Source organism: Photobacterium obscurum (genome assembly GCF_026191635.1).
Lineage (GTDB): Bacteria > Pseudomonadota > Gammaproteobacteria > Enterobacterales > Vibrionaceae > Photobacterium > Photobacterium obscurum.
Genome location: NZ_JAKRRW010000002.1, coordinates 403700 through 447017, shown reverse-complemented (window position 1 = coordinate 447017; position 43318 = coordinate 403700). Strand labels below are relative to the sequence as shown.

General features: G+C 44.4%; 41 protein-coding genes and 2 pseudogenes (1 of these 43 only partly in view). 18 read left to right on the top strand and 25 right to left on the bottom strand.

Going from position 1 to position 43318, the window contains the following annotated elements; translation table 11 throughout:
• A pseudogene (locus MD588_RS04185) lies at nt 1–279 on the top strand (hypothetical protein); the annotation flags it as partial.
• Nucleotides 280–560: 281 nt separating this feature from the next.
• Entirely contained in the window at nt 561–854 is a 294-nt protein-coding gene (locus MD588_RS04180) for a hypothetical protein (RefSeq protein ID WP_265695617.1), read from the top strand.
• Between the two features lie 134 nt (nt 855–988).
• Here the strand turns inward: MD588_RS04180 and pepT are convergent, their stop codons facing one another.
• The 4 genes from pepT to MD588_RS04160 all read right to left on the bottom strand — a co-directional run bounded on the left by pepT (nt 989) and on the right by MD588_RS04160 (nt 4783).
• A complete protein-coding gene (gene pepT, locus MD588_RS04175) occupies nt 989–2218 on the bottom strand; it encodes a peptidase T (protein ID WP_265695616.1) in 1230 nt (409 codons plus the stop codon).
• A gap of 316 nt (nt 2219–2534) precedes the next feature.
• The gene (locus tag MD588_RS04170; protein WP_265695615.1) at nt 2535–3197 is read right to left on the bottom strand and encodes a DUF2987 domain-containing protein; all 663 of its coding nucleotides are present in this window, start codon (nt 3195–3197) and stop codon (nt 2535–2537) included.
• Between the two features lie 3 nt (nt 3198–3200).
• Nucleotides 3201–3986 (bottom strand): glucosaminidase domain-containing protein, encoded by a 786-nt coding sequence (locus MD588_RS04165; RefSeq protein ID WP_407676535.1) that lies wholly within the window; start codon nt 3984–3986, stop codon nt 3201–3203.
• Complete coding sequence (locus tag MD588_RS04160; RefSeq protein ID WP_265695614.1) at nt 3983–4783, bottom strand: hypothetical protein; 801 nt, start codon at nt 4781–4783, stop codon at nt 3983–3985. Before MD588_RS04160 ends, MD588_RS04165 begins: the two co-directional genes overlap by 4 nt.
• 455 nt (nt 4784–5238) lie before the next feature.
• Here MD588_RS04160 and potA point away from each other — a divergent pair, with 455 nt between their 5' ends.
• The 5 genes from potA (at nt 5239) to MD588_RS04135 (ending at nt 10544) form a co-directional block, all read left to right on the top strand.
• On the top strand, nt 5239–6357 hold the full coding sequence (gene potA / locus MD588_RS04155; RefSeq protein WP_265695613.1) for a spermidine/putrescine ABC transporter ATP-binding protein PotA: 1119 nt from the start codon (nt 5239–5241) through the stop codon (nt 6355–6357).
• Nucleotides 6341–7198, top strand: a complete 858-nt coding sequence (gene potB, locus MD588_RS04150) for a spermidine/putrescine ABC transporter permease PotB (protein WP_265695612.1) — start codon at nt 6341–6343, stop codon at nt 7196–7198. Before potA ends, potB begins: the two co-directional genes overlap by 17 nt.
• The gene (potC, locus tag MD588_RS04145) at nt 7198–7968 is read left to right on the top strand and encodes a spermidine/putrescine ABC transporter permease PotC (RefSeq protein ID WP_265695611.1); all 771 of its coding nucleotides are present in this window, start codon (nt 7198–7200) and stop codon (nt 7966–7968) included. The genes potB and potC overlap by 1 nt, the downstream gene beginning before the upstream one ends.
• Nucleotides 7969–8083: 115 nt before the next feature.
• On the top strand, nt 8084–9115 hold the full coding sequence (locus MD588_RS04140) for an extracellular solute-binding protein (protein WP_265695610.1): 1032 nt from the start codon (nt 8084–8086) through the stop codon (nt 9113–9115).
• Nucleotides 9116–9542: 427 nt separating this feature from the next.
• Nucleotides 9543–10544: an extracellular solute-binding protein gene (locus tag MD588_RS04135; protein ID WP_407676539.1), complete on the top strand. Its 1002-nt coding sequence runs from the start codon at nt 9543–9545 to the stop codon at nt 10542–10544.
• Nucleotides 10545–10710: 166 nt separating this feature from the next.
• Here the strand turns inward: MD588_RS04135 and MD588_RS04130 are convergent, their stop codons facing one another.
• Together MD588_RS04130 and ddaH are read right to left on the bottom strand one after the other, a co-directional pair.
• Nucleotides 10711–12132: a basic amino acid/polyamine antiporter gene (locus MD588_RS04130; RefSeq protein ID WP_265695608.1), complete on the bottom strand. Its 1422-nt coding sequence runs from the start codon at nt 12130–12132 to the stop codon at nt 10711–10713.
• 51 nt (nt 12133–12183) lie between these two features.
• Nucleotides 12184–12948, bottom strand: a complete 765-nt coding sequence (gene ddaH / locus MD588_RS04125; RefSeq protein ID WP_265695607.1) for a dimethylargininase — start codon at nt 12946–12948, stop codon at nt 12184–12186.
• Between the two features lie 286 nt (nt 12949–13234).
• Between ddaH and MD588_RS04120 the strand changes: the two genes are divergently transcribed.
• The gene (locus MD588_RS04120) at nt 13235–14662 is read left to right on the top strand and encodes a sigma-54 interaction domain-containing protein (RefSeq protein WP_265695606.1); all 1428 of its coding nucleotides are present in this window, start codon (nt 13235–13237) and stop codon (nt 14660–14662) included.
• Nucleotides 14663–14791: 129 nt separating this feature from the next.
• Here MD588_RS04120 and MD588_RS04115 read toward each other — a convergent pair whose 3' ends face one another.
• Entirely contained in the window at nt 14792–15667 is an 876-nt protein-coding gene (locus MD588_RS04115) for a LysR family transcriptional regulator (protein WP_265695605.1), read from the bottom strand.
• A 90-nt stretch (nt 15668–15757) separates the two neighbouring features.
• On the opposite strand from MD588_RS04115, the gene MD588_RS04110 reads away from it, so the two are divergent.
• Nucleotides 15758–16180 carry a PACE efflux transporter gene (locus MD588_RS04110; protein ID WP_265695604.1) on the top strand — a complete coding sequence of 141 codons (423 nt, stop codon included), beginning with the start codon at nt 15758–15760 and terminating at the stop codon, nt 16178–16180.
• 80 nt (nt 16181–16260) lie between these two features.
• Here the strand turns inward: MD588_RS04110 and cobB are convergent, their stop codons facing one another.
• The 9 genes and pseudogenes from cobB to MD588_RS04065 all read right to left on the bottom strand — a co-directional run bounded on the left by cobB (nt 16261) and on the right by MD588_RS04065 (nt 26144).
• Entirely contained in the window at nt 16261–16971 is a 711-nt protein-coding gene (gene cobB, locus MD588_RS04105) for a Sir2 family NAD+-dependent deacetylase (protein ID WP_265695603.1), read from the bottom strand.
• A gap of 292 nt (nt 16972–17263) precedes the next feature.
• Nucleotides 17264–18217 (bottom strand): annotated as a pseudogene (locus tag MD588_RS04100) (formate dehydrogenase subunit gamma); the annotation flags it as partial.
• Between the two features lie 301 nt (nt 18218–18518).
• On the bottom strand, nt 18519–19136 hold the full coding sequence (gene fdh3B, locus MD588_RS04095) for a formate dehydrogenase FDH3 subunit beta (protein WP_265695600.1): 618 nt from the start codon (nt 19134–19136) through the stop codon (nt 18519–18521).
• A 12-nt stretch (nt 19137–19148) separates the two neighbouring features.
• Entirely contained in the window at nt 19149–22004 is a 2856-nt protein-coding gene (locus tag MD588_RS04090; RefSeq protein ID WP_265695598.1) for a formate dehydrogenase subunit alpha, read from the bottom strand.
• Between the two features lie 13 nt (nt 22005–22017).
• A complete protein-coding gene (locus MD588_RS04085; RefSeq protein ID WP_265695597.1) occupies nt 22018–22218 on the bottom strand; it encodes a twin-arginine translocation signal domain-containing protein in 201 nt (66 codons plus the stop codon).
• Between the two features lie 108 nt (nt 22219–22326).
• Nucleotides 22327–22932 (bottom strand): TorD/DmsD family molecular chaperone, encoded by a 606-nt coding sequence (locus MD588_RS04080; RefSeq protein ID WP_265695595.1) that lies wholly within the window; start codon nt 22930–22932, stop codon nt 22327–22329.
• Nucleotides 22933–22942: 10 nt separating this feature from the next.
• Nucleotides 22943–24640 (bottom strand): 4Fe-4S binding protein, encoded by a 1698-nt coding sequence (locus MD588_RS04075; protein ID WP_265695594.1) that lies wholly within the window; start codon nt 24638–24640, stop codon nt 22943–22945.
• Nucleotides 24641–24994: 354 nt separating this feature from the next.
• Nucleotides 24995–25678 carry a DUF3306 domain-containing protein gene (locus MD588_RS04070; protein ID WP_265695593.1) on the bottom strand — a complete coding sequence of 228 codons (684 nt, stop codon included), beginning with the start codon at nt 25676–25678 and terminating at the stop codon, nt 24995–24997.
• Nucleotides 25668–26144, bottom strand: a complete 477-nt coding sequence (locus MD588_RS04065) for a DUF3305 domain-containing protein (protein WP_265695592.1) — start codon at nt 26142–26144, stop codon at nt 25668–25670. The genes MD588_RS04070 and MD588_RS04065 overlap by 11 nt, the downstream gene beginning before the upstream one ends.
• A gap of 331 nt (nt 26145–26475) precedes the next feature.
• Between MD588_RS04065 and fdhD the strand changes: the two genes are divergently transcribed.
• The 6 genes from fdhD to MD588_RS04035 all read left to right on the top strand — a co-directional run bounded on the left by fdhD (nt 26476) and on the right by MD588_RS04035 (nt 33620).
• Nucleotides 26476–27345, top strand: coding sequence for a formate dehydrogenase accessory sulfurtransferase FdhD (gene fdhD, locus MD588_RS04060; RefSeq protein ID WP_265695590.1), 870 nt, complete (start codon nt 26476–26478; stop codon nt 27343–27345).
• On the top strand, nt 27346–28260 hold the full coding sequence (locus MD588_RS04055) for a helix-turn-helix transcriptional regulator (protein ID WP_265695588.1): 915 nt from the start codon (nt 27346–27348) through the stop codon (nt 28258–28260).
• 761 nt (nt 28261–29021) lie between these two features.
• Nucleotides 29022–31010, top strand: coding sequence for an SDR family oxidoreductase (locus MD588_RS04050; protein WP_265695587.1), 1989 nt, complete (start codon nt 29022–29024; stop codon nt 31008–31010).
• A gap of 9 nt (nt 31011–31019) precedes the next feature.
• The gene (locus MD588_RS04045; protein ID WP_265695586.1) at nt 31020–31535 is read left to right on the top strand and encodes a DUF2505 domain-containing protein; all 516 of its coding nucleotides are present in this window, start codon (nt 31020–31022) and stop codon (nt 31533–31535) included.
• 95 nt (nt 31536–31630) lie between these two features.
• Nucleotides 31631–32263, top strand: a complete 633-nt coding sequence (locus MD588_RS04040) for a TetR/AcrR family transcriptional regulator (protein WP_265695585.1) — start codon at nt 31631–31633, stop codon at nt 32261–32263.
• Between the two features lie 397 nt (nt 32264–32660).
• Nucleotides 32661–33620, top strand: a complete 960-nt coding sequence (locus tag MD588_RS04035) for a hypothetical protein (protein ID WP_265695583.1) — start codon at nt 32661–32663, stop codon at nt 33618–33620.
• Nucleotides 33621–33658: 38 nt separating this feature from the next.
• Here the strand turns inward: MD588_RS04035 and MD588_RS04030 are convergent, their stop codons facing one another.
• Nucleotides 33659–34582: a histone deacetylase family protein gene (locus MD588_RS04030; protein WP_265695582.1), complete on the bottom strand. Its 924-nt coding sequence runs from the start codon at nt 34580–34582 to the stop codon at nt 33659–33661.
• A 129-nt stretch (nt 34583–34711) separates the two neighbouring features.
• Between MD588_RS04030 and MD588_RS04025 the strand changes: the two genes are divergently transcribed.
• Nucleotides 34712–35053 carry a histidine triad nucleotide-binding protein gene (locus tag MD588_RS04025; RefSeq protein ID WP_265695581.1) on the top strand — a complete coding sequence of 114 codons (342 nt, stop codon included), beginning with the start codon at nt 34712–34714 and terminating at the stop codon, nt 35051–35053.
• Nucleotides 35054–35055: 2 nt separating this feature from the next.
• On the opposite strand, the gene MD588_RS04020 is transcribed toward MD588_RS04025, so the two are convergent.
• Nucleotides 35056–36246 (bottom strand): phosphatidylserine decarboxylase, encoded by a 1191-nt coding sequence (locus tag MD588_RS04020; protein WP_265695579.1) that lies wholly within the window; start codon nt 36244–36246, stop codon nt 35056–35058.
• Nucleotides 36247–36437: 191 nt separating this feature from the next.
• Nucleotides 36438–36797 (bottom strand): MmcQ/YjbR family DNA-binding protein, encoded by a 360-nt coding sequence (locus MD588_RS04015; protein ID WP_265695633.1) that lies wholly within the window; start codon nt 36795–36797, stop codon nt 36438–36440.
• Between the two features lie 235 nt (nt 36798–37032).
• On the opposite strand from MD588_RS04015, the gene pbpG reads away from it, so the two are divergent.
• Nucleotides 37033–37944 carry a D-alanyl-D-alanine endopeptidase gene (pbpG, locus tag MD588_RS04010; RefSeq protein ID WP_265695577.1) on the top strand — a complete coding sequence of 304 codons (912 nt, stop codon included), beginning with the start codon at nt 37033–37035 and terminating at the stop codon, nt 37942–37944.
• A 134-nt stretch (nt 37945–38078) separates the two neighbouring features.
• Here pbpG and MD588_RS04005 read toward each other — a convergent pair whose 3' ends face one another.
• The 5 genes from MD588_RS04005 to MD588_RS03985 form a co-directional block, all read right to left on the bottom strand.
• On the bottom strand, nt 38079–38966 hold the full coding sequence (locus MD588_RS04005) for an alpha/beta hydrolase (RefSeq protein ID WP_265695576.1): 888 nt from the start codon (nt 38964–38966) through the stop codon (nt 38079–38081).
• Nucleotides 38967–39304: 338 nt separating this feature from the next.
• Nucleotides 39305–39664: a phasin-related domain-containing protein gene (locus MD588_RS04000; RefSeq protein WP_265695575.1), complete on the bottom strand. Its 360-nt coding sequence runs from the start codon at nt 39662–39664 to the stop codon at nt 39305–39307.
• An 87-nt stretch (nt 39665–39751) separates the two neighbouring features.
• Complete coding sequence (locus MD588_RS03995; RefSeq protein WP_265695574.1) at nt 39752–40354, bottom strand: phasin-related domain-containing protein; 603 nt, start codon at nt 40352–40354, stop codon at nt 39752–39754.
• A 309-nt stretch (nt 40355–40663) separates the two neighbouring features.
• Nucleotides 40664–40945 carry a polyhydroxyalkanoic acid system family protein gene (locus tag MD588_RS03990; RefSeq protein WP_265695573.1) on the bottom strand — a complete coding sequence of 94 codons (282 nt, stop codon included), beginning with the start codon at nt 40943–40945 and terminating at the stop codon, nt 40664–40666.
• Between the two features lie 109 nt (nt 40946–41054).
• Nucleotides 41055–41576 (bottom strand): lecithin retinol acyltransferase family protein, encoded by a 522-nt coding sequence (locus MD588_RS03985; RefSeq protein WP_265695571.1) that lies wholly within the window; start codon nt 41574–41576, stop codon nt 41055–41057.
• A 273-nt stretch (nt 41577–41849) separates the two neighbouring features.
• On the opposite strand from MD588_RS03985, the gene MD588_RS03980 reads away from it, so the two are divergent.
• Nucleotides 41850–43052: a transglycosylase SLT domain-containing protein gene (locus tag MD588_RS03980; protein WP_265695570.1), complete on the top strand. Its 1203-nt coding sequence runs from the start codon at nt 41850–41852 to the stop codon at nt 43050–43052.
• On the opposite strand, the gene MD588_RS03975 is transcribed toward MD588_RS03980, so the two are convergent.
• Nucleotides 43012–43318: the 3' portion of a hypothetical protein gene (locus tag MD588_RS03975; protein WP_265695568.1), read on the bottom strand. 92 nt of this gene lie beyond the right edge of the window; 307 of the gene's 399 nt are visible here — the last part of the coding sequence; the start codon falls outside the window, past its right edge; its stop codon occupies nt 43012–43014. The two genes, MD588_RS03980 and MD588_RS03975, sit on opposite strands and share 41 nt — an antisense overlap.

Sequence of the window (43318 nt, the reverse complement as noted above, 5' to 3'; positions counted from 1 at the left end):
AATGCAATATATTCGACACAAGACAATAAACCATCTTATCCATGGTTAAGTCTAAGAGGCCATGCAAACCCTGCATTTTGGCGTAAAGCACACCTTGCTTATGATGCATTTCAGGATGGATACTCAAGTCATTTCAAACTCAATGAATACTTTAAATCTAAATATGGCATAGCTGTTCCACAGTCATTCACTCGGTTTGTGCGTCAAGAGGGGGATCCAAGAGAAATCGAGAGTTGGAGAAAGTTTGCAGAACTCGAGGAGCAGTGTTCCTCAAGATAGCTGTTCCCAAGATTCAATTTTTAGCGCCCTCTTCTTCGGCTTAAAATGGAAATATGACAAGGAAAACCTATTGATGTGCCAACACCCCTCTTTTGGTGTTGGCATTCAGTTTCGACTGTTTTTTCTTTTTGTTGCGCGCCCGCAAAACCTCGAAGTCATCACATTATACCCTGTTTCATAACAGCGTCTTTTCGCACATATATAGCATTGATCACAGTTTGGCTGTGTATCTTTTCTATACTTATAAAGCATTAAAAAACATATGGTTTATAAGGGAAAATATGAAGTACAAGGCACAAGACTTAAACTATAATGGTGAAAACTGCGGTGTACACAACTGGATCACCGAGCAGGGAAAATCTTTTTACTGGCATCCTAACTGGCTTCATATTGCCGAAGATGAAACGGGCCTTCGTGGTAAACATGAGCTAAGTGAAACTGAAGGCGGTAAAGGAACAAAAGAACTTGCTGTGACAGCAATTCTTAAGCATTTGAACAACTGGATGGTTGATAGTTTCGAGAAGACCCCAGAATTTGAAGAAGCGGCAAAAGACGCTGAGAAGAAACTTAAATAATTAAACTCATAATGAGATTAAACCTGTATTAACTCATTAATACAGGTTTTTGTTTGCCAAATTTACAGAACAAACAAAAAAGCCGCTCAGTAATAACTAAGCAGCTTTTTTATATCGATATTATCTATTAAAGCTTATTCATTGCTAGAAGCGGCTTTCTCAGCAAGCTTCACAATCACTTTCACAGCCTGTTCCATACCTTCGACAGTAATGAACTCGTGAATACCGTGGAAGTTATAACCGCCAGTGAAGATATTCGGGCATGGTAGCCCCATGAATGACAAACGAGCGCCATCAGTACCACCGCGAATCGGCTTAATTAGAGGCTTCACATCACACTCAACCATAGCTTCTTTTGCCAGTTCAATGATGTGAGCGTGTGGCTCAACCATTTCACGCATATTACGGTAGCTATCAGTTATCTTCAGCTCAACACGACCCTTTTCCAGCTTGCTATTCAGCTCGTCTACTCTCTCCTGCATAAAGGTCTTACGACGCTCCAAACTTTCACCATCAAAGTCACGAAGGATGTAATGTAGTTCTGTCTTAGCTACACCACCTTCCATCGCAACAAGGTGATAGAAGCCTTCATAACCTTCTGTGCACTCGGGTGTTTCTTCGGCAGGCATGGAAAGCTGGAACTGAGCTGCGATATTCATCGCATTTACCATCTTGTTTTTCGCTGTACCTGGATGGACGTTTACGCCGTGGCAGATCACATCAGCAGAAGAAGCGTTGAAGTTCTCGTATTCCAGCTCACCAACTGGACCGCCATCAATAGTGTATGCCCATTTAGCACCGAATTTCTCAACATCAAACAGGTTAGCACCACGGCCAATTTCTTCATCAGGAGTAAAGCCAATACAGATATCACCGTGTTTAATTTCAGGATTTGCCTTTAGATAAGCAATCGCTGTGATGATCTCAGCAACACCGGCCTTGTTGTCTGCCCCCAACAGGGTTGTTCCGTCAGTAGTGATAATATTATGACCATGAAGCTTATTCAGATCTGGGTACTGGATCGGAGATAACACTTCGTCACCAACGCCTAATGCAATATCACCACCCTGATAGTTTTCAACGATTTGAGGTTTTACATCTTTACCAGAAGCATCTGGTGCCGTATCCATATGTGCAATAAAGCCAATCGCCGGCACATCATGATCAACATTTGATGGCAATCGCGCCATCAGGTAACCATTTTCATCAAGCTCAACATCACAAAGTTCAAGCTCAATAAGTTCATTCTTTAGTTGCTCTGCAAGCACACGCTGCCCTTCAGTACTCGGGCAGTGGGCAACTGATGAGTTAGATTGAGTCTCAAAGCTCACGTAACGCAGAAATCTCTCAATTAATTTATCCATGTCCCACTCTTTATTGTTTAGTTTCAGCAAGTTGTTTCAACTGTGAGGCAGAGTACAAATAAGGCTAGCCTCAGAAAATTCCTAACAAGTATCAAGGAGGCAACAGATAATTAATTTGCGATGAATCAGTTTTTAGTGAAATGAACTAAACAAAATTTGATAATTGCTACGTTTATTGCAAATAGTTCAATAGAGTAAAATGATCAGCTAACACAATGCATATGAAAGTCTAATGGATATTAAAGGTGGGACTGCTACCAAGCAAGCACAAAAAAACCGGCCTTTCTACAAGCCGGTTTTATCTATTGGAAAAAAGCTAGCCCTCTTTAGGGAGCCAAGGTGTTACCTTAACAGCGTTTTGTGGCAAGGTGATCTCCTCACCATCAGCCAGCTCTGCAAGCTTGAGGACAGCTTTGCTGTCTTTGATATCGATGGTATTGCCTGAAGCCAAACGTATTGACTCATTAACATCAGTCGCAAAGTGAATTACAACCCCGCCAACTTCCGGCATAAACCAATTTGAGAACATCCCCCCCAAATCAGACAACAAAGTATTCATCTGTGGGGTCAGTTTTGCTATTTCTGTCTGGCTAATATGTTGACCGTAATCTTTATTAGCGATGACTTGCATCGAAAGATCACAAGTAATACCGTCATCAATCACAAATGTTACATCTGGGTTGGCCTGACGAAGATTAGTATCAATAGGAACAAGTAATTCATTGTTATCAGGAATAACCAATTCTTCGTAATGCTTTTCTTTGCGCATCGATCCTTCGCGAATTGCGCAAACCTCACCGTTTTCCTGGTTTAACAGGAAAAAAGCGATTCGAACATCATCATGGCCTTCTTTAACATTTTGTTTTAGCTTGCCGTAAAGCGAGCTATAACGCATCTCTATATTTTGAGCAGAAGCGTCTTGGGCATAAACCGACGCTGTAGCAAACATGCCAGCTAAAAGCCAATGGGTTAACTTCATCCTTTATCCTTGGCGCCAATACTTATTGTTATGTCTGATCATGGACTGAATTTCATCAACATACGCATGACCACGTTCTGAATAGCGGCTTAGCCCTTCAGCCAGCTTAGTTCCTTCAATCACTGCCCCCATCTTGCGCTGAGCGGCACGAATCTCGCGGAGATCTGCATAAGCACGATTACGATTAACATTCATGAAGTACGCTTGAACAGACAAATACACAGAATCAAACACCGCGACCTCGTGGGTAGCTCCATCTGTTCGTGAAGCTGGTACTAAACCACAGCCTTTACGATAACACCATTGCCCAAAATAGTTATTACCTTCAACGGCAAAGCGTGATGTTCCCCAACCGGATTCATTCGCGGCCTGACTCAGTACAAGTTCTTCAGGTAATACATCCACACGATTCAATATCGATTCAAGCCACTCACTCGTGACGCTGTCACCTTTAAGTTCAGCTTGATACGTCTTGCCTAGCTTCGCTGCGTAGGCAAGTTCCTCACTACCGATGGTATTGCCTGCTTCAAACTTTGATTTTATGCCGAGTAAAAACTGACGTTCTTTCTCGATACGCTTATTCTCATGCTCAACCGCAGGGCGGAGAAAATCAAAGAAAGCGGCTTTCTTTTGGTTCACGTCTGTAAAAGCACGAAAGTCAGGCTTTGAAGATAAACTAACAGTGGCCTCTGTTCCCTTTTTCGATTCATCATTCAGGGGCGCTTCGCTACAAGCTGTCAAACCAGTTATCAGTGCTAGCAAGGCAAGTTTATTGTTCTTAAATATCACGCGTCAAAAACCTTAGAGTCACTATTATTGGAATTATTATTGTCATCGCTTCCTTTCTTCATGGTCGTAACCTGAAGTGTTATACCGAACAAGTTACGGTAGATAATTCCTTTTACGTTAAAGAAGAACGGAAGTGTCCAAATCAAGCCAATACCTGCCGTAGCGAACGAAATGAAGAACATGATCAATACAACAAGGTAGATAGCCGTCATCGGCATTAACTTTTTGAGTGTGGCAAGCAATGAATACTGGATCGCTTTCAGTGGCGTGGTTCGCTTCTCACAAACCAAAATAATCGCCATACTGAAGCCCATTGACAGGAATAAACCTACCAACGGAAAGAGCGCATTACCAATCCCCTGAAGAGACGATGTAATCAGCATAGTAATAATAGACACTATGGTGAACGAGAAACCTTTTACCAGGTGGTTTGGCTTTGTTGGCAACCCTACCGCATGATTTAGTGCCATCATGCTAACACCTACATACAATGGCGCACTGAGTACATCAGACCAAAAGTTAGCCATGTAACCTGCTTGAACAATATCTGCCGAGATTTCTTGTCCGGTAATGATTGCGTCGAAGAATAACGAAGCATCACCCAATTGAACCTGCAAACCAAGCATCAACAAGGCAACCTGCGCCAGAAAAAGGCCTATAATTGCAGGAAAAAACGAAAGAAAATTCTTGGCCGTTACCTTCCAGGCTTCCTGAAGTACTGTTACAGCCTGAAGCTCAGTGTCACCTTTAATGGCTTTATCAATCGAGCCACCGACATGGAAAGTTTTATTGTTCATTTTGTTATTCATCAACTAATCGCTAATCAGAGTGACGTGATTGTACGCCAGTTGGCCTATAGATAGAAATCGTAGTCAGGTTAATATGACTAATATTCCCCCCAAAGCCCAGTCATTAAACGACATTAACACCAATATCTCAATAAATCCCCTACTCTGTAGGTCCATCTCCTGATACGACATAGGCAATGGGAAGGCTGTTTTGTTCTATCGTTATTACCACGTAGATTGACGGTATATATGCGCTTTCACTTTGTTTTTATAGTTAAAAATGCTTATCAAATCAGCACTCGATTCATTTGATATGCACACAATAATAACGGTGCAAAAATATCGTTTAAAAACCATGAAAAAACGCTTTGATTTAGGAGGTTTGAGGTCTATTATGCGCCTCCTAAAATTAGCCTTATTGTTGGGTGGAAAAAATTACCCCCCAAGGTGGAGATAACGTAGATTTGAACGCTGCACAAACAACCAAAAAACCAGTGATTCAGCTAAGAGGGCTGAGCAAGAGTTTTGATGGAAAGCAAATCATCACTGGTCTTGATCTAAACGTTAATGATGGTGAGTTTCTAACCATTCTTGGTCCGTCTGGCTGTGGTAAAACCACTGTATTGCGTCTTATTGCCGGTTTTGAAAATGCTGACGCAGGCCAGGTTATCATCGCCGATAGCGATGTCACGCAGATCCCTGCCGAGAACCGCCACGTTAATACTGTCTTTCAAAGCTATGCACTTTTCCCGCATATGACGGTATTCGAGAATGTTGCTTTTGGTTTACGCATGCAAAAAGTTTCCGAGAGTGAAATTGAACCTCGCGTAATGGAAGCACTGCGTATGGTGCAGCTGGATAAGTTTGCCTCTCGCAAGCCTCATCAGCTATCTGGTGGTCAGCAGCAACGTGTTGCGATTGCCCGTGCAGTAGTAAACAAGCCGAAAGTATTATTACTGGACGAGTCACTATCTGCGCTGGACTACAAACTGCGCAAGCAGATGCAAATCGAGCTTAAGCAGCTTCAACGCAAATTGGGTATTACCTTTATTTTCGTGACTCATGATCAGGAAGAAGCCCTGTCGATGTCGGATCGCATCATCGTTATGCGTGACGGAAATATCGAACAGGATGGCTCGCCACGTGAGATCTATGAAGAACCAACAAATTTGTTTGTTGCCCGTTTCATTGGCGAAATTAATGTATTCGATGCCACGGTGAAAGAACGTCTTGATGATCACCGCATCTTGGCAGATGTCGAAGGTCGTAGTTCACTGGTTCACTGTAAATTGCCTGTAAGCACCGGTGATAAAGTGAAGGTGCTGCTGCGCCCTGAAGATATTCGCCTAGAAGAAATAAACAGTAATGATGAAGCAAATGGCATCATTGGTTATGTCCGAGACCGTACCTATAAAGGTATGACCCTCGACTCGGTCGTTGAACTGGAGTCAGGTACTTCAGTCATGGTTAGTGAGTTCTTCAACGAAGATGATCCTGATGTAGACCACTCACTTGATCAGAAAGTTGCTGTTACTTGGGTAGAAAGTTGGGAAGTGGTGCTGGCAGATGAACAAGAAGCTTAATCTTCAGAACATCATCATTACTGTGATTGTGGGTTGGTTACTGCTGTTTGTCTTTATACCTAACTTAATGATCATCGGAACTAGCTTTCTGACCCGTGATGATGCAAATCTGATCGAAATGACATTTACACTGGATAACTATATCCGGTTATTTGATCCGCTATATGCGAAAGTGATGTTGCACTCGTTCTATATGGCGCTGGTGGCAACTTTGCTTTGTCTGGTTATTGGCTATCCGTTCGCCTATGCGATTGCCAAGATGCCAGAAAAGTGGCGACCATTTATGTTGTTTCTGGTCATTGTACCGTTTTGGACTAACTCGCTGATCCGTACTTACGGCCTTAAAATCATGCTAGGTACCCGCGGCGTGTTTAATAACACCCTACTCTACCTGGACATCATTGATAAGCCACTGCGTATTATGTACACCGAGTATGCCGTTATGGTTGGCCTGGTTTATATTCTGTTGCCGTTTATGGTGCTACCACTGTATTCAGCTATCGAGAAGCTTGACCACACCTACATCGAGGCGGCTCGTGACTTAGGTGCCAACAAGTTCCAGACCTTTGTAAAAGTGATCTTTCCGCTAACGATGCCGGGTATTATCGCTGGTTGTTTACTGGTGCTACTTCCTGCTCTGGGGATGTTTTACGTGTCCGACCTTCTTGGTGGCGCGAAAAACCTTTTGATTGGTAACGTTATCAAGAGTCAGGTACTTAACGCCCGTGACTGGCCGTTTGGCTCGGCTACCAGTATCGCTCTGACCGTATCAATGGCGATTATGCTATACGCCTATTACCGGGCTGGAAAATTGCTCAACCGTAAAGTGGAACTCGAATAATGGGACGCGCTTTTAAATTCAGTCTGATGACTTTGGTGTACGCCTTCTTGTATACACCGATAATTATTTTGATCGTGAATTCATTTAATGCCAGCAAGTTTGGTATGAAATGGGGTGGCTTTACCACCAAGTGGTACGAGCAACTAATTAACAATGACAGCCTCATGCAAGCGGCGTGGCACTCGCTGAACATTGCGGTATTTTCTGCGACAGCGGCGGCAATTATCGGTAGTTTGACCGCGGTTGCCCTATTCCGTTATCAATTTCGCGGAAAGAGCTTTGTTAATGGCATGCTGTTTGTTGTGATGATGTCACCAGACATTGTTATGGCAATCTCATTGCTGGCACTGTTCATTCTGCTTGGTGCGGAGCTGGGCTTTCTGACGCTGCTGTTATCTCACATTACGTTCTGTCTGCCTTTCGTGGTTGTAACTGTATACAGCCGCTTAAAAGGTTTCGACGTGAAAATGCTAGAAGCCGCTCGTGATCTAGGCGCCAGTGAATGGGTGATCCTAAAGCAAATAATTTTGCCTTTGGCTAAACCCGCAGTAGCCGCGGGTTGGCTGCTGAGTTTCACGCTATCGCTTGACGACGTTATTGTGAGTTCATTCGTAACCGGCCCGAGTTATGAAATCCTTCCACTGAAAATCTACTCAATGGTTAAAGTGGGTATTTCACCGGAAGTGAATGCGCTGGCGACAATTATGCTAATCGTTTCTCTCGTCCTTGTAATTTGTTCACAATTATTGGCTAGAGAAAAAATAAAGTAAGCAATACTAAGTAATAACAGTTTCGCTTTGGCATTCGCCAAAAAACGAGCAAGTGGCCAATATGGCCACTTGTTTTTTATCAACACCCTGCTGGGGTTTTGGAGATGATAATCTAATGAAAAAATGGTCCGCTTTTCTGACCGGTACTGCATGTGCAGCAGCTATGTTTACAAATATTGCTAACGCAGCTGACAAGGAATTAGTCTTTATGAATTGGGGCCCTTATATCTCAACGGAGTTAAGGGAGCAATTTACTAAAGAGACTGGTATTAAAGTGATTTATTCGACTTACGAGTCGAACGAGACTATGTACGCAAAGTTAAAAGCACATCCAAAAGGTTATGACCTGGTTGTGCCATCAACTTACTTCGTTGCCAAAATGCGTGATGAAGGTATGTTACAGAAAATCGATAAATCAAAGCTAACTAATTTCCCAGAGCTTGATAAAAACTATCTGGACAAGCCTTTTGATCCAAACAACGACTATTCCATCCCCCACGTAATTGCGATGACGGGCCTAGCGGTTAATACCGACATGTACGATCCGGCGGATTTCGATAGCTGGGCTGACTTGTGGAATCCTGATCTGGAAGGACAGTTGATGTTGATGGACGATACCCGCGAAGTGTTCCATATCGCACTTCGTAAGCTGGGCTACTCCGGTAACACAACCGATCCTAAGCAGATCGATGAAGCATATGAAGAGCTTAAGAAACTCATGCCAAATGTATTGGTATTCAACTCCGATAACCCTGCTGCACCGTATTTTGCAGGTGAAGTTGGCCTGGGTATGTTGTGGAACGGCTCAGCCGCTGCCGCTCAAAAAGAAGGACTGCCAATTAAGCTGGTGTGGCCAAAAGAAGGCGGGATTTTTTGGGTGGACAGCTTAGCCATTGCGAAAAATGCTGAGAATGTCGACGCTGCCCATAAGATGATTGATTTCCTGCTACGCCCTGATGTTGCAGCTAAGATTTCTGAAGAAACTGGGTATCTCACTGCAGTAAAAGCATCAAATGCTAAATACAAAGACGACCCGACACTATTTCCACCTCAAGAAGACCTTGATCGTGGTGAATGGCAGGATGCAGTTGGTGAAATGAATATTCGCTATGAAAACTACTTTCTAGAGCTTAAAGCCGGTCAGTAATTATAGTAAGCATCTCTGTTAACGGCGGCCTAAAGGGCCGCCGTTTTTCTGATAAAAGTAGTATTAGCAATATTAGATGTGTACTCCTCAACTATTGTTTAACAGACTGCTCAGTAATTCCACATCCAAGGCAACTAAGTAATATTTGGTTGCCTTAATCACCACCCTATCTGCTATAATCTCCTTTTAATTCCCTTAGTTATAACCATATATAAAAGGAAAAGATGCCTTGCATAGGTAAGCTTTTTACTTTTTACATGTAGGAGAAGCGGTTAGTACCTAACTGACAGTATGCCTTTTATTGCTTAATAAAGGTCTACTTGATGTTTAGTACACTCGCTAGAGATAACTCTCGATACATCCTGATAGTTAGGAGCACAATAAAATGAAAAAATGGTCTTCTTTAGTGGCCGGTGGTGTTTGCGCAATGGCAATGTTCTCAAACGTTGCAACAGCCGCAGATAAAGAGCTTTATTTCTACAACTGGTCTGAATACATCCCGAGTGAAGTATTAGAGCAGTTCACCAAAGAAACAGGCATTAAAGTTATTTATTCAACGTATGAGTCGAATGAAACCATGTATGCCAAGCTAAAAACCCACGGCGAAGGCTATGATTTAGTCGTTCCTTCAACTTACTACGTATCAAAGATGCGTGATGAGGGAATGCTTAAAAAAATTGATCGCTCTAAACTAACGCATTTTGCAGATCTTGATCCTAATTTCCTTAATAAGCCTTTTGATCCTCAAAATGACTACTCTATCCCTTACATCTGGGGTGCAACCGGTATCGGTGTTAACACAGAGATGATGGACAAGTCAGAAATTAGCTCTTGGTCTGATTTCTGGGACCCTAAATGGGAAGGCCAGTTGATGATGATGGATGATGCTCGTGAGTTCTTCCATATTGCGCTGCGCAAACTAGGCTACTCAGCTAACACTAAGAATCCAGCTGAAATTAAAGCCGCTTATGAAGAGCTAAAGAAACTGATGCCGAATGTATTGGTGTTCAACTCAGACTACCCTGCAAACCCATACATGGCCGGTGAGACATCACTAGGTATGTTGTGGAATGGTTCTGCTTATATGGCACGCCAGGAAGGCGCTGCGATCGATATCGTATGGCCTAAAGAAGGTGCCATTTTCTGGATGGACAGCATTTCAATCCCTGCAGGCGCAAAAAACATCGATGAAGCACATCAGATGATCGACTTCCTGTTACGCCCAGAAAATGCAGCTAAAATTGCCCAGGAGATTGGTTACCCGACTCCAGTAGCAACCGCGAAAAAACTTCTTCCGGCTGAATTTGTGAATGACACAAACATCTACCCACCACAAGATGTGATGGACGCAGGCGAATGGCAGGACAGCGTGGGTTCTGCAAATACTATTTACGAAGAATACTACCAGAAGCTAAAAGCGGGTCAGTAATAGCACGCCGCGATAAACCTATCGCAAATCCCATAATCAAAAAGCCCAAGCTTGTTGCTTGGGCTTTTATTGTTCTCGATTATAGATATCATTGGCTTGCTATGGATGACAACCTAGTTGCCGATAAACAAACAATGAGATTATCACTCTTTTGCAACGTTGATTGTTACAAGGTCAGCGTATTGAACATGATCAGATCCAACGCCAATACTGCCCCGCCGAGTACCACCATCGCCAATACTTTTTCAATCGTCTTGTTAAGAAAAGTTACCCCTTGCTCTTTCCTTGAATATAAATAGAAAGGCAATCCACAGGCATACAACAGCAACGACAGAAGCAGGTAGTCCATCCCGCCCGCATAGATCAACCACAAACCGTAACCAGAGCCGATTGACATCATCAGTACCAAAGAAGCCGACCGCTGTTTGTTTTCCATAGCGACCTTCAGACCAAAGGCGGCACACAACAAATATGGGATCAACGCCATTGAAGAAGCCAGCTGGATCAAAATATTGTACCCGGCATCATTAAGGTAATTCACAATCAAGAACAATGTAATCAGGCTGTTGGTCAGCCACATCGCATTCTTAGGGATTTGGTTATCGTTAAGTTTGCCAAACACTGACGGAGCGGTGTTGTGTGTCCCTCTAGCAGCAAGAAAAAGCATCTCACTAGAGATCATGGTCCAGGCCAGTAACGCCCCACCGACAGAAACAATTAAGCCGATATTAATCAGCATGCCACCCCATGGACCAATCGCATATTCCAGAACTTGTGCCATTGACGGATTTTTCATTTCTGCAAGCTCGGCCTGAGGTACCACACCGAGTGAAAGCAGGGAAACGCAAATTAGCAGTGTGATGGTGATCAGAAAACCCAATATGGTTGCCCTGCTAACGACTTCCATATTTTTCGCCCTGGAAGCATACACGGTGGCACACTCAATACCTAAAAATACCCAAACAGTGTAGAGCATGGTGTTTTTTACCTGACTGGTTACCGAGCCAAGCTCAGGTGAGCCCCAAAAATCGATTGTGAACGTATCAATTTTAAACGCTAGGGCAACAAGTATGATGAACAGCAGGATAGGGATAATTTTGGCGACAGTAACAATGACGTTTAGTGTAGTTGCTGACTTTACGCCACGTAATACAAAGAAATGTAGCATCCACAACGTAATGATGCTGCAAACCATGGCTGGGAGTGTACTGCCATTGCCAAAGAAATCGAAAAGCTGGAATGAGCCCAGCGCGCTGTACATGACGACCAGGTAGCCGACGTTGCCAACCCAAACAGAAATCCAGTACCCCCATGCCGCATTAAATCCGAGGTAGTCACCAAATCCCTCCCGCACGTAACCGTAAACTCCGTCCTCTATGTCAGGCCGGTTAACTGATAACCATTGAAAAATTTTTGCCAGGGTGACCATACCGAAGAAAGTAATAACCCAGGCGATAATAATAGCGCCGGCCCCTGCCCCTTCAGCCATATTTTGCGGCAAACTGAAGATCCCACTACCGACAATCGCCCCCGTTACAAGGGCTGTCATTGGCAGCAAACCCAATTTCCGTACGCTCTTGTTTGCCATTTTCTTTTCTCCTGAAAAAAGGAGGACATCCCTGCCCTCCTTAATAGCTGATTAAAAACGTAGTGACATGCAGCTGACACCACCATCAACCTTGCGGTATTCCGAGGTATCGACAGTTTCCACTTTATATCCCAGTTCGCGAATTTTACTCTCTGTTGCTGGGTAGCCACTTGGCATGATGACCGTACCGTTCACCCAGATACAGTTGGCGGCATAGCTTTCATTCTCAGGGATCTCGATAATATTAAGGTGGGCGAACTCTGGTTTATTAATGAATTCACCGGCAGCAAGCAAATTACCGTTTTCAAGGTAAGCCAGCCCGGTTTTGAGGTGGAGCACCTTCTCAAGAGGCACGATATGGCCAGACATGCCGTATTTCTCGAGTATCGCGATCAGCTGAGTTGCACCTTCTTCATTGGTCCGGGCCGACTGGCCAATATAGAAGCAGTCCCCAACCATCATTACGTCACCGGCATCCAGGGTACCAGGAGCTTTGATGTGTTCAATTTTATCACCGTAGAAACGGCGCAGTGCAGGCTCAATCGAATCAATTTCCCCGCGACGAGTATTGGCACCAGGGCGGGTCACAATACCGCAATGTTTAGTGCAAAGCGCTGGGTCTTCAACAAAAACAGAGTCAGGATAATCCTCAAGTGGAGGAAGCAATAAAATTTCAACGTCGCACTTTCTTAAAGCATCTAAATACGCCAGATGCTGTTTCATAGCGAGCTCATAATCGGGTTTTCCATCATCAGCAGAAGAAATGCCATCAACCAGTGCTTTACATGGGGTACGCGCAATAATGTAGTTAAACATAGTCAGTCCTTTTTTATATTCGTCTTTAACGCTTGTATGCATTCCATAGCGAGAACCGTGCCATATTGATAAGTATATTAAAAAATCATTTAAATCAGCCTGTTAGTTAATTTATGAGGTTGTCATCAGCCGAAATACTATGCTGAAATATCATCACTGTCGATATTTCGGCAAAAAAGATAACTAATTAATTTATTAGATTTTTCTGTGAATTATTTCGCTAAATCGGTAGTAGTTACATGGTTTAATATGACGATAATTCATCAGTTGCGGGGATAGGACAGTGATGAAGAGACACCCAGCAGAGATACTCTCGTTTCTCAACCAGGTAATGACAGTATTTGACAGCATTGCCAGTTCATACATTATTATCGATGCATCTGAAACGGTTGTTGCCTATAACGAGGTTAGCGCTAAATTGGACGGTATCGCCGTTGGTAAAGTTCTTAACCGCAAGCTACTGGATGTATTTCCTTCCCTTTCCAGAAACTCAAGCTCGATGCTCAAGGTTCTACGTAACCGTATGCCTATCTGGAACAAGGCCCAAAGTTATCAGGCCCCCTCGGGTAAACTGATGACCATGACCTCATCGACCTTTCCCATTCTCGATGTTGATAACACGGTGATATTCGTGATTGAAGTTGTTCATGATATCAGTAACTTAAGGGAATTGACGGATCACGTGATCCATCTGACAGAAACCCTGAAAGAAAGTCAGGCACCGACAAAACAACCCCTGCAGATTGTCACCGAAAACAAACAGTTTAAACGGCTGCTCAAGGATGTAAGAACCTTCGCCCAGACCCAGCTTCCTGTGCTGATCGCCGGGGAAACCGGTACTGGGAAAGAGCTGGTTGCCCGCTATATTCATCTCAATAGCAGCCATAATAATGTGCCAATGGTAACAATCAACTGCGGAGCGATCCCGCCGACTTTAATCGAGAGTACCTTGTTTGGTACGGTCAAAGGCGCGTTTAGCGGTGCGGAAAACAAGAAGGGATTACTCGAGCTGGCTGATAGCGGTACCCTTTTCTTAGATGAAATCAACTCCATGCCGATTGAGGTGCAAAGTAAACTGCTGCGGGTTGTCCAGGATGGCGCCTTCCGCCCATTAGGCGGTAACCATGAAAAGACTGTATCTATTCGCTACATCGCCGCCATGAACGAGCAGCCTGAGGTGGCTATACAAAAGAAAGAGCTGCGTTCAGATTTATTCTACCGTCTTGGTGTCTGTATGGTCGTAATTCCCCCGTTGCAGCAGCGGCTGGATGATATCCCGCACCTGGTCGAGTGTTTTATCCGCAAGCATAATCCGCTACTCAATACAGCTATAACCGGCTATACCCCAGACTTTATCCAGTCGCTAGAAGCTCGTTCCTGGCCAGGTAACGTCCGGATGCTTGAAAACGTGGTGCTGCGCTGCATGCTAATGTGCTCGCAATTAAATGACGATGTGCTGAATGCATTACACTTGGGCTCAATACAAGAACCGTCGATTTCTATCGAGCCTGTACCTACTCATCAAGAGTGGATGCCAGCAGACTGCCGGGAGACAGAAGAATCGTTAGCCGAACATTTGGCTGGCTATGAAAAGAAATTACTGGTCAATGCCCTAACACGGTGTAAAGGCAATCATAGTGAAGTAGCTCGTCAGTTAAAAATCCCCCGCACCACGCTGCAGAGTAAATTGCGCAAATATGGCATTCGTACTTGAACTTATTTGTTGCTAACGTGGTTGATGTAATCGCCGTAGCTGACAATTCAGGACGGAAATCCCATAATCAAAAAGCCCAAGCAACAAGCTTGGGCTTTTATCATTTATGTCTCGTGCTTCGTAGTGGTTCTAATCCAACAAACTGTTTAGGGCACTACTTAGCCATTGTGCTGCTGGCCCCATGCTACAATCCTTTGGTGAAATACACTCTATCGGAATTGACCAATCTTTATGATCAAATGTCACCGGTAATATGTGAAGCTGGTTAGAAGAATCTTGCTCAACGAGATGTTTAGGCATATACGTCCATCCCAAACCTTTCTCGACATATTTCAGTAACATCCGATAATCATTACCATACCAAACCTGCGATGAAAATGGCTGTAAATGCGCCTGATGAACGCCGTTGACCCCCTTAATCATCAACTGACGATGTGGTATCAGATCTGGTGGTGAAACGCTAGACAAGCTTGCTAAGGGATGGTTTTTGCTAACAATTGGAACAAAAGACATATTACCGATATAGCAAATATCAGCCTCTTTAATAAACGTCATATCACTCAGAATCACACCAATATTTGCCTTTCCGGCAATAACAAACTGAATAATGTCACTGCTAGACATCGTCAGAATATTAAGGGACGTTGCCGGAAAGCGTAGCGAGAACTGCTCAACAAGCGTGTAAAACCGAGTAACTTGAAGGCTATCTTCAATCGCAAGTGTCAATTGGGTTTCTTCGTTATTGGTCAATGCTTTTGACGCACTTTCTAGCTCATAAGCCTGCTGTAAGATCGCCTCAGCGAAGGTCAGCAGATGCTTCCCCTCATTGGTTAAACCGGGCTTTCTGGTGGTTCTGTCAAAGAGAGTCACATCAAGGTCGATTTCTAAGTTGGAAATCCCTTGGCTTACTGCTGACTGAACTTTCCCTAATTTCCTTGCACAGGCAGAAAATGAGCCCAGTTTAGCTGCAGTAACAAACATATTTAACTGATCGAGATTATACATAGCATCACAAATCATGATAGTAACTAACTAGATCTAATCATATATTAAGATACATTAGCCGCATAGATTTACTTCCATGAGTATTAAGCGATGTCAGTTAAAGAACGTATTTTACATAGCCTTCTGTTTGAAGCGATTGCACTGTGTATTTTAATGGTTGCAGCAAAACTATTTACCACTCATAACGCTAGCGTTGTTGGTGGTGTCGCAATTGTCTTATCCCTGTTAGCGATGGCGTGGAATTACGTATACAACTTAGGCTTCGATCGTGTCTTTGGTCAGGATCGGTTATCTCGAAAAGTTGGAATGCGCATTGCGCATGGGATTGGTTTTGAAGCGGGTTTGCTCATCGTAACTATCCCGTTATTGATGTGGGTATTACAAATGGATTTCTGGACGGTGCTTATTCTTGATCTGGGTATTGTTATCTTCTTTTTGGTTTACTCAATCATCTATAACTGGGCTTACGACCAAGTACGCTCAAAAATTACAACAAGAGCAACGGCAATTTAACGGCCGACTGAAATAAAACAAGCCCACGACAGCACAATGCAATCGTGGGCTTTTTAATAACTTACAATATAATAAAAGTGCTATGAAAGAATCTCGTCCACAAATTCAGGAACGAGTACAGAAGCCGGTCCATAGCGTTTCTCCGCAAACTCGCTTTCTACTTCGCTCGGCTCAAGGTTTAGCTCAACAGTATGTGCCCCATGCATAGCAGCTTCATGCACGAATCCCGCAGCCGGATACACCGCGCCAGAAGTACCAATCGAAATAAACAAGTCAGCTTCCATCAGTGCATTATGAATGCGGTCCATGCCGATAGGCATTTCACCAAACCATACGACATTAGGACGCATTGGCGCTGGCATTTGGCAGCAGTGACAATGGTCATCTAGTGAAATATTACCGCTCCAATCGACTGATTGCCCAGTTTGGCTACACTGTGCTTTCAGTAACTCTCCGTGCATATGAATGATATTTTTAGAGCCCGCCGCTTCGTGCAAATTATCGATATTTTGGGTAACGATAGTGACTTTTCCATCGAGTTCTTTTTCTAGTTTCGCCAAAGCCAGATGTGCTTTATTGGGGGAAACGGTACCACTTTCAAGCTGCTGACGACGCTGATTATAGAAGTCCTGAACAAGTGATGGATTTCGATGGTACCCTTCTGGTGTCGCCACATCTTCAATATGATGATTTTCCCATAATCCATCTTGATCACGGAAAGTACGAATGCCCGATTCAGCAGATATACCTGCGCCGGTAAGAATTACGATATTACGGTACGGGAAAAGCATAGGTACGTCCTTTTCTACTTGTATAAGCTATTTATACCATTGTTTTCATAAGGTTATAAGTCAAGATTATTCGACATTAGTCTAATGTTTAGATTTTAACATATAAAGTTATAGTGCGTCAGCGTGTGTTATTTTGCCAAAAATTTACTCACTTACGCTTAATATTCAAATTGTTAACTACATGAGCCTCGCCGTCAAAAAGAAAAAAGCCGATGAATAACTCATCGGCTTTAGTTCAGTATAACTCAACCATTAATGGTATTGAATAACACAGAGACACTGCAGTCAGGCACTAGGCGTTATCTTGTACTGAGCGGCCTTTCTTACCGGCTTCGACTTGTTCATCATAACCAGGCTGGTTTTCAGGAAGATCTTTGACTTCTTCATACCATAGGTCGTGATGTTCTTTAGCCCAAGTTTCGTCTACTTCACCAGTGATCATGCCATCCAATGCAGCTTCCATACCAAACAAACCAATGTAGATATGGAAAACAAAACCACAGATAAGGATCAAGGCAGAGAACATGTGAACAAGGTTCGACAGCTCCATATCACGACGGGTCTGGTCAAAGATTGGGAAATCTAAAATAAAACCACTGACTGTGATAAAGATACCGAAGAAGATAAGAAGCCAGAAAATCGCCTTCTCACCACCGTTCGAGAACCCCGCTGACGGGTGCGTTCCTTTGTGCTTGCCTACCATGCCGCCCATCTTCATGAACCACTTCACATCCACCATATTGAAGATGCTCTTGCGCCACCACTTGATCAGAACGATAAAAAGCAAAACAGCAAAAATTGGACCGATGTAGTTATGGTACTGCTTGGCTGCGTAGATAATCCAACCCCACAGTTCACTCGGTACAACCGGCTTAATAAAGTGTTTACCATAAACTAACGTCAGACCACTGAAGGCCAGTGTCAGAAAGGTGAACGCCATGCTCCAGTGCAGAGCACGATCCATTCGGCTCCAGCGTTTAATCTTGCGGCCAGTTTTAGGCTTGCTTAATTTAAGCGGACCTACCGTAATATAAGCCAGAGCAACCATCGCCAGGCTACCAAAAATAGCTAATGCACCCAGTGGCGACATCCACTTCTCTTTCAAAATGAACCAAGTTTGCCCCGGAACACTAATCAGAACGCCGTGCTCCGGCGAACGAGACGTGGTGTATCCTTCCTGACCATCCTTGACCATGCGCCAATAGTCAGCACCGGCAAAACCTACGATCTCTTTCTGAACCACAGACTCGCCCAAGCGCTCATTATTAGTGTTTTGGCTAGTTTCGTTGCTGGCTAACACTGACAGCGAAAATGTCAGCATGAATGCAGTAACCAGTAACGTAAACCAGCGTTGAATTCGCTTAGTCATTAAAACTCCCGACTGTTTTAACAAACAGTTTTTATACCGTTCTGGATAAGTATCTGGTGATTTAAACCAGAGAAAAAACCAGAAATATGTGTAGATTGGCATTGCTTAACCAAGGTTTCAGCCCGTAAACAGGCTGAAACCGTTTTAGTGTGCTAACACACTGAATTAGCAACAGTGATTAGGCCTTACGTACCTTGCCTGCATCATAGGCAAGATCGTCTACATTAGCCCAGCCAGCCTCTTTAGCGCCACGCGCGACAACACGATCACGATAAACATCAGAGATTTTAGCGGCATCACCAGCCAATAGCGCCTTAGTCGAACATAGCGATGCACACATCGGTAGCTTACCTTCGGCAATACGGTTAGAGCCATATTTCTGCTTCTCTTCGTGTGAACCTGGCTCTACACCCGGACCACCTGCACAGAACGTACACTTGTCCATCTTGCCACGCTCGGCAAACGCCCCCTGTTTAGGGAACTGAGGTGCACCGAATGGACAAGCAAACAGGCAGTAGCCACAACCGATACACAGATCTTTGTTATGACGTACGATACCGTCTTCAGTTTGCTCGAAACAATCTGCAGGACAAACAGCCATACAAGGTGCGTCGCTACAGTGCATACAAGCCACAGAAATTGAGGTTTCACCCGGCTCACCATCATTCAGGGTTACAACGCGGCGACGCTGGATACCCCACTCAAGTGCATCATCGTTTTCGTTTTTACAGGCGGTAACACAACCGTTGCACTCGATACAACGTTTAGAGTCACAAAGAAATTTCATACGTGCCATCAGAATGACTCCTTACGCTTTAGAGATCTTACATAGGGTTACTTTGGTTTCCTGCATCTGAGTAACAGGATCGTAGCCGTATGTGGTTGCAATGTTTGCTGATTCGCCCGAAACAAACGGAGCAGAACCTTCTGGGTAGTTACCGCGTAGGTCTTCGCCCTGGAATTTACCGCCGAAATGGAACGGAATGAATGCCAAGCCCGGTTTAACACGACGGGTTACCATGGCTTTTACATGAATACGCCCCTTCTCGGCACCTTCAACCCAAACCATGTCACCGTCACGGAAACCAAGATCGTTGGCATCTTTCGGGTTCACTTCTACAAACATTTCTTGCTGCAACTCTGCCAGCCAAGGGTTTGAACGGGTTTCGTCACCACCACCCTCGTACTCAACCAGACGGCCAGACGTAAGGATAATCGGGTACTCACCTGATACATCTTTGTCCTGGATAGACTTGTACAGAGTCGGCAAACGGAACATCGCTTCGCTGTCGTTCCAGGTCGGGTAATCAGTTACCAGATCACGACGAGGTGTATACAGCGGCTCACGGTGTAGCGGTACAGCATCAGGGAAAGTCCAGACAACCGCACGTGCTTTAGCGTTACCGTAAGGAATACAGCCGTGCTTGATAGCGACACGCTGGATACCGCCTGACAGATCGGTTTTCCAGTTTTTACCTTCTGCAGCGGCTTTTTCTTCTGCCGTCAATTCATCCCACCAACCGAGTTGCTTCAGCATCTTGTGGGTAAATTCCGGATAGCCGTCTTCCAGCTCACAACCTAGCGAGTAGCTATCATCAGCCAGCAGGCTTTCACCGTTACGCTCTACACCAAAGCGAGCACGGAAGTTACCACCGCCCTGCGCAACCGTCTTGGATGTATCGTAAAGAATGTGGGTACCTGGGTGTTTCATCTCAGGCGTACCCCAACACGGCCAAGGCAGACCGTATGTTTCACCGTCAGCCACACCGCCTTCAGCTTCAAGCGTTGTCTTGTGGAAGGTGTGCCAGTTCTGCTGATGTGCCTTCAGACGCTCAGGGCTCTGGCCGGTATAGCCAATTGTCCACATGCCCTTGTTGAATTCGCGCGTTATGTCTTCAATTACCGGCTGGTTGTTTTCAACCTTGATGTGCTTGAACAGCTGATCGGCTAGACCTAGCTTCTGGGAAAGCAGGTACATGATTTCGTGGTCAGGCTTAGACTCGAACAACGGCTCGATAACCTGATCACGCCACTGAATCGAGCGGTTAGTCGCCGTTACCGAACCTGTGGTTTCAAACTGGGTTGTTGCTGGCAGCAGGTAAACATTGTCAGTACGACCGTTCATAACTGCAGCAACGCCTGGATAAGGGTCAACGATAACCATCATATCCAGCTTGCCCATCGCTTTGCGCATTTCAGGACCACGGGTTTGCGAGTTCACCGCATGTCCCCAGTAGAACATGGCACGAATATTATCGTTCTGCTCGATGTTAGCCTTGTCTTCCAGTACACCATCGATCCAGCGCGATACAGGGATACCAGCGTTATTCATCGGTTTCTTGCCACGGTAGTCAGCCTGATCAAAACGACCTTTTAGCCATTCGTAATCGACATCCCATACGCCTGCCCAGTGCTTCCACGCACCTTCAGACAGACCATAGTAACCAGGAAGGTTATCAGACAGTACGCCAAAGTCAGTTGCACCCTGTACGTTATCGTGACCACGGAAAATATTGGCACCACCACCGGCTTTACCCATGTTGCCAAGAGCAAGCTCAAGGATACAATAGGCACGAGTGTTGTTATTACCCGTGGTGTGCTGAGTACCACCCATACACCAAACGACACAGCCAGGGCGATTTTCAGACAGCATCTTCGCTGTTTTATACACTTCCGCTTCTGGCACGCCACTTACGCGTTCAACCTCTTCCGGAGTCCACTTCGCCACTTCGGCGCGAACGTCATCCATCCCCCATACACGCTGGCGGATAAACTCTTTGTCTTCCCAGCCATTTTTGAAGATGTGGTAAAGCACACCCCAGATAAACGCTACATCAGAGCCCGGACGCAGTGATACATAGTGATCTGATTTTGCCGCAGTACGAGTACGACGAGGATCGGCAACAACGATCTTACAGCTGTTACGCTCTTTGGCGATCAGGATGTGCTGCATCGCTACCGGGTGAGCTTCGGCGGCATTTGAACCAATAAACAGAATCGACTTACAGTTATGCATGTCGTTCAGTGAGTTGGTCATCGCACCGTAGCCCCAGGTGTTGGCAACACCGGCAACCGTCGTTGAGTGACAGATACGTGCCTGATGGTCAACGTTGTTAGTGCCCCATAGCGAGACCATTTTACGGAACAGATAAGCCTGTTCGTTGTTATGCTTTGCCGAACCCAGCCAGTAAACTGAATCCGGGCCTGATTCTTCGCGAATTTTCAGTACTTGCTGGCTGACTTCTTCCAAAGCCTGCTCCCAGCTAAGTTTCTTCCACTTACCGTTAACCAGCTTCATTGGGTATTTAACGCGACGCTCACCATGACCGTGTTCACGTAGCGCGGCACCTTTAGCACAGTGTCCACCAGCATTAAAAGGATGGTCAAAAGCGGGTTCTTGGCCAGTCCAGACACCTTCTTGTACTTCGGCGTAAATACCACAGCCAACAGAACAGTGAGAACAAATAGTACGTTTTACTTCAACAGGCGCTTTCGGATCGACCGTTTTCGCCTCAGCTTTTTTCATCATGCCCGGTGCAAACATGCTAGCACCAGCAACACCACCAGCCGCTGCTAGGGATGTGTTACGGATAAAGGAACGACGAGAAATACCTAGCTGGTTTTCGTCCTTGCTCACTTTGTCGGAACGTTTAGTCAGTTTCATTTATTGCTCCGCCTTACAAGGTTTCGTAGTAATCACGAATATGCTGAGTTTCGCGATAGCCGGTTGTTTTAGATTCATTTTTTTCTTCAGGCTTGTCAGCTGCTGCCTGAGCAACAGTTGTCGTGCCAGCAGCAACAGCACCAGCAGCCACACTTAAGCCAATGTTTTTCAACAATTGGCGACGGCTTTGATTGGGTTTATTTTGCTCACTCATTAAAGCTTGCTCCTTTATCGTTGTTCCTGATGACAAAAAAACATCTCCAGGAATCGATTCTTTTGTTTTATCTAATTACGTCGTAACAAAAAGTAAATTCAGAAAGTTCTAGTTCACTTCAATAAAACGCGTTTTCTCTACCGTTAAAAACTGCAATGCCAGCTCACCCACCGCACAGTAGAACACGGCACTTTCAGCGGCTTTCATATCGGCACACAACCGCTCAAACCACGTCGCAATATGGCGATTAAAGAAGGTTCTCTGAAGGTGCTCGTCACCTCCTTCCACCAGCATCGCCATCACTTCAAGTAGCGCAGCAATGTGGTCTTCCGGCTCTTTTACCGACTCATCACGCTGAAAACCCAATTGAACCAAGTCACGACGAAGATGAGCCAAAGGCATCTCCATCAGGGATCCGGTTAGATACCAGGACCCAAATGGCACAATTTCACCACGACCAATTCCGATAAACAGATCTTGATATTCTTCTTCAACAGCAATGAGATTGGCTTTTTGAGCCGCCAGTTTGACTAAGGGCCAAGCTGCAGCCATCTCGGTAACTTGATGGTCTGACGTATCAACATTTAGATCCGCAAGCCAATTCAGAACATTTTCGTCTGGCGCCTGACGCATTAGATGGGCAAGCATGGCGTAGATCTCGATACGTAGTGACGTTTCTTCGTGTTGCGGCTGATTTACCATTAATTGTTCCATTTTCCGTTCCTTACACCCTTAGCTGACTTTCTGGATCATTTTCGATCTTTGAAAAGACATCACGAACGCGACAGTCTTCACACATAGCCAACCGGCGAATGGCATCTCCCTGAAATTGGGAGTGACCTTGTAACTTTTCAGTTAGCATTTTCACCATGGATGCCGGCGCAAATGGTTTTCCACAACTGGTACAACAAGCCGCTTCTTCTTCATGAACAACTTGCGCTGCCTGACGCGCTTCTTTATCCCAGTTAAAACCGGGTTTTAAAGAAATCACTTTTTCAGGACACGCTTTTTCACACATACCGCATTGCACACAATCTTGCTCGATGAACAATAATCCCGGACGATCACCAATCGAATGAAGTGCGCGTGTCGGACAAACAGCCACGCAACTCATACACAAGGTACAATCATCAGATTGGCATTCAACGGAGCCATAAGGTGCATTTTCAGGTACATCTGAACACTCAGGTTTTTGAGCCGCTGCGTTATATAGCAATTCCAAAACTGCAAAAAGTTTTTCACGCTTAGTGCCTTCAATACGTTCTGCAGCAGGCAGGGTTGCAGGGATCAGCGCGGTATCAAATACCTTAAAAGAATCAGCAGTCGCTAAATCAAATAAAGTAATACGATCAGCGTCATAACCCAGTTCAGTCAAAAATGCCTGAGCAATCGTTAGTTCATCAGTTAGAACACGATCAATAGTGGCAGGAATGTAAGCAGCATTGGTCGCCAAAAGAACTTGATGCGCTCCATAAGCCAGCGCACTAAACCAAGTATCAATACCTACAGTGGCAAGCTCTTCCAGTGCAACAGGAACAACTGTTGTCGGAAGTGTTGCAAGCGCCTGAACAACAGACAGCTCATCACGATTCCCATATAGAAGAAGTGTTGGGTTTTCACCCCCTTCTTGCAGATATCGGCTTAGTAGGCGATGCACAAAATGCTGGGTATTATCAGGGTCCGGTAACGCGTAACTAATCGCTTCTGTAGGGCAAGCGGTCGCACATGTACCGACCCCCTGACAAAGGTATGGATTGATTTCAATCGCATGGCCGTTACTGGACAAAGCTCCCGCAGGGCACGCATCCACGCAACGATCACACCCACTAACACCGCGTGATGAATGTGCACAAATATCTGGGTTCAAACGAAAATATTTTGGCTTATCGAAGGTTCCAAGCATATCTGGAAGATCTTCAATCACATTAGCCAATTTGGCTTTTCCCGCTCCAACGCCATAATAACCAGGAGCTGGAATTTCTGTTGCGACAACACCCTCAGCAGTCATATCGACAACGAGGTCAAAACAGTCACGGCCAATCGCAATTTTTGCCAGATTAGCAGAAGCTTCTGTTGTTGCTATTTCCGAAAAAGAACCATCAACTCGACAAGTCACTTCAAATGCACCGAGGTAACCTTTAACAGCGACCTGATTACTGAAGTACAAGTTTTCAACCTTCTCTGCGGTATCCGCTTTTTCAGTCGCCATTTCTGTGACCAAAAGCGTTACAGAATTCAAAGATGAAAATTGAGTTGCCAGCGCTGTAACCGTTTCCTGAGGACCAATGATCAATAAATTCCCGCGGCTTTCATAGGAAACCGTAGGAGGGATCAGATTAGACAATTCGACCGTTCCTGCAATTGCAGTATGGCGTGCTTGTCCATTTGAATCAGAAAACGCTTCTAGTGTACTTTTTAACATTCTTATTCCTGTCTACTCGTCACCGCTAGTCAGTGCCGATTAAAGGTGCTTGTTTAATAGGTGTTTTTATAAGTAACTTAAAAAACAATCGCCTTCACACTCTTTATAAGAGCAATAACCGAACCAACTTTTTACGGAATAAAATGACCTATAAGGAACTAAAGTCGGAAAGAGACAGTTTGGACAATACGTCATGCGACAATTTGTCCCACGCTTTAATTTGTATTGCGCCAAAATGTCCCGATTATTATTAAGGGTATTTTTCCCTTTTTGTCCCAACTTCGCTTTTGATTTCATTGTTAACGTTGATTTCTCAACGTTAGCTGCTTTTTCTTTCTGATTTATTAGTAATAATTAGCTTCTATCCGCTAACTCATTCAACTTGGCATCATGAGCACCAAGTACGGCTTCATTATCAAGCTGGCTACCTTGAACTAGCTCCTCTGAAGTCTCTGTATGTGCCCTATCTGGATTACTCTCTCGTTCAACACGCGCTTGCGAAGATCCTTTCTTGCCAGAACCTTCCGAGCTGCTTTGATCAAGTGCATCTGCAACTTCTTCAATTTTTTCAGCAGCTTGATTCACCCAGTTCCTAAGTTGTTTTGTCACGTTGCTGTCCAAGGTAGGGACATTGGAAAAGTCTTCCGTGTGATCATCCATATCACTGACATAATTAAACTCGTCAGAATGAAACAACTTACGTAGCGCCGCTTTCTTTACTGATTTTTCGACCCCCGTTTTCATGAATGAAGACACGCCACTCTCAAAGGTCACATTGGCAACATCTTTTAAAGTAAGTGAAACTTCTTCACTAGTTAAATCAGGTTCCGAACCGCTCTCTGATTCTGCACCACCAGCCTTGGCACTCGTTTCGCTTTCCAAACATAAATCACTAGGTTGTTGTTTTATATCGGAGATATGAACGTCAACCTCAGCCGTATCAACTACGGTATCAGTGTCTGGGGGCGTGCTATCAGCAACATCCTCGCGAGCCGCTAATTTCCGGCCAGACCAACGCTGGAAAAAATTAGTTGCCACTGGAGCGCCCTTTTTTATCTTTGTTCTTACCTTTGCAGCGCTTGCGTTTGAACTCGATTAGTTCGCCGTGCCGGCCAATAAAGGCTTCCATCCAAGCCTGTACCTGAAGCGGCGTCTGGATATGTAAAACCTGATAATCGCCATCCATATAGCTCCCGGCAACGCTTTGCGCAGCAGTCATTAGCAAAGGAGAAAGCTGCTCGTTTTCTTCTTCACAAACAATGAATAAGTGCGGGTCCTGAGAGCTCAAGTTAAAGCGATATTCAGTACGCTCATCACGATAAAGCTCCAAAGGAAGAATGTATCCACCGTCGGTTTGTGCAACGGCCTCTTTTTTGTCTTGATCATAAAGACACACATCTTCAATTGACCAAGATAAGGTCGACCACCGACCTATTTGCTTTTCCTCGGAGACCAGACGAAATGCGATAGGCCATATGGATTCATCTTTACGTAAATCTGGCACAGTCACTCCTTACTCATTGCTCGTTAACCTTTCAATACGGCTACCAAAGCAATAATCAGACCAACTTAAATAAATATGGTAATTTCTACGTCTAAGCCATGGTTTCACGTAAACTGCAGTTGCTAACAATTAACCCCATGTATCAAGGCATGACTAGTGAGTCGGACTAGCCGATGTGAACAAAGCTGGATTCAGAGCTGGAACGATATTTGCTTAAGCAATGTTACTCATAATATTTTAAAAACCACTTCAGACAGTAAGCACTATTGAGCATAGTTTCTTTAGTGGATATAAAGATGATTAAACTGTTTTCGATCAGCAGGAACTTCTGATGACCCAATTGCCGAAAATTATAAAAACCAAATCTTCCGTCAACCAAACCATGACCGTTCAGGTCATGGATGAATACGGCGACATGATGGACAAAGAAATCGCCTGCGAGCACCCTCTAACGGTTTACCTTAACTGGATTGAGGTCGTTACCCTGATGACGCTGGGCGAACGCCCTTCCGCATTAGTGCTTGGCTACTTGAAGAATCAAGGCTTTATAGAAGATATAGATAGCATCGAATCTTTGATCATCGACTGGGATACCAACTCGGCGGCCGTGATCACCCGAGAAAATACCGATGGACTAGAAAAGAAGCTGGGGAAGAAAACGGTTACCTCAGGCTGTGGCCAAGGCACTATGTTCGGTAATGTAATGAAGAAGCTGGAAGGCGTCACCCTTCCTCAGCCGAAAGTGCCACAATCCAAACTGTACGGTTTGCTCGAATCTCTGACCCATCACAACGAAACCTACAAGGCGGCTGGTGCGGTTCATGGATGTGCGGTCTGCAAAGATACCGAAATACTCTCTTTTGTCGAAGATGTTGGTCGCCATAATGCCGTTGATACACTAGCAGGTGAAATGTGGCTTAAGGGCGAAACAGGCGAAGACAAAATTTTCTACACCACAGGCCGTTTGACCTCTGAAATGGTAATCAAAGTCGCTCAGATGGGCATCCCTGTTCTGCTATCCCGCTCGGGGGCAACACAGATGGGTTATGAGCTCGCCCAGAAGCTTGGGATCACTATGATTGCCCGTGCCAAAGGCCATCGTTTTCAAGTCTATAACGGACAAGAAAATCTGATACTGGATATCAAGGGCGATTCTGAAACGAGCACTGAAAAAATGCGACAAACCGGAGGCAATGCGTAAATGTCCCCCAGCTTCCCTGAATTTATGAATGCCAAACTGGTTGCTGAATACCTGGATCTAAATGAGAAGAAGGTATATGCCCTTGCCAACGACGGTTTGTTGCCCGCAACCAAAGTGACAGGAAAATGGTTATTTCCCAAAGCCATGCTCGACAAATGGCTGCTGGAGTCCTGCCATAACGGTGTGCTTAACGATCGCCTTCTTATTGCAGGATCTGATGATCCTCTATTACAAATGATTGTCGGCAACATGGCCAATAAGTTAGGTAGTACCGCTTTGGTTGGTTATACCTCTACTGGAACCCGTCAGGGCCTCGCGATGTTAAGCAAAGGTCATGTCGATATGTGTGCTATTCACTGGGGTCATGCCGATGAAGCACAACTCCGCCATCCGGCTTTATTACAACAATACCCTGGGCATAAAAACTGGGTACTGGTCCACGCTTTTGAGCGCCAGCAAGGTTTAGTTGTTAGCCATGAAATCGCCGATTGCGTGAATGCTCGCTCCTTAAACCCTCAAGAACTACTGGCCTCTCGTTGGCGTTGGGCCCTACGCCAGGAAGGTGCCGGTAGCATGCGAGCACTAGAAGAGTGGCTGCACGGCCATGCCTTCAATGTCGAGATGCTTACCAAAGCCGACATCTGTTATAGCGAGCGTGAACTTGCTTCTTCTATCGCACGTGGACAGGCTGATGTTGGCTGTGCCAGCCAAAGTACTGCCGGCGAGTTTGGCCTTGGCTTTATTCCTCTATGCCGTGAAGCTTTCGAGCTCGTTATCCCCAAAAACATTTACTTCCGTACGCTGCAGCAACAGTTGATGCAATCATTGTCAGCCCACGATGTCCAGGCGAAGGGTGACCAACTTGGGGGGTACAACTTCCAACGCACAGGTCAACAGGTTTGGAGCGCAAGTTAAGGCTGAAGGCTGATAGCCGAACTGGCTACTAAACCCCTATTGGATACCTAATAAAAAGCGAGCCTACCAAAGACGGCTCGCTTTTTTATTTCCAGAAAGCAAGCTGGCGAACACTATGATGGCAAAAAATTTCATAACCTTGATTCTCCCCTTGAGGATAAGCTATCAAACATAAGAAACACAGAAGCTACAAAGCAAAAATTGCCATCAAATAGGCATCTTCAATATTCAAACCGAACACACTCAAATCAAGGTGCCCTGGGCGCCCAAAAACAATGGGATTTATTCAATAAGTGAAAATGCTTATGATCTGTTGAATTTAGTTAGATACTTCTCTGCCAAAAATTATTAATTCGATTCTCTGGCTATCACACCTTAGTTTTTGCGCACGCAATTGCATTCCAATGGTATTCAACGCCACTCCTACCATCTTCACGATTTCGCTCACGTTCGCGTTTCAAATGACCCGTTTTTGACCCAAATCATAAGTTAAATAAATAACCAAACTCTCAATAAATCAGTTACGTTAATGCGTAAACAGTGCACACAATGCAACATTTTTACTCAATATGTGAGCAATTGCTCTAAATGAAGAAATTCCTTTGCGGAATCTTGATCTATCGCCAATTTCTGCCTGTTGAACTTTGAGCTTTTGTGCCACCAGGTGCACACTTGTGGTTGGTCATCTGACCAGTAAATTACTCTGTGTTTGTATAAAAATACTCTGTGTTAAATAAAAGATAATCGCGTAAGGAGTGGTCATGAATTCTTTCATTACCGGCGCAACTGGTTTCATCGGTTCTCAATTTTTAAAACGTCTGGCTAAGAGACCTGGAGATATCTACGTACTTTCATTTAGTGAAGCTTGCGAAGAAAAACTTCAGGCTCTGATCGAAAAACACCAACTACCCAAGAATAAGTTCCACAGTTACCGTGGCTCGATAACTGAAACAAACCTTGGACTATCCGCTAACGACATTAAGTCATTAACCGGAAAAATTACTAACTTCTTCCACCTCGCTGCGATCTACGATCTTGAGGCAGATGAAGAAGCGATGATGCGTGCCAATATTGATGGCACAGAAAACACCCTAAGACTGGCAGAACGTATTAATGCTGGGTGCTTCCACTACGTAAGTTCAATTGCGGTTGCTGGACAGTTTCGCGGCTGGTTCAGAGAAGATATGCTGGACGAGGCGACAGGCCTTGAGCATCCATATTTTGCAACCAAACACAATGCAGAAAAGCTGGTTCGTGAAACAGCAACCATTCCATGGCGCGCTTATCGCCCTGGTATCGTCATTGGTGACTCGGTGACAGGCGAAGCCGATCGTATTGACGGGCCATACTACTTCTTCAAGATTATTCAACGTATCCGCCATGCGCTACCTGAATGGATGCCACTATTGGGGCTGGAAGGTGGCCGTCTGAACTTAGTGCCTGTTGATTACGTGGCTGACTGTATCGATCATATTGCCCACAAAGAAAATGTGGAAGGAAATTGCTTCCAGCTAGTTGATCCAGACCCTTACCGCGCTGGTGAAGTCATCAATATGTTTGCCGAAGCGGGTCACGCGCCTAAAATGGCAATGCGTATTGATATGCGCTTGTTCCGTATGGTGCCAAACAACTTCTGGCAACAGTTGGGACACCTGCCTGTGTTGCGTAACTTTATCGACGCATTAAGCCAGGAAATGCAGGTTCCTAAAGATGCGCTGAGTATGTTTAACTACCCAACGCAGTTTGATTGTTCCAATACACTCAATGCATTGGCCGACAGCAACATCAGCTGCCCTCGCCTGCCTGATTATGCCGCAAATATTTGGGACTACTGGGAACGTAACCTCGATCCGTCACTGCATGTAGATCGAACTCTGAAAGGTTGTGTCGACAATAAAGTTATCGCAGTAACAGGCGCCTCTTCTGGCATCGGTTATACAACAGCGCTGAAACTTGCAGAAACCAACGCTACCTTGGTGCTTATCGCACGAGATCTAGAGCGTCTGCAACAAACACGTAATGAAGTTGAACGTCTTGGTGGCCGTGCGTTTATTTACCAGTGCGATCTCAGCAAAGACGAACCAAGCCAGGAAGTGCTTGAGGAAATCAAACGCCAGCACGGTAAAGTCGATATTCTGATCAACAACGCCGGCCGCTCTATTCGCCGTTCAGTGATCAACTCGACAGATCGCTTACACGATTATGAGCGTACCATGCAAATCAACTACTTTGGCTCGCTAAGAATGATCCTTGGCCTGTTGCCGGAAATGGTTGAGCAAAAAGCTGGTCACATCATCAACGTATCTTCGATTGCAGTACTAACCAACCAGCCTCGTTTCTCTGCCTACGCGGCATCGAAGTCGGCTCTGGATTCATTTACCCGTACTGCCGGAACCGAGCTTTGCACTAAGGGCATCAACTTCACAACTATCAATATGCCTTTGGTCGAAACACCAATGATCGCCGATCACTACCGCAAAGCTGAGGGTGGTATTCCTCTTCTTACTTCTGAAGAAGCCGCGGACCTGATCATTAAGGCCATTATTGAGAAGCCAAAGCGTATTGCAAACAAAATGGGTCTATTCGCAGCCTTGATCCACGGCGCGTATCCAAAACTGGGTGAGTTGGTTATGAATGCTGGCTACAACATGTCACCAGAGTCTGGTAGTGCCGAGCCAACAAGCGAGCCGAAAGAAAAGAGTCCAGAGGCGATGGCTCTTTCAAGCATCATCCGCGAAATCCATATGTAAGGAAACACCATGCAAGTTACAGCGATTCACGACTATAAAGAAAATCTGGATACCCTACTGCGCTACTTCAGTGAAGATGAACTCATTACTGAAAAATACCAGAAACTGGGTGCCAGAAATGTTCGAGTCAGCAAGATTGAAGAAACGGATGATGGCTTTGCCGTCGAAACTCAGCGTGAAGTTCCAGCCAATGTTCCCGGCGTACTGAAAAGTATCTTGGGAAACTTCAACACCATCAAGCAAAAAGAAACCTGGCACTGGCAGGAAAATGAACAACTGCTTTGCCATATGGATGTTGAAATCATTGGTGTTCCTGCATCTATCTCTGGCCAGATGATGTTTAGCGAGCCGACTGATCGCGCTGGCATTGCAACGCAGAACAATGTGTCAGTTACCGTTAAATCGTCGGTTCCTCTCATCGGTAGTACCCTGGTGTCTTTTATCTGTGATGATATTAAGCAGCAGATGCAGGCTGAGTACGAGTTTCTGCGTGAAACTCTGCCACAGCTTGTTACCGAGGGCTAAGACAAGCCAGTGAGATAAACGTAGCTGTCCAGTTCCATGGCGAGATGACATCATCTCGGACTGGGCAACTACTTTCAGTAAACAAGGAAGATACAATGAAAACCCGCGACAGGATTTTGTTAGTTAGCCTTGACCTGTTTAATCGTGATGGTATTGCGCAGGTAAGCACGCTGATCATTGCTACAGAAATGGGGATCAGCCCAGGTAACCTTTACTATCACTTCAGGGGCAAGGATGAGATCATTGCGACGCTAGTGACAGAGTTACAAAACTCTCTTACAACAATCAGCAATGAATACCCGCAACAGGTAAAAGACTTTGATGATTACTGGCCATTTATGCACACCATTATGGCACTGTTTACTCACTACCGCTTTTTGTTCAGGAACCTTGATAACCTCAACGGTCAAAGCCCGCAGATTAAACGTAAGATACGCACACTCATTTTAAAGCTGCGGAATCTGAGTAACGATATGCTGGCGCACCTGATCAGCCTGGGCAAACTAAAATGCGACGATAACAGCCTTCCTCTGCTGGCTGATAATCTGCTGCTTGTAAGCTTAAACTGGCTTAACTACCAAACCTTACTCGATGATAAATACAGTGAGACTGATTTGATCCGTGCTGGCGTACTACGCCTAATTTCAATGGTTGAGCCTTATTTGACCGAATCAGCAAAATCACCGTTTTATACCCATCAAGATTTGCTGGATGAGCTTGTTAACTAGCCATCGCCTTTAATTGGATGGTAGGAAATACGGACTCTTATAAATAACGCCATGCTCATGCATGGCGTTATTATTAATGCCCCGATAGCTCATCCTAATACTCCAGAGCACCGTACCGATTATTTTTTGACGTACCTCGCCTTTTTTTTGACCATTCACCGCTCAATTTACACTTAAAAATCAGCCCGATAAAATTTATGCACGGCACAAAGAGAGGCTCTTCGCTTAAAGTTTGATGGATGTATAAGTTTCGACCTGATTGCACATAAAAAACATGACTTTGGTGCAAAATGGCTATTTAATTACCAGCCTGGTTTATAGGTATGTCACTTATCAATAACAATAAATTGGGCATACCTGTGATTAATGCGAATTGTTGTCAAAGGTTATCCATTCCATGTTCAAGAAAGCCATTCTCCTTGCGGCTATAAGCACTTCTTTTGCTACTCATGCGACCTCACTACTCACTGACAGTGAAACAGAACAGGTAAAGCAGATTAAAGCTCAGTTTACCAACACCGCCGAACTCAAAGAACTCACCAAAATCAGCAGCAGTATTTTTACGCTAACCTCCCAAACAGAAACACTCCAATCATCAATCACCAAAGATAAACAGCTGTACCTGGAATATCAGGCAAAACTCAGTGAGGAAATGTTATCGGGTACCGACGAACAGACAGATTTTTACTTTGGTGCCATGAAGAAAACATCAAAGAAGATCAAGCAGAACCAGCAGAAAATCAAGCAAAATACCGAGACAGTCAAACAGCACAACAACAAGATCGTTCTGCTTAATGAATCTCTGAGAGAGTCGAAAAAGATCTATAATGATAAGCTGAATGCCATTAAAGCTAGTGTAACGAGCCGCCTCAAAAAAGAGTTTGCCAACCCTATTTCAATATCTATTTCAGGTAAGACCCAGTGTTCTCCCTATCAGTCAATCCGAACCTGTTTTGAAAACAAACAGACCACATCCAAGCTTATCCGTGATGCCATTGAAACACGTTTTGGCCAAATCAGTATCACCAGCACAACTAATCAATTTAACGTCGATTCTGCGCTAATGGATTATGACGGTAATGTTGATTACCAAGCCAGCTTCAATCTATTTGTCCAATATAATGAACAGATTGACGCACAGATTGTTAAGGAGGTCGGTGTTGAGTCATTCGATATTAAGCTTCTTAGCAACAAGCCTGCTAGCTTCTACATGGACGGACTGCCTGTTGGCAGTGGCAACAACGTGACAGTTAAGGTTTCAAAAGGAAAATACGCCATTCTGGCAAAGTTTGACGGCCGACAAGAATCGTCAATTCAAGATATTAGGAATCCGGTTAACCTGACTTACAACTTTTGATGATCAAAAATCGTTATTACTCAGCTGGCTCTAGCGTTTTAGCCCTCTACCAAGCCTTCTAAGTGGGTATACACACTGTGAGCCAGCGCCTGCAAGTCATAACCGCCTTCTAGTACCGAAACTATCCTTCCGCTGGCAAAACAAGATGCAGCGTTAACGATTAACTGGGTAACCCAGCGATAGTCACTTTCATCGAGCAAAAGCTGTCCGAGCGGATCTGCCTGGTGAGCATCAAACCCGGCAGAGACAAATATCATCTGCGGCTGATGGCAATGCAAAGCAGGCAACCAGTCCCGTTCGACCGCCTGCCGAAACTCATTTCCGGTGGTACCTGCGGGTAAGGGTGAATTAATGATATTGTCACGCTGAATATCATAATAGCGATGGGGAAAGAAAGGGTGCTGAAATGTTGAACACACCAGTACCTCAGGGCGATCTTTGAATATATCAACGGTACCGTTGCAATGGTGGACATCGAAATCGAGGATAGCGACGCGTTCTATCGCGCGGTGACTAAGGGCCTGCTCAACCCCAAGGGCTATATTGTTAAAAAAACAAAAACCCATCGCAATGCTTCTTTCGGCGTGATGCCCCGGTGGACGCACCGCACAGAATGCATTAGTCAGTTTCCCCTCGAGTACCATCTGAGTTGCCATGGTTACCGCCCCGGCAGCCAAGCGGGCAGCACGCATTGTATGAGGATTAAGCGCGGTATCAGGATCGGCATATACTAGCCCCTGTTTCGGCTGCAGACTATCGAGCCAGCTAATGTACTCAACCGGATGTATTTTCTCCAGCAAGCCCTCGGGCACCGGCTGCGCTGCCAGCCACTTCAGCTGATCACCCAGCTCAGATGACGCCAAATATTGAGTAATGGCCCCGATACGCTCCGGTCGCTCTGGATGATCAGCTCCCATTTCATGCAGCAGGTAATCTCCGTGCGTTATAAAGGCAGTGGTCATCGGCTGCTACTCCTTGTCAAAAAATCCCCTGACGTTAAAAATTATGCTCATTGTTTCGTCAAATAGGGATTCAGCAATTATGCTTGGTATAACTATAGCTGAAGGTTTCAGAGCCTAGCGAGGATCCCAATGGACTGTATTTTCTGTAAAATAGCCAGCAAAGCGATTCCATCAAACCTGGTTTACGAAGACGACCAGATCGTCGCCTTCCGCGATAATGATCCCCAAGCGCCAACGCATATACTCATCATCCCCCACCAGCACATCGCTACAATCAACGAATTGGACACAGCCAACAACGCACTTATCAGCCATATGATATTAACTGCAACAAAGTTGGCTAAAGATCTGTCACTGTCCGATGATGGCTACCGACTGGTATGGAACTGCAACCGTCAAGGTGGTCAGGCTGTTTTTCATATACATCTGCATTTACTTGGTGGCCGCAGAATGCAATGGCCTCCGGGCTAAAATTAAAATAATGTTGCTGGCTTACTCAGGGTGCCAATTCTCTGACCTTGATGGACTTTGACACCCTTAAAAACGCCAGGCTCAAAAAGGAGAATATTTAATGAGCCGCCGTATTTGAAGTGTCCAAGCTGTTCACCCTTGTATACAAGCAACGGATTCTGGTCATCGATTTTTTTGTATTTATTCGCTGTGTTTATCGAACTCATGTCTGCGCCTATCTTACTGATAGTATTTAAGCCGACAGCAACCATCGCCACCTGACCAAATCTTTCGGTTTGAAATATAAAAATAGCGCGGTGAAACTGCTCAAAGACACTAAAATCAGCATCACTAGCACCAACGTTTCCATTATGAAACCAAGATGGCGCCTCTTCTAAGCCAAAATAGACCTTACCAGCCTCTTCATAGTGAACTAGTTTTCCGGTAACTGGGGAGTGGTAATGATGGTAGTCCGAAGGCAGTAATACGCACGAGAGAGCTGTCCCGCCAATAAAACGGTCCCAGCTATAATAACCATTAAGTAATTGTTTTACATTTAGCTTATTGTGACCTTTTGTCTCGATGACAGTCTCACCTGTAAGAGCCGAATCAATCATATTTAATTCACAATCGGCAGGTGCAACAATCACAGCATCATCTTCTGCTGAGGAAACGGGTCTTGCACCGGGTTTGAGCTCTCGAGTAAAGAACTCGTTAAATGTCCGGTATCCTCCGCCGGGCACCCTGAAGTCTTCAATATGCGTTGCAGGATCATTAACCCATTCCGCTATGGCCTCTTGCACTTCAGTACTCGGCGTATCCATGAATTTTCCGCGAGCCATAATAAACTTGACAGTCCAGTCATAAATAACCGGCTCGTCATTTATTTTAAATGTATTGAGAAAATAAGATGCCTTTTCATTGTTATAATAAAATTCAGTGAAATGCATAATAAAGCCAAGCCCAACTTTTGATGGCGTAGCTAAAAAATGAAACCAATTATTGAAGTAATAACAATAGTCCATGTAATCTTTTTCTGACCAGATATTCTTCTTGGGCTTTAGTGGTGGCTCATCTGGGAAATCCTTAATACTATCAATAGCTTCCTTGAATGCTCCTTGAGCCTCCAAAGAACTTTCAAAAATCCCTTTTAACTCCTCAACAATCGGACACAATGGTTTCTTTTCAAACAATAACATTTCGTCTCTTGTCATGGCTGAGCCTTCCTCACTTTCTCCCGTCAGGTTTTACCGTTATATTTCAAATCCAGGTTAGTTATATGGCATTTTCGATTCAACCCATGAGTGATAACTGAACTAGTCACCCCTTTCATAGTAGGCAATAATATCGGCATATGCGTATAGTTCATTTAACGGATAACTCAACAATAACGAAAAAGCTCCCTCTACAGCAGCGCCAGCTCCTCACGTTCAACTTTTCGAAGCTTACTGACAACCAACTGGTAGGACTTATCTGCCAAATCGAGCAACATCGCCTCATTAACATCGCTACTTAATGACACGGTGATCCAATGACGTTTGTTCATATGGTAACCAGGGATAATTCCCTCAAACTGGCTAACTAACACTTCACCATCAGCGGGTTGGCATTTGTATGTGACTTTTATAACGCCTTGATGTTCCGCCACCAGCGCAAACATCTTACCCTTCACCTTAAATACCAGTGCTTCGGGTCCAAAAGGATAACTACCTTCCGATCCTGTAAATTGATTGAGATACGCTTCCAGTTTCTGCTGCTGCACGATCCTTCCTCCCTACCTTTAAAAACGTTCGCTATCTACACTAACAAATTTTATAAATTGAAAATGATTTGCTTGTCTAAAATGAGATAAGTACAAAACGCATTCATCCTTCCCCTCCCCGTTGTGACTAATTTCTGTGGGCTAGGCTTGTTTTACACAACCTTGACTTGCACCATTTCGCAATTAAAGGAACTATAGCCGCCCGATGATTTATGTAAGACACCGCCAAGGAGCCATTTTGGGCAGAACCTTATTACTCATTTTGACTTTAATGTGCACCAGCCCCCTTGCTGTTGCTAAAGCTAACACCGCTCAGGCTTACCCTGACAATCTTGACCCAAACAAGATTGAAACCGCCTCTGTCAGCACCTATGTGACAGATTTAAGTTCGGGTAAAACCCTTTTCAAGAAAAACTCTGATGTCGTGATGCCGATAGCATCAATTACTAAGCTAATGACGGCTATGGTCGTTCTTGATGCGGATTTATCCCTTAAAGAGAAGATCACCTTTGATAAAACGGATAAAGAGCGTATTTACAACGGCTATTCGCGCATAAGAATGGCTTCCCAACTTAGCCGTGGCGAAGCTATCCACATCGCCTTGATGTCTTCTGAAAACTTAGCCTCTGCAGCACTCGCCGACAACTATCCTGGAGGCTATACCGCTTTTGTCGAGGCCATGAATAGTAAAGCCCAGTCGCTTGGTATGAATGACACTCTATTTGTTGACAGTTCCGGGCTTAGTCCTGACAACGTGTCGACCGCTGCTGACATCACTAAAATGGTGAAAGCTGCCTATCAATACCCTGAAATTCGAAAATACAGCACAACACCAGTGCATACAGCCTATTTTAAGAAGCCTAAGTACAAGCTTGGATACACCAATACCAATGCTCTGGCCCGTGGTAAGAAATGGAGTGTTGGATTAAGTAAGACGGGATACCTGGATATTGCAGGCTACTGCCTTGCTATGGTAGCAAATATCGAAGGTAAGGAGCTGTTAATGGTTATGCTCGACGCCTATGGCAAGCTAACCCCAGTAGGAGATGCGGGGCGCATAAAAAAATGGATTCAAACCGGTCAAAGTGGAAAAATCTCGGATTCAGCCAAGCACTACCAAAAAAGCAAACTGACAGAGCTGACGAAATAGCGAGCCACAGCACGCTGATCACGTCGTGAAACATACATAGCCAACATCCATTAGGCTTTGTCACTTCCATCCCTAACTTAAGCGTTCTTTCCCAGTAAAGAACGTTTAATTGTTTGCTGGCTTCTCGCCTATTGCTAGCTCGCTTTTTTCTGAATAGACTTCGCTTCTTTATACCTTTCCAAGATAAAGTTGGCCATCAGCTTGGTCGCGTCTCTGGCTTCACTCAGCTGATAAAACAGCGGATACACATGTGGCACACCTTTCACAACATTAATGGAGACATCACCACCAGATTCGCCAATCCTCTCGGCTAATCGAATTGAATCATCCATCAGCAACTCTTCCGTACCTGCCGTGATAAATACCGGAGGTAAATCGTGGTGCTTTGCGTAGTAAGGCGAAATATCCGGATCGCAAGGATTATGATTTCCGATATAATTATTTCGCATAAGCAACAGGGTACTTAAGTCAAAGAAAGGATCATCCTTACACTTAGTAAATGCCGATTCTCCCGTAACAGCCATATCTGACACCGGCGACATCATTATCGCACCAGCAGGTAATGGAAGATTGGCATTCCTAAGCCTAAGCAACGTAGTCAGAACTAAATTTCCGCCAGCAGAGTCCCCTGCAAACACTATCTGATGTGGAAGGTACCCATGCATCAATAAGGCACGATAAACCGCAAAACACTCATCAGGAGCCTTAGGGTAAGGATTTTCGGGGGCCAGGCTGTAATTTACCATCAAGCCGCGGGATTTTGCTGCATTTGCGAGGCGGGCGAGAAATGCCCCATGAATTTTAGGGCTGCGGAAGCAGAAACCACCACCATGAAAATAAAGAATAATCTTGTTGCCACTACTTTGAGGCATGTTTACCCAATCACACGAGATATTGGCAAACTTCGTCGGGATAACTTCCATTCCCTTTGGGGCGCTAATGAATGCACCGTAGTTATCAATACTTGAGATCAATTCACGCATTTCAACTGTTGAGTTACAACTCGCAAGTCTTTGACGCATGATTCTGAACAGCACCTTGTTAAAAGCCCGATTGCGCCAACTCTCCATAAAAGTCACCTTTATTACATTCCAGTAACAAATTTAGGATTAAAAAACCCATTTGGTCAACATATGGTAGAAAAACATTGATGATTTTTTCAAACAACTACAGTCACTTCTGCATAAAAATATAGATAACAGTGTTTAACTATGTCTACACCATACAATAAAAAAGGTGCGCGTGCATGGCCCACGCGCACCCTAAAAAGGCAAAACCACCTTAGACTGGGAGGCAGTAATGCCTAACAGGGTTACATTATCGTCTGGCTGGCTTATTGATGGTAACCCTGCATTGGCAGTTACTCTGCTTCTGCCAATTTCTCAACCGCTACAGTTAGCTTGTCGATTTTCTCGTCCATACGCTCTAACTTTTCGCGGTCTACACCACTCAAGCGGTAGAACAGATCATTCATACCTGCTTCTACTTCATCAGTGGCTTTTTCTGCATTTTTACCAATGCATTCTTTCGCTTCAATTTCAACTTCTTTACCACGCTCAACTAGCTCGTCGAATACCTGGTTAGTTTTTTCGTTTAGTTGCTGCGCTTCTTCTAGGCTACGGCTATATAGACCTAAACCGGCTAGCCAAATGTTGCGTGCAACGCCTTCACCGCTTTCTACGACATTTTTTGCCGCTTTAACTACTGTGTTATCGCTCATAATTGTATCTCCCCTGCGTAATCACGCTGGATTGTAGAAAAAGAGTTAGCATGCACCGACAATTAGTGAGTTATCGGTGCGTGTTCCTTAAGCCGTTTCTGGCTTCGCCCCATCAACCGTTTTGGCTTCGGCTGCTGGCTTTGGCTCAGCAGGTTTAGCTGCCACGGTTTGCGGTTTTGCTGGCTCAGAGACTGGTTTCTTCTCTGCCTGTGGTTCTTCCTTTGCTACTGGTGTTGCAGCTTTTACAGGCTTACGGCGTGCAACACTAGGCTTTTTTGCGCGTGTTGTAGCCGGCTTGGCAGCTACTTTCTTAGCCGCAGGCTTAGTTGCTTGCTGACGTTCCAATAATGCTTCGATATTTGAAGTTAGCTGATCGATCTTGTCATCCACACGATCCAGACGCTCGTTATCGATACCGATAAGTTTCTGAACCATAGTGTGAACACGCTCTTCAATCGCCACTGATGTATGGCTACGTGCTGTGTGAACTCGCTCTTTGGTTTTTGACTCCACAGCGCGACCACGTTCAATCAACTCGTCAAATAGGCTTTTGCCTTTATCAGACAGTTGATTAACTTCATCTGCACTTTTTGCATAAGCGCCCAAACCAGCTAACCAGATGTTGTAGACCATCGCGTCACGAATCTGCTCTTTTTTAGATTCTTCCGCAGTCTGTTTAAAGATGCCCATGAGTGTGCTCTCCTTATTCTTGAGACAACTTGTCAGCCAGTGGGTATTGCCTGACTGCTTAATGACAGAATATGATTTTCAATTAGAATGGTCTTACTAAAACAACGATTTATCGTGGGCTGGATCAAAATTTGGGGAAATAGGTCATTTCACTGGTCGGTATACCAAACAGAATCATTATCTGCTCTATCAAGAGCCATACAGGCCAATTGTAAACAGATAATAGCGGCGGTTAGAACCGTTCCATTCATCGGCTGGATGCAAACAAAAAGAGCCTCATAAAGAGGCTCTCAAAACATTTATTGACTATTAATTGGTAAGTAACAACTGATCAAGTCGTTCTGAAATGTGGCTTTCAATGCTAGAGGCAAAAAGACTTGCAGCAAACCCCATCAGCCTTAATTCAATTGTTATCTTCCCTTCCTGTGAATGAAGAAAACCTCTTGCCGAAGCATGATTAATCAGCAGCTTATTTTCTTGCCAAGCCCAGGTTAGTCCATACTCTTGCTCAAGTTCCCCTGCAATTTTTTCTGACAATACCGTGATGTCATCTAAGGGAAAGTCATGGTTACGTTCAATTAAAATAGTCACAAAAAAACCCGCTCGATTTAGTGTATTTACTCGAATACTTCTTAATAACATACTCGTACGAGATTTTTTTTTCTGTGCTGAAGATCCTATTGTCAGTAATCAATCGTATTCATAGAAGGGCTATCCTCTTGAGGATATGCGATAGCCACATCGTGCTTCCAACAACTAGCCTGGCGCTATTGACTGCTCGACTATAAGGTCGATGCTCTGAAGGCGATAACATCGCGCCAAGCAGCAATCCCATACCTGCAAATTTTAAAACCGGCGCATCGGCCTTCAATACGATATAACTGCCGGCAAATGCCACGAGGCATTGTTGAAACTGGGTGCATTCTACTGGTAACCCATGCGCTTCGCGCACAAACTGCTCACAATTCTGACTAAAAAGGTTATAAGGCCGACCTATCTGCTGGCAGGCATAATGATAAGCTCTTTCAGGCTTATCACTGGTAATGCTACTGACAACAATTTCCCGCCCCTCGGCAAACTCATCTAAGGTATCTAGCTGAACACGCCTTCTTTTCTTTGAATTATGTACAACTCCCCCTTCACCGTCAGAAATACCGTAATGCCAATAAGTACTACATCGTATTTTTAATACCGTACCCGGGGAATGATCAAACGCTAACATCTTGCATGCTCCCATCAGTCATCTTTCTACTGAATTGTTTCAAAGGAAAGTCATCCGTATCAAACTCAAGTTTAATACAAAATAGACGCATTTCGCTTAAATCAACTACGAGGATGCTGTTTCACTTTTTAGATAGACGCACAAATCCTCCGTATGACTCCGAATTATAACTTTCATGCTGCTATATATATATGGTGCTACATATAACATTTAACACAATAAGTTATTGTGTCTCATTAATAATAAGAAGATTTTTGTCCTTAAGTGTTTATGATGAAATACGTAATTATCCTGTTGGCTACATTTTTCATTTCTGGTTACCAAAAGATTAACCATATCGAAGGTTCAGATGAATTTATCGTAGAAGAATTGACTTACATCGACATCCCAGTAGATACAATCCACCAGCAATGTAATATTGAGCAAGACACATACAAAGGGAGGGATATTTCCGCTAGGGGGGGTGAAGAATCTATTAATAGTGTTAATACCAAAAACTCAAAGCCTAAAGCTCTAGACCTCTGGGATATTATTGGACAATCATTATCAATGCCTGTGCCTAATAATAAAAGAGTTAATCATTATAAAAACAGGTATTTAAGCGACTCTTTCCATATTGCTACCGTCACCTCAAGAGCAGAAAACTTTTTGTATTATATTCATCAGAAAGTTAAGCATCGTAAAATGCCAGCTGAGCTTGTCCTTCTCCCTTTTATTGAAAGCTCTTTTGATCCGTTAGCACACTCAAATCAGGGAGCTTCTGGACTATGGCAGTTCACCATTCCTACAGGTAAAGCATTCGGATTAAAATACTTAAAGGGTTATGACGGACGTCGTGATATTATTGCTTCAACAGATGCGGCACTAGACTTTCTAGCCTACCTTTATAAAAAATTCAAGGGTAACTGGTTACATGCCATTGCCGCTTATAATAGCGGCGAAGGACGGGTCAGAAATGCTATAAAAGAAAACAAAGCAAAAGGTAAGCCTATTGATTTCTGGTCACTGCAGCTTCCCGAAGAAACACGTCAGTATGTCCCTAAGCTACTGGCAATAGCCGATTTAGTCAAACATCGCTATGACTATAACTTATCGCTTACATATATAAAACCAGAACCTGTTCTCACTGAAATTATAATTAATCATCGAGTAAAACTAAAACTTCTCGCGAACCATGCCGGGTTATCAAATGATGAGTTATATAGCTTAAATCCAGGATATATCAATGGTTATACATTTCATAGTCGAGAAAACAGAATACTAGTCCCCACAAACACAAAAGAAGTACTCTATGAATATATAACCAGTTCTGACTATGTTGAAAAACAGTTTACCATCCACCATATCCAACCAGGAGAAACCCTCAGTGAACTTGCTTATCTGAATAACACAACTGTCTCACTTATAAAAAATGCTAATAACTTATCCGGATCAATTATTTTTGCTGGACAACAATTACGGATTCCGGTGCGCTAATTTGGCTCTCAGCGGCAAGCGCATCATCCACGACAACAGAGTATTTCAATTCCCCAGAAGAACCCCAATCACCTTCTGGTGCTTTAATAAAATCTGCACGCACTGCAGCCTGAATATTTTTCTCCAATTGTGTTAATAATTGCAAATCGGCCTCGTTATGGGATAGGGATAACCCAACTAAAATCCCAGCAAGTAAACACACAGGGGCAAAAATACTACGTATGGTGATTAAACAACATATTGCGGCAACCGAAATAAGTGTTGCC

Bases quoted from the DNA above. Each gene is read 5' to 3' on its own strand.
- MD588_RS04160 (WP_265695614.1), bottom strand. From the start codon at position 4,783: ATGAACAATAAAACTTTCCATGTCGGTGGCTCGATTGATAAAGCCATT.
- MD588_RS04140 (WP_265695610.1), top strand. From the start codon at position 8,084: ATGAAAAAATGGTCCGCTTTTCTGACCGGTACTGCATGTGCAGCAGCT.
- MD588_RS04135 (WP_407676539.1), top strand. From the start codon at position 9,543: ATGGCAATGTTCTCAAACGTTGCAACAGCCGCAGATAAAGAGCTTTAT.
- MD588_RS04055 (WP_265695588.1), top strand. From the start codon at position 27,346: ATGTCCCCCAGCTTCCCTGAATTTATGAATGCCAAACTGGTTGCTGAA.
- MD588_RS04035 (WP_265695583.1), top strand. From the start codon at position 32,661: ATGTTCAAGAAAGCCATTCTCCTTGCGGCTATAAGCACTTCTTTTGCT.
- MD588_RS04020 (WP_265695579.1), bottom strand. From the start codon at position 36,246: ATGACAAGAGACGAAATGTTATTGTTTGAAAAGAAACCATTGTGTCCG.
- MD588_RS04120 (WP_265695606.1), top strand. From the start codon at position 13,235: ATGAAGAGACACCCAGCAGAGATACTCTCGTTTCTCAACCAGGTAATG.
- MD588_RS04005 (WP_265695576.1), bottom strand. From the start codon at position 38,966: ATGCGTCAAAGACTTGCGAGTTGTAACTCAACAGTTGAAATGCGTGAA.
- MD588_RS04090 (WP_265695598.1), bottom strand. From the start codon at position 22,004: ATGAAACTGACTAAACGTTCCGACAAAGTGAGCAAGGACGAAAACCAG.
- ddaH (WP_265695607.1), bottom strand. From the start codon at position 12,948: ATGTTTAACTACATTATTGCGCGTACCCCATGTAAAGCACTGGTTGAT.
- MD588_RS04130 (WP_265695608.1), bottom strand. From the start codon at position 12,132: ATGGCAAACAAGAGCGTACGGAAATTGGGTTTGCTGCCAATGACAGCC.
- MD588_RS04040 (WP_265695585.1), top strand. From the start codon at position 31,631: ATGAAAACCCGCGACAGGATTTTGTTAGTTAGCCTTGACCTGTTTAAT.
- pepT (WP_265695616.1), bottom strand. From the start codon at position 2,218: ATGGATAAATTAATTGAGAGATTTCTGCGTTACGTGAGCTTTGAGACT.
- MD588_RS04030 (WP_265695582.1), bottom strand. From the start codon at position 34,582: ATGACCACTGCCTTTATAACGCACGGAGATTACCTGCTGCATGAAATG.
- MD588_RS04045 (WP_265695586.1), top strand. From the start codon at position 31,020: ATGCAAGTTACAGCGATTCACGACTATAAAGAAAATCTGGATACCCTA.
- MD588_RS04080 (WP_265695595.1), bottom strand. From the start codon at position 22,932: ATGGAACAATTAATGGTAAATCAGCCGCAACACGAAGAAACGTCACTA.
- cobB (WP_265695603.1), bottom strand. From the start codon at position 16,971: ATGCTTTTCCCGTACCGTAATATCGTAATTCTTACCGGCGCAGGTATA.
- MD588_RS03995 (WP_265695574.1), bottom strand. From the start codon at position 40,354: ATGGGCATCTTTAAACAGACTGCGGAAGAATCTAAAAAAGAGCAGATT.
- MD588_RS04050 (WP_265695587.1), top strand. From the start codon at position 29,022: ATGAATTCTTTCATTACCGGCGCAACTGGTTTCATCGGTTCTCAATTT.
- MD588_RS04075 (WP_265695594.1), bottom strand. From the start codon at position 24,640: ATGTTAAAAAGTACACTAGAAGCGTTTTCTGATTCAAATGGACAAGCA.
- MD588_RS04180 (WP_265695617.1), top strand. From the start codon at position 561: ATGAAGTACAAGGCACAAGACTTAAACTATAATGGTGAAAACTGCGGT.
- MD588_RS04170 (WP_265695615.1), bottom strand. From the start codon at position 3,197: ATGAAGTTAACCCATTGGCTTTTAGCTGGCATGTTTGCTACAGCGTCG.
- MD588_RS03980 (WP_265695570.1), top strand. From the start codon at position 41,850: ATGAAATACGTAATTATCCTGTTGGCTACATTTTTCATTTCTGGTTAC.
- fdh3B (WP_265695600.1), bottom strand. From the start codon at position 19,136: ATGGCACGTATGAAATTTCTTTGTGACTCTAAACGTTGTATCGAGTGC.
- MD588_RS04115 (WP_265695605.1), bottom strand. From the start codon at position 15,667: ATGTATAATCTCGATCAGTTAAATATGTTTGTTACTGCAGCTAAACTG.
- MD588_RS04000 (WP_265695575.1), bottom strand. From the start codon at position 39,664: ATGAGCGATAACACAGTAGTTAAAGCGGCAAAAAATGTCGTAGAAAGC.
- fdhD (WP_265695590.1), top strand. From the start codon at position 26,476: ATGACCCAATTGCCGAAAATTATAAAAACCAAATCTTCCGTCAACCAA.
- MD588_RS04085 (WP_265695597.1), bottom strand. From the start codon at position 22,218: ATGAGTGAGCAAAATAAACCCAATCAAAGCCGTCGCCAATTGTTGAAA.
- MD588_RS03985 (WP_265695571.1), bottom strand. From the start codon at position 41,576: ATGTTAGCGTTTGATCATTCCCCGGGTACGGTATTAAAAATACGATGT.
- potC (WP_265695611.1), top strand. From the start codon at position 7,198: ATGGGACGCGCTTTTAAATTCAGTCTGATGACTTTGGTGTACGCCTTC.
- MD588_RS04025 (WP_265695581.1), top strand. From the start codon at position 34,712: ATGGACTGTATTTTCTGTAAAATAGCCAGCAAAGCGATTCCATCAAAC.
- potB (WP_265695612.1), top strand. From the start codon at position 6,341: ATGAACAAGAAGCTTAATCTTCAGAACATCATCATTACTGTGATTGTG.
- MD588_RS04110 (WP_265695604.1), top strand. From the start codon at position 15,758: ATGTCAGTTAAAGAACGTATTTTACATAGCCTTCTGTTTGAAGCGATT.